The sequence below is a fragment of the Microbacterium sp. CGR1 genome (assembly GCF_051062835.1).
Taxonomy (GTDB): domain Bacteria; phylum Actinomycetota; class Actinomycetes; order Actinomycetales; family Microbacteriaceae; genus Microbacterium.
The window spans coordinates 1,700,275-1,756,183 of the sequence record NZ_JAOTPG010000001.1 but is presented as its reverse complement, the minus strand read 5'-3'; the positions used below and the strand labels follow the sequence as shown (position 1 = coordinate 1,756,183).

The 55,909-nt window shown below is 69.3% G+C and carries 56 protein-coding genes and 1 pseudogene (2 of these 57 running past the window's edge); 31 read left to right on the top strand and 26 right to left on the bottom strand.

What is annotated here, in order from left to right:
* Both OD997_RS08745 and OD997_RS08740 read left to right on the top strand, forming a co-directional pair.
* On the top strand, positions 1-162 hold the final stretch of the coding sequence (locus tag OD997_RS08745) for a cation:proton antiporter (protein ID WP_434331225.1). 1,053 nt of this gene lie to the left of the window's left edge; 162 of the gene's 1,215 nt are visible here — the last part of the coding sequence; the start codon falls outside the window, past its left edge; the stop codon is at positions 160-162.
* Positions 159-617 (top strand): glutaminase, encoded by a 459-nt coding sequence (locus tag OD997_RS08740; protein WP_434331224.1) that lies wholly within the window; start codon positions 159-161, stop codon positions 615-617. The genes OD997_RS08745 and OD997_RS08740 overlap by 4 nt, the downstream gene beginning before the upstream one ends.
* Positions 618-657: 40 nt before the next feature.
* Here OD997_RS08740 and OD997_RS08735 read toward each other — a convergent pair whose 3' ends face one another.
* The 6 genes from OD997_RS08735 to OD997_RS08710 form a co-directional block, all read right to left on the bottom strand.
* The gene (locus OD997_RS08735) at positions 658-1,380 is read right to left on the bottom strand and encodes a glutamine amidotransferase-related protein (RefSeq protein WP_434331223.1); all 723 of its coding nucleotides are present in this window, start codon (positions 1,378-1,380) and stop codon (positions 658-660) included.
* Between the two features lie 98 nt (positions 1,381-1,478).
* Positions 1,479-2,168, bottom strand: a complete 690-nt coding sequence (locus OD997_RS08730; RefSeq protein ID WP_434331222.1) for a LysR substrate-binding domain-containing protein — start codon at positions 2,166-2,168, stop codon at positions 1,479-1,481.
* Between the two features lie 132 nt (positions 2,169-2,300).
* A complete protein-coding gene (locus OD997_RS08725) occupies positions 2,301-2,708 on the bottom strand; it encodes a DapH/DapD/GlmU-related protein (RefSeq protein WP_434331221.1) in 408 nt (135 codons plus the stop codon).
* Positions 2,709-2,812: 104 nt separating this feature from the next.
* Entirely contained in the window at positions 2,813-3,586 is a 774-nt protein-coding gene (locus tag OD997_RS08720) for a DNA-formamidopyrimidine glycosylase family protein (protein WP_434331220.1), read from the bottom strand.
* Positions 3,586-4,410: an EI24 domain-containing protein gene (locus tag OD997_RS08715; RefSeq protein WP_434331219.1), complete on the bottom strand. Its 825-nt coding sequence runs from the start codon at positions 4,408-4,410 to the stop codon at positions 3,586-3,588. Before OD997_RS08715 ends, OD997_RS08720 begins: the two co-directional genes overlap by 1 nt.
* A gap of 34 nt (positions 4,411-4,444) precedes the next feature.
* Entirely contained in the window at positions 4,445-9,067 is a 4,623-nt protein-coding gene (locus OD997_RS08710; protein WP_434331218.1) for an ATP-dependent helicase, read from the bottom strand.
* 69 nt (positions 9,068-9,136) lie between these two features.
* On the opposite strand from OD997_RS08710, the gene OD997_RS08705 reads away from it, so the two are divergent.
* Positions 9,137-9,547, top strand: a complete 411-nt coding sequence (locus OD997_RS08705) for a DUF6157 family protein (protein ID WP_434331217.1) — start codon at positions 9,137-9,139, stop codon at positions 9,545-9,547.
* A 2-nt stretch (positions 9,548-9,549) separates the two neighbouring features.
* Here the strand turns inward: OD997_RS08705 and OD997_RS08700 are convergent, their stop codons facing one another.
* Entirely contained in the window at positions 9,550-11,163 is a 1,614-nt protein-coding gene (locus OD997_RS08700; RefSeq protein WP_434331216.1) for an ABC-F family ATP-binding cassette domain-containing protein, read from the bottom strand.
* A 266-nt stretch (positions 11,164-11,429) separates the two neighbouring features.
* On the bottom strand, positions 11,430-12,095 hold the full coding sequence (locus OD997_RS08695) for an alpha/beta hydrolase (RefSeq protein ID WP_434332359.1): 666 nt from the start codon (positions 12,093-12,095) through the stop codon (positions 11,430-11,432).
* Positions 12,096-12,201: 106 nt separating this feature from the next.
* Here OD997_RS08695 and OD997_RS08690 point away from each other — a divergent pair, with 106 nt between their 5' ends.
* On the top strand, positions 12,202-12,804 hold the full coding sequence (locus tag OD997_RS08690) for a DUF4916 domain-containing protein (RefSeq protein ID WP_056312995.1): 603 nt from the start codon (positions 12,202-12,204) through the stop codon (positions 12,802-12,804).
* An 89-nt stretch (positions 12,805-12,893) separates the two neighbouring features.
* Here the strand turns inward: OD997_RS08690 and OD997_RS08685 are convergent, their stop codons facing one another.
* Positions 12,894-13,961, bottom strand: a complete 1,068-nt coding sequence (locus tag OD997_RS08685) for a threonine aldolase family protein (RefSeq protein ID WP_434331215.1) — start codon at positions 13,959-13,961, stop codon at positions 12,894-12,896.
* Positions 13,962-14,050: 89 nt separating this feature from the next.
* Between OD997_RS08685 and OD997_RS08680 the strand changes: the two genes are divergently transcribed.
* Positions 14,051-15,541, top strand: a complete 1,491-nt coding sequence (locus OD997_RS08680) for an MFS transporter (protein ID WP_434331214.1) — start codon at positions 14,051-14,053, stop codon at positions 15,539-15,541.
* A 79-nt stretch (positions 15,542-15,620) separates the two neighbouring features.
* On the opposite strand, the gene OD997_RS08675 is transcribed toward OD997_RS08680, so the two are convergent.
* Positions 15,621-16,262 carry an SDR family NAD(P)-dependent oxidoreductase gene (locus tag OD997_RS08675; RefSeq protein WP_434331213.1) on the bottom strand — a complete coding sequence of 214 codons (642 nt, stop codon included), beginning with the start codon at positions 16,260-16,262 and terminating at the stop codon, positions 15,621-15,623.
* 111 nt (positions 16,263-16,373) lie between these two features.
* Complete coding sequence (locus tag OD997_RS08670) at positions 16,374-17,813, bottom strand: DUF6421 family protein (protein WP_434331212.1); 1,440 nt, start codon at positions 17,811-17,813, stop codon at positions 16,374-16,376.
* 72 nt (positions 17,814-17,885) lie between these two features.
* Between OD997_RS08670 and OD997_RS08665 the strand changes: the two genes are divergently transcribed.
* The 4 genes from OD997_RS08665 (at position 17,886) to OD997_RS08650 (ending at position 20,450) form a co-directional block, all read left to right on the top strand.
* Positions 17,886-18,356 (top strand): Lrp/AsnC family transcriptional regulator, encoded by a 471-nt coding sequence (locus OD997_RS08665; RefSeq protein WP_434331211.1) that lies wholly within the window; start codon positions 17,886-17,888, stop codon positions 18,354-18,356.
* A 95-nt stretch (positions 18,357-18,451) separates the two neighbouring features.
* Positions 18,452-18,742 carry a DUF4287 domain-containing protein gene (locus OD997_RS08660; protein ID WP_434331210.1) on the top strand — a complete coding sequence of 97 codons (291 nt, stop codon included), beginning with the start codon at positions 18,452-18,454 and terminating at the stop codon, positions 18,740-18,742.
* 32 nt (positions 18,743-18,774) lie between these two features.
* The gene (locus OD997_RS08655; RefSeq protein ID WP_434332358.1) at positions 18,775-19,422 is read left to right on the top strand and encodes a dihydrofolate reductase family protein; all 648 of its coding nucleotides are present in this window, start codon (positions 18,775-18,777) and stop codon (positions 19,420-19,422) included.
* A 50-nt stretch (positions 19,423-19,472) separates the two neighbouring features.
* Positions 19,473-20,450, top strand: a complete 978-nt coding sequence (locus OD997_RS08650) for a 1,4-dihydroxy-2-naphthoate polyprenyltransferase (RefSeq protein WP_434331209.1) — start codon at positions 19,473-19,475, stop codon at positions 20,448-20,450.
* Position 20,451: 1 nt separating this feature from the next.
* Here the strand turns inward: OD997_RS08650 and OD997_RS08645 are convergent, their stop codons facing one another.
* The gene (locus OD997_RS08645) at positions 20,452-20,760 is read right to left on the bottom strand and encodes a DUF4229 domain-containing protein (RefSeq protein WP_120494207.1); all 309 of its coding nucleotides are present in this window, start codon (positions 20,758-20,760) and stop codon (positions 20,452-20,454) included.
* Between the two features lie 37 nt (positions 20,761-20,797).
* Entirely contained in the window at positions 20,798-21,709 is a 912-nt protein-coding gene (locus tag OD997_RS08640; protein ID WP_434331208.1) for a hypothetical protein, read from the bottom strand.
* 125 nt (positions 21,710-21,834) lie between these two features.
* Here OD997_RS08640 and OD997_RS08635 point away from each other — a divergent pair, with 125 nt between their 5' ends.
* The 5 genes from OD997_RS08635 to OD997_RS08615 all read left to right on the top strand — a co-directional run bounded on the left by OD997_RS08635 (position 21,835) and on the right by OD997_RS08615 (position 27,819).
* Complete coding sequence (locus OD997_RS08635) at positions 21,835-22,845, top strand: glycosyltransferase family 2 protein (protein ID WP_434331207.1); 1,011 nt, start codon at positions 21,835-21,837, stop codon at positions 22,843-22,845.
* On the top strand, positions 22,842-24,200 hold the full coding sequence (locus OD997_RS08630; RefSeq protein ID WP_434331206.1) for a polysialyltransferase family glycosyltransferase: 1,359 nt from the start codon (positions 22,842-22,844) through the stop codon (positions 24,198-24,200). The genes OD997_RS08635 and OD997_RS08630 overlap by 4 nt, the downstream gene beginning before the upstream one ends.
* A 13-nt stretch (positions 24,201-24,213) precedes the next feature.
* Positions 24,214-25,413 (top strand): cytidylyltransferase domain-containing protein, encoded by a 1,200-nt coding sequence (locus tag OD997_RS08625; protein ID WP_434331205.1) that lies wholly within the window; start codon positions 24,214-24,216, stop codon positions 25,411-25,413.
* Between the two features lie 85 nt (positions 25,414-25,498).
* Positions 25,499-26,371, top strand: coding sequence for an N-acetylneuraminate synthase family protein (locus OD997_RS08620; protein WP_434331204.1), 873 nt, complete (start codon positions 25,499-25,501; stop codon positions 26,369-26,371).
* 26 nt (positions 26,372-26,397) lie between these two features.
* On the top strand, positions 26,398-27,819 hold the full coding sequence (locus OD997_RS08615) for a DUF6716 putative glycosyltransferase (protein WP_434331203.1): 1,422 nt from the start codon (positions 26,398-26,400) through the stop codon (positions 27,817-27,819).
* A gap of 9 nt (positions 27,820-27,828) precedes the next feature.
* On the opposite strand, the gene OD997_RS08610 is transcribed toward OD997_RS08615, so the two are convergent.
* Complete coding sequence (locus tag OD997_RS08610; protein ID WP_434331202.1) at positions 27,829-28,431, bottom strand: TetR/AcrR family transcriptional regulator; 603 nt, start codon at positions 28,429-28,431, stop codon at positions 27,829-27,831.
* 108 nt (positions 28,432-28,539) lie between these two features.
* On the opposite strand from OD997_RS08610, the gene OD997_RS08605 reads away from it, so the two are divergent.
* Together OD997_RS08605 and OD997_RS08600 are read left to right on the top strand one after the other, a co-directional pair.
* Positions 28,540-29,253: an SDR family oxidoreductase gene (locus OD997_RS08605; RefSeq protein WP_434331201.1), complete on the top strand. Its 714-nt coding sequence runs from the start codon at positions 28,540-28,542 to the stop codon at positions 29,251-29,253.
* A 31-nt stretch (positions 29,254-29,284) separates the two neighbouring features.
* The gene (locus OD997_RS08600) at positions 29,285-30,283 is read left to right on the top strand and encodes an NADP-dependent oxidoreductase (RefSeq protein ID WP_434331200.1); all 999 of its coding nucleotides are present in this window, start codon (positions 29,285-29,287) and stop codon (positions 30,281-30,283) included.
* A gap of 68 nt (positions 30,284-30,351) precedes the next feature.
* On the opposite strand, the gene OD997_RS08595 is transcribed toward OD997_RS08600, so the two are convergent.
* Together OD997_RS08595 and OD997_RS08590 are read right to left on the bottom strand one after the other, a co-directional pair.
* Positions 30,352-31,146, bottom strand: a complete 795-nt coding sequence (locus OD997_RS08595; protein ID WP_434331199.1) for an ABC transporter permease — start codon at positions 31,144-31,146, stop codon at positions 30,352-30,354.
* On the bottom strand, positions 31,143-32,189 hold the full coding sequence (locus OD997_RS08590; RefSeq protein ID WP_434331198.1) for an ATP-binding cassette domain-containing protein: 1,047 nt from the start codon (positions 32,187-32,189) through the stop codon (positions 31,143-31,145). Before OD997_RS08590 ends, OD997_RS08595 begins: the two co-directional genes overlap by 4 nt.
* A 61-nt stretch (positions 32,190-32,250) precedes the next feature.
* Between OD997_RS08590 and OD997_RS08585 the strand changes: the two genes are divergently transcribed.
* Positions 32,251-33,237, top strand: a complete 987-nt coding sequence (locus tag OD997_RS08585) for a helix-turn-helix transcriptional regulator (RefSeq protein WP_434331197.1) — start codon at positions 32,251-32,253, stop codon at positions 33,235-33,237.
* On the opposite strand, the gene OD997_RS08580 is transcribed toward OD997_RS08585, so the two are convergent.
* The gene (locus OD997_RS08580; RefSeq protein WP_434331196.1) at positions 33,226-34,161 is read right to left on the bottom strand and encodes a hypothetical protein; all 936 of its coding nucleotides are present in this window, start codon (positions 34,159-34,161) and stop codon (positions 33,226-33,228) included. The two genes, OD997_RS08585 and OD997_RS08580, sit on opposite strands and share 12 nt — an antisense overlap.
* Before the next feature lie 135 nt (positions 34,162-34,296).
* On the opposite strand from OD997_RS08580, the pseudogene OD997_RS08575 reads away from it, so the two are divergent.
* Positions 34,297-34,372, top strand: a pseudogene (locus OD997_RS08575).
* 25 nt (positions 34,373-34,397) lie between these two features.
* Here OD997_RS08575 and OD997_RS08570 read toward each other — a convergent pair.
* Both OD997_RS08570 and OD997_RS08565 read right to left on the bottom strand, forming a co-directional pair.
* Positions 34,398-35,591, bottom strand: coding sequence for a low temperature requirement protein A (locus OD997_RS08570; protein WP_434331195.1), 1,194 nt, complete (start codon positions 35,589-35,591; stop codon positions 34,398-34,400).
* A 43-nt stretch (positions 35,592-35,634) separates the two neighbouring features.
* Positions 35,635-36,579 (bottom strand): LacI family DNA-binding transcriptional regulator, encoded by a 945-nt coding sequence (locus OD997_RS08565; protein ID WP_434331194.1) that lies wholly within the window; start codon positions 36,577-36,579, stop codon positions 35,635-35,637.
* A 78-nt stretch (positions 36,580-36,657) separates the two neighbouring features.
* Here OD997_RS08565 and OD997_RS08560 point away from each other — a divergent pair, with 78 nt between their 5' ends.
* Positions 36,658-37,677 carry a zinc-dependent alcohol dehydrogenase gene (locus tag OD997_RS08560; protein WP_434331193.1) on the top strand — a complete coding sequence of 340 codons (1,020 nt, stop codon included), beginning with the start codon at positions 36,658-36,660 and terminating at the stop codon, positions 37,675-37,677.
* 20 nt (positions 37,678-37,697) lie between these two features.
* The gene (locus OD997_RS08555) at positions 37,698-38,246 is read left to right on the top strand and encodes an isochorismatase family protein (RefSeq protein ID WP_434331192.1); all 549 of its coding nucleotides are present in this window, start codon (positions 37,698-37,700) and stop codon (positions 38,244-38,246) included.
* Between the two features lie 12 nt (positions 38,247-38,258).
* On the opposite strand, the gene OD997_RS08550 is transcribed toward OD997_RS08555, so the two are convergent.
* Entirely contained in the window at positions 38,259-38,873 is a 615-nt protein-coding gene (locus OD997_RS08550) for a TetR/AcrR family transcriptional regulator (RefSeq protein WP_434331191.1), read from the bottom strand.
* A 70-nt stretch (positions 38,874-38,943) separates the two neighbouring features.
* On the opposite strand from OD997_RS08550, the gene OD997_RS08545 reads away from it, so the two are divergent.
* Together OD997_RS08545 and arfB are read left to right on the top strand one after the other, a co-directional pair.
* A complete protein-coding gene (locus OD997_RS08545) occupies positions 38,944-40,230 on the top strand; it encodes an MFS transporter (protein WP_434331190.1) in 1,287 nt (428 codons plus the stop codon).
* Between the two features lie 24 nt (positions 40,231-40,254).
* A complete protein-coding gene (arfB, locus tag OD997_RS08540; protein ID WP_434331189.1) occupies positions 40,255-40,695 on the top strand; it encodes an alternative ribosome rescue aminoacyl-tRNA hydrolase ArfB in 441 nt (146 codons plus the stop codon).
* Between the two features lie 24 nt (positions 40,696-40,719).
* Here arfB and OD997_RS08535 read toward each other — a convergent pair whose 3' ends face one another.
* A complete protein-coding gene (locus OD997_RS08535; RefSeq protein WP_434331188.1) occupies positions 40,720-41,685 on the bottom strand; it encodes a DUF1214 domain-containing protein in 966 nt (321 codons plus the stop codon).
* A gap of 105 nt (positions 41,686-41,790) precedes the next feature.
* Entirely contained in the window at positions 41,791-43,863 is a 2,073-nt protein-coding gene (locus OD997_RS08530; RefSeq protein WP_434331187.1) for a bifunctional lysylphosphatidylglycerol flippase/synthetase MprF, read from the bottom strand.
* A 217-nt stretch (positions 43,864-44,080) separates the two neighbouring features.
* Between OD997_RS08530 and OD997_RS08525 the strand changes: the two genes are divergently transcribed.
* Positions 44,081-45,148, top strand: coding sequence for a PQQ-dependent sugar dehydrogenase (locus OD997_RS08525; RefSeq protein ID WP_434331186.1), 1,068 nt, complete (start codon positions 44,081-44,083; stop codon positions 45,146-45,148).
* 13 nt (positions 45,149-45,161) lie between these two features.
* Here OD997_RS08525 and OD997_RS08520 read toward each other — a convergent pair whose 3' ends face one another.
* Positions 45,162-46,142, bottom strand: coding sequence for an oxidoreductase (locus tag OD997_RS08520; protein ID WP_434331185.1), 981 nt, complete (start codon positions 46,140-46,142; stop codon positions 45,162-45,164).
* 49 nt (positions 46,143-46,191) lie between these two features.
* On the opposite strand from OD997_RS08520, the gene OD997_RS08515 reads away from it, so the two are divergent.
* On the top strand, positions 46,192-46,593 hold the full coding sequence (locus OD997_RS08515) for a MerR family transcriptional regulator (RefSeq protein ID WP_434331184.1): 402 nt from the start codon (positions 46,192-46,194) through the stop codon (positions 46,591-46,593).
* Between the two features lies 1 nt (position 46,594).
* On the opposite strand, the gene OD997_RS08510 is transcribed toward OD997_RS08515, so the two are convergent.
* Positions 46,595-47,263 carry a DsbA family protein gene (locus OD997_RS08510; RefSeq protein ID WP_434331183.1) on the bottom strand — a complete coding sequence of 223 codons (669 nt, stop codon included), beginning with the start codon at positions 47,261-47,263 and terminating at the stop codon, positions 46,595-46,597.
* Between the two features lie 81 nt (positions 47,264-47,344).
* Positions 47,345-47,767, bottom strand: coding sequence for a hypothetical protein (locus tag OD997_RS08505; protein ID WP_434331182.1), 423 nt, complete (start codon positions 47,765-47,767; stop codon positions 47,345-47,347).
* A 100-nt stretch (positions 47,768-47,867) separates the two neighbouring features.
* Between OD997_RS08505 and OD997_RS08500 the strand changes: the two genes are divergently transcribed.
* The 3 genes from OD997_RS08500 to OD997_RS08490 are packed head-to-tail and all read left to right on the top strand — an operon-like array spanning position 47,868 to position 50,769.
* Complete coding sequence (locus OD997_RS08500; RefSeq protein ID WP_434331181.1) at positions 47,868-48,221, top strand: PLDc N-terminal domain-containing protein; 354 nt, start codon at positions 47,868-47,870, stop codon at positions 48,219-48,221.
* Between the two features lie 14 nt (positions 48,222-48,235).
* Positions 48,236-49,882 carry a 2-succinyl-5-enolpyruvyl-6-hydroxy-3-cyclohexene-1-carboxylic-acid synthase gene (gene menD / locus OD997_RS08495; protein ID WP_434332357.1) on the top strand — a complete coding sequence of 549 codons (1,647 nt, stop codon included), beginning with the start codon at positions 48,236-48,238 and terminating at the stop codon, positions 49,880-49,882.
* Between the two features lie 44 nt (positions 49,883-49,926).
* Positions 49,927-50,769 (top strand): polyphosphate kinase 2 family protein, encoded by an 843-nt coding sequence (locus OD997_RS08490; protein WP_434331180.1) that lies wholly within the window; start codon positions 49,927-49,929, stop codon positions 50,767-50,769.
* Between the two features lie 16 nt (positions 50,770-50,785).
* On the opposite strand, the gene OD997_RS08485 is transcribed toward OD997_RS08490, so the two are convergent.
* Positions 50,786-52,042, bottom strand: a complete 1,257-nt coding sequence (locus OD997_RS08485; RefSeq protein WP_434331179.1) for an isochorismate synthase — start codon at positions 52,040-52,042, stop codon at positions 50,786-50,788.
* Positions 52,043-52,101: 59 nt separating this feature from the next.
* Between OD997_RS08485 and OD997_RS08480 the strand changes: the two genes are divergently transcribed.
* The 4 genes in view from OD997_RS08480 to OD997_RS08465 are tightly spaced (at most 58 nt apart) and all read left to right on the top strand, a layout consistent with a single transcriptional unit that may run on beyond the window.
* On the top strand, positions 52,102-52,665 hold the full coding sequence (locus OD997_RS08480; protein WP_434331178.1) for a hypothetical protein: 564 nt from the start codon (positions 52,102-52,104) through the stop codon (positions 52,663-52,665).
* 56 nt (positions 52,666-52,721) lie between these two features.
* Positions 52,722-53,381 (top strand): ubiquinone/menaquinone biosynthesis methyltransferase, encoded by a 660-nt coding sequence (locus tag OD997_RS08475; protein WP_434332356.1) that lies wholly within the window; start codon positions 52,722-52,724, stop codon positions 53,379-53,381.
* A 45-nt stretch (positions 53,382-53,426) separates the two neighbouring features.
* Positions 53,427-54,488, top strand: a complete 1,062-nt coding sequence (locus tag OD997_RS08470; RefSeq protein ID WP_056312913.1) for a polyprenyl synthetase family protein — start codon at positions 53,427-53,429, stop codon at positions 54,486-54,488.
* 58 nt (positions 54,489-54,546) lie between these two features.
* On the top strand, positions 54,547-55,909 hold the 5' portion of the coding sequence (locus tag OD997_RS08465; protein WP_434331177.1) for an FAD-dependent oxidoreductase. It continues 32 nt past the right edge of the window; only the first 1,363 of its 1,395 coding nucleotides appear in the window; the start codon lies at positions 54,547-54,549; the stop codon falls past the right edge of the window.

Genomic DNA, 55,909 nt, shown 5'->3' with positions numbered 1-55,909 from the left:
GTGGACCACGACATGATCGACACCGGCACCGCGGCCGCTCTCGTCGGGGCGGGGATGCTGTCGGTGCTCCTGTTCCCGCTGATCGGCATGCTGATCCGCGGCGACGCGGCTGTGCTCGTGGCACCGAAGCTGGTCCGAGAGACACCCCAGGGGGAATTGTGACGACGGCATCCGCACTGCTCACGCAGGCAGTGACCGACCTGGCAGGACTTCCGAAGGAAGGACTCGGCGAGGAGCGGGACTCGCGGTGGCGCGGTCAGCGGATCGTCCGCGTCGGCGAGGCCTGGCACCTCGGTGTGCTGCTGCTCACCGAGACCCACGCGCTCGCGACGGCCGAGGTGCTGCGTGCCGCCGACCCCGGTCGGCGCGGGTACACGGCGGAGTCCGCACGCGAGCGCGCCGCGCGGCGGGCGCTCGCGCTGCGCGGAGGCTTCGGCGAGGGCGAGGTCGCGCACATCGGGTGGTCGGTGATCGATGTGGATGCCGTCGATGCGGGCGGCGAGTCCGGGCCCCTGAAGCTGATCGAGGGCGTGCCGTCGGTGCACTGGAGCACCGCAGGCGGATGGATGCCGTTGGAGGCGTACCTGCGCGAGCGGGTGGAGCTGCTGCGCGGCTAGGCCGTGCCCAGGTCGTGGGGGCGCCGTGGCTGGGCCGTGTCTAGGACGCGGCGAAGGTCTGCGCGAACCGGCGCAGGAGCGCTGCTCCCTCGGTGACGGATGCCGAGAGCACTTGCCCCTGCACGAGGTCGAACTCGTCGGGGTCGAAGTATCCGGTGGTGCGGTAGAAGGTCATGCGGTCGGCGAAGTCGCGCGGCGTGGGCTCGGGGTGGAACTGCGCCGTGTAGAGGTGCGTTCCCACGCGGTACGCCTGCACCGGGCAGGTGTCGTTCGTGGCGAGAAGGACAGCGCCCTCGGGCACGGCGGCAGCGCTCTCCTTGTGTGCCGTGAAGACGGTGAGTGCGGGGGCGCTCGGGCCGAACACCGGATCGGCAGCGCCCGCGGCGGTCGTCGAGATCACGGTGGCGCTCGCGGACTCGGGGGTCTCTGAGGTGACCTCGCCGCCGAGCATCCGCGTCACGACGCCGATGCTGAAGCAGGTGAAGAAGGCGGCGATCTCGCCCGCGATCGATCGTCGGGCGATCTGCTCGAGGTCGGCCTCGACCCGGAGCTGTACCGCGGACTTGTGCTCGTCGCTCACGTTGAAGGGCGAGCCGCCGACGACGACGCCGTCGTAGCGCGCGAGCCGGGCGAGGTCGAGGCGTTCGGTGAGCAGATCGAGGCGGTCGACGACGTCGACGCCGAGCGCCCGTCGGAACGAGGCGTGCTCGGCATCCGCCGCCCCGAGCTCGGGGCGCACACAGACGTAGAGAAGCGAGACCACCACGAGAGTCTAACGAGGACGCGGAGGGGTCGATGCCGCCGGCGTCACGGTGCGGTCACGGACTCGTGCCAGTGCTGTGCCGGGCCGGGCCGGTGCCGTCACCGTGACGAGTTCGTGGTGCGCCCGCGGACGATCCCGACGAAGGTCTCGACGTCGGGGGTCGTGTGCTCGCGACGCCACGCGAGCGCGACGGTCGACACCGGTCCGTCGACGAGCGGGCGTTGACCCACATCCTTGCGATGATGCAGCCGGGCAAGCGACATCGGGACGATCACAATGCCCGTGCCGGCGGCCGCGGTCACGATGGCGTCAGCCACCGGAAGCGGCGCGAAGCGTGGTGCGATGGCTCCGGGGATGTCGAGAGGACCGAGCGGATCGTCGGTGGGGGTCATCACGATCTCGCCGGCGAGATCGGCGATGGTCAGCTCGTCGGCGGCGAGCAGGTGCGACTCGATGGACGCCACGACGACCGGCACCTCGTCGTACAGCGTGATCAGGTGCAGCGAGTCGTCATCGAGAGGCAGCCGCACGATCGCGGCGTCGAGATCGCGAATGGCCTCGGACTGGGCCGCGACCTCGATCGGCACGAGCTCGAGGGGCACGTGCGGCATCCGTCGCTTCCACGCGTCGATCCACTTGCCCGGGGTCGCCCCCGGGACGACGCCGAGGCGGAAGGTGCGAGGCTCCTCTGGCGCGGCCTCAGGGGCGTCGAAGACCACCTTGGCGGTCTTCTTCGGCGGCTTGGGAGGCGGGAACCGCTGCGCCGGTGCTGCTCTGTTGCGGCGCATGGGCGAACCCTTGCCGGCGCGTCCAGCCGGTCGTCGTCCCTGAGTCGCCATGTTCACCAGGGTACCCGCCGGATGCGGCGCGCCAGATGTCGGCGTCACGGTGGGCATGGGCTGTCGGCGACGCCGGTGAGGTCAGGCTGCGAGCCAGAGCCCCTTCGGGTTGGTGGCGACGGTCAGGCCGGCCGCCACCGTCTCGTCGTCGCCGATGCGCGCGCCGCGGACGATGCGTGCTCCGGCTCCGACCTCGGTGCGGACGCCGATGTGCGCGCCGTCACCGACGGCGGCACCCTGCCCGATGTGTGCGTGCGCGTCGACGTGCGCACCCTCGCCGATCACGGCATCCGGTTCGATCCACGCGCCGCGGGCGATGGTCGCCCCTGCGCCGATGCGCGCGCCGGGTTCGATGTACGCGCCCGCCTCGATGTGCGCCTTCGGATGGACCTTCGCGCCATGCGCGACGAGACCGCGGCCGTTCGCGTGCTTGCGGTACCGCAGCGTCGCGCCCTGGTCGTTCTCGATGTCGACGTAGTTCTTGCCCACGATTCCTCCCCGTGTTCCGGAGTTCTCCGGATATATCAATAACCACAGGGGCGCCGGATTCATTCCCGAGCATGGATGCGGGTCTTCCCGAGCCTGGATGCGGGTCAGCGCTGGCAGACGGGGCACCAGAATGTGATGCGTTCACGAGTCGGATCCGCGCCCTGCTCGCCGCGGCGGATGAGGGTTCCGCACCGCCTGCAGGGGCGCCCGGCGCGGCCGTACACCCACGTCCCCTGGCCGGGGCGGTCGACCCCTGTGAAGGTGCGGTGCCGGCGGTCCCGATTGGTGCGGATCGTGCGCACGCCGAGATCGAGGAGGGCCGCGACATCGACTTCAGTGGCGGGCGACGTCGGCAGGATTCCGCGGAGGAACAGCAGCTCCGCCGCGTATTCGTTGCCGAAGCCGGCGACGTTCCGCTGATCGAGCAGGGCGACGTGGATGCTGCGCTGGTCTCCGCTCAGTCGTCGCGCTGCTTCGGCGGCATCCCAGTCCGGACCGAGCGGGTCGGGACCCAGATATCCGACGAGCTCGTCTTCGTCGCGGGTCGGCACGACCTCGATCTCGGCGAGGTCGATGCCCACGGCCTCGCGCTCGGCTGTTCCGACGATCGCCCGGACCTTGAACGCCGGGTGCCGCCACTTCTCGCCTGTGCGGTAAACGAGCCACGCGCCGTCCATGCGCAGATGGGAATGCAGGGTGCTGTCGCCGATGCGCAGCAGCAGGTGCTTGCCCCGCGCGATCGACGAGAGGATCGGCTGGCCGGTGAGATCGAGAGTCGCGAAGCGGGGAACGCGCAGGTCGAAGCGGGTGACCTCGCCGCCGACCAGGGCCTCGTCGAGACGTCTGGCCGCGCGGAAGACGGTGTCGCCCTCGGGCATCAGATGGGTCCTGGTCCGGGAGGCGGGGGGAGCGGCGCGGGGCTCGAGCCTGGCGCAGGGGGTGGGGGAGTCGCGTGCCCGACCGCCTGCAGGGGCGTGCGCTGCAGCATGGTGCGGGCGAGGGTCGTCGCTCCGGCCACGGCGGCCGGCATGACCGCCACCGCGCCGCCGGGGATCAGGAAGCACAGTTGCGTCGCGACCCCGAAACCGAGCACCCGCGCCCTGCTTCCGCGGAACAGCGCCGCGCGGTCGGCGGGGGTGAGGTCGCGCGCGTCGAAGGCTCGGCTCGTGAGCTCGCGTGCCAGCATCCGCCCGGAGAGCACGACGCCCGTCACCGCCGCGAGGAACCCGCCGACGAGCGGGACGAGCCCCAGGAGCAGCACGAAGAGCGCGATCAGGATGCCGAGGACCACCAGCCGCAGGCCTTCGCCCACCGCCATCCAGAAGCCGCCGCCGTCCGTGGCGGGGGCGTCGCCGAGATCCGTCTCGACGGCTCGCCAGATGCGCTGATAGAACGGGTCGCCGATCGCCAGGGCGAGAGCGCTGAACACGGCGCTCGTGAGCGCGAGCGCCGCGACGAAGACGACGATGCCGACGGCAGTCCGGAGTGCGGAGCGCCAGGCGGGGATCCATCCGTCGGCGAACGGTGTCAGCGCATCGGCGATCGTGGGCAGTGAGAATGCGAGAGGCACGAGCGCCGTGAGCAGCAGGGCGCCGGCGATGACGCCGGGCACGAGGCCGAGCGCCATGAGCCCAGGACGGCGTCGCCAGGTGCCGAAGCCGCGCAGAAGCGTGCGGATGCCGTCGAAGAACTCCCGGATCATGCGTCCAGCCTAGAAGCAGCGATCTCGGGCACCGTCAGATCACCTTCCGAAGCGTGTAGCCGCGCGGTGTCGCGACGAACCCGGCCTCCTGCAGCGCCAGCGCGAGATCGGTGCCGTAGACGCCTTCGCCGTCGACCTTCTCGACCGTGAGGGTGTCGAGGCGTCGTGCGCGGGCGGTCGTGGCCAGGTCCGTCGCCGCGGCGCGAAGCACCTCGGTGTCGTCGGTGAAGCACAGCACCGTGCGTCCGCCGCGTTCGAGATAGAGCACCAGCGACCCGTCGACGAGCACGACCAGGCCGCCGGCCTTTCGCCCTGGGCGATGCGACACATCGTCGCGCTTGGGCCATCCGAGCGCTGCGCCGTAGGGATTGGCGGGATCGGTCGCGGCGAGCGTGACGGCCTTGCGGGGCGGCGGGTCGGCGAGGCCGGCGAAGGTGCGAAGACGGTCGACGGTGGCGGATGCGGCGAACTGCGCCGCCCCGAGTCGTTCGATCACATAGCCGCGGCGGCAGTGCCCTGCCTCTTCGAAACCGGCGAGCACCCGGTAGGTCTGGGCGAAGCCGCCGGGCACGCCCTCGGCCTGCACGGCGCCGCGAGTGACGACGCCGTAGCGGTCGAGGAGCAGACCTGCGGTGACGGTGGCTCGACGCGCGGCATCCGTCTCGACGGAGGGGAGCAGCGACCATCGTCCGCCGATGGAAGTCGGACGCGGTGCGGTGCGGGCGAGCGACATGCCCCGGTAGGCACGCGTGCGCGGCGCCCGCCGCGTGACCCGGTGCGCCTGCGATCCTCCCGCGAGCAGCGAGCGGATCGGGGCGAACGTGTCGTTCGTCACTCGTCCTGCCCAGGTGAGCGCCCACAGCGCTTCGAGGACGGACTGCTCGTTCTCGGCAGCGACCATGTCTTTGAGCTGTGCCGCGAAGTAGGCGCCACCCGCCTCGAGCGCTGCGAGCACGCGCGCCTCGAGAGAGTCTGCGGCGAGCTCGTCGTCGGGCTCGGGCAGGGTGAAGGGCGCAAGGTCCGCGGGGTGCAGCGACACCCAGCCGTCACGGCCCGGCAGCGTGCCGTGGCCTGACCAGATGACCTCGCCCGCCGCGGTCAGTTCATCAAGCAGTGCGGGGGAGTAGTCGCGCACGCGTGACGGCAGGACCAGGGACTCCCAAGCGCTGGCGGGGATCGGGACGCCGGCGAACTGCTCGATCACGGTGAGCACGCCGTCGAGCCCTTCCAAGGGGCGCCCCAGGTGCTGCCAGTCGGGGAGGAAGCGCGCGTACGCTTCCGGCGAGACGGGCTCGACGCTGCCCCGGATCGCGGCGAGCGACCGCATCCGCAGACGGCGCAGCACTTCGGTGTCGCACCACTCGGTCTCATTGCCTGAGCCCGACGCCTCGGGGAGGAAGTAGCCGCTGGTGAGGCGCCCCGAGTGCTCGAGCCGCTGCAGGGTGTGACGGGCGACGGCGGCGCCGAGGCCGAAGCGCGCGGCGACGGCATCCGTCGTGAACGGGCCGTGCGTGCGGGCGTAGCGCGCGATGAGGTCGCCGAGCGGGTCGGCGAGGGGTTCGAGGAATGCGACCGGGATGCCGGTGGGAAGCGCCGCACCGAGCGCATCGCGCAGACGGCCGGCGTCTTCGATCGCGGCGACCCTGGTGGTGCCGGCGACCGTGACCGGGATCGCGCGTCGTGCCGCGATCAGCGCGTCGAGGTGGTCGGCGCCTGAACCGGTCTCGGGGTCGAGCCGCGCGTCGATCTCGGCCGCGTCCATCGGGCCGAGCATCCGCAGCAGATCGGCGACGCCCTCGAGACCGCGTGCGCGCCGCTCGGGGTCGAGGCGCTGGGCCTCGCGTTCGAACTGGGCGATGACGTCGGGGTCGAGGAGCTCGCGCAGCTCGACCGTGCCGAGCAGTTCGCCGAGAAGCGCAGGGTCGACCGACAGTGCGGCCGCACGGCGCTCGGCGAGCGGCGAATCGCCCTCGTACATGAACGCGCCCACGTAGCCGAACAGCAGGTCGCGGGCGAAGGGGGACGGCTGCGACGGCTGGGTCTCGATGAGCCGGATGCGGCGGTCGGCGATGGACACCGCGAGCTTGCGGAGCGACGGGAGGTCGTAGACGTCCTGCAGCACCTCTCGGAGCGTCTCGAGGATCACCGGGAAGGTCGGATGCCGGCGGGCGACCTCGAGCAGCTGCGCCGACCGTTGGCGCTGCTGCCAGAGCGGCGTGCGGCGGTTGGGGTTCGTGCGCGGCATCAGTAGCGCACGGGCGGCGCACTCGCGGAATCGGGAGGCGAACAGCGCGGATCCGCCGACCTCCTGCGTGACGAGCTGTTCGAGCTCGTCGGGGTCGAACACGAACAGCTCGGCACCGGGCGGCTCGGCCTCGGCATCCGGGATGCGCACGATGATGCCGTCGTCGCTCGCCACCGCCGAACCCTCGACTCCGAGGCGTTCGCGGATGCGCGCGTTGATCGCCAGAGCCCACGGCGCGTGCACCTTCATGCCGTATGGGGAATGCAGGATGACCCGCCAGTCGCCGACCTCGTCGTGGCCGCGCTCGACCGTGAGAGTGCGGTCGGTCGGCAGCGTGCCTGTCGCCTCGCGCTGCTCGGTGAGGTGCGCCATGAGGTTCATCCGCGCCTGCTCGTCGAGACCTGCCTCGATCAGTCGCTGTGCGGCCTTCTCGGGCGTCGCAGCCGAGACCTCGCGCGAGAACCTGCCGAGCGCCTCACCCAGCTCGAACGGGCGGCCGATGCCGTCGCCGTGCCAGAACGGCACCTTGCCCGGTTGCCCGTACGCGGGGATGACGTTGACCCTGTCGTGCGTGATCTCGGCGATGCGCCAGCTCGTCGTCCCCAGGGTGAACACGTCGCCGACCCGCGATTCGTAGACCATCTCCTCGTCGAGCTCGCCGACACGCGCACCGGTCGACTCGCCGGCCACGAACACCCCGAACAGGCCGCGATCGGGGATGGTGCCACCGCTCGTGACGGCGATGCGCTGTGCGCCTGGTCGCCCGGTGAGGGTGCCGGCATCTCTGTCCCAGACGAGACGCGGGCGCAGCTCGGCGAATTCGTCGGAGGGGAAGCGCCCCGCGAGCAGGTCGAGAGTCGCTTCGTACGCCGACCGGGGGAGGGACTGGAAGGGTGCGGAACGCCGCACGGTCTCGAACCACTCCTCGACGCCGATCTCGCCGAGGGCGCTGGCCGCGACGGTCTGCTGGGCGAGGATGTCGAGCGGATTGCGAGGCACCTGGATCGCCTCGATCTTGCCCGCCAGCATCCGCTCGGTGACGATCGCGGTGTGCAGCACGTCGCCGCGGTGCTTCGGGAAGAGCGCCGCACGGCTGATCTCGCCGACCTGGTGGCCCGCTCGTCCGACGCGCTGCAGTCCGGACGCCGCAGACGGCGGGGCCTCGACCTGGATCACCAGATCGACCGCACCCATGTCGATGCCGAGCTCGAGACTGCTCGTCGCGACGACGCATCGCAGCACGCCGGATTTGAGTTCCTCTTCGACCTGAGCGCGCTGCTCCTTCGACACCGAGCCGTGGTGGGCCTTGGCGAGAACGGGGTCGGCTCCGGCGGTGGCGCCGGCCTGGGCCATCATGGCAGCCGGCACCGATGCCTCGGGCAAAGCGACGCCGATGCGCTCGGAGTAGATCTCGTTCAATCGTCCGGTGAGACGCTCGGCGAGGCGGCGCGAGTTCGAGAACACGATGGTCGACTTGTTCTGCAGGATGCGATCGACGATCGCCTCTTCCACATGCGGCCACACGGAGCCGGTGACCTCGGTGTACTCGGCGTCGGCGGAATCACCGGCATCCTTCGGCGCGCCGGGAGGCGGCGGCGGGTTCGTCATGTCGTCCATCGGGACCACGACGCCGAGCTCGAAGGTCTTCGATGCTGGCGGGGCGACGATCTCGACAGGGGCCGCACCGCCGAGGAATCGCGCGACCTCGTCGATCGGGCGCACCGTCGCCGACAGGCCGATGCGCTGTGCGGCGGCTTCGTGGCCATGAATGCGGCGCAGTGCGTCGAGTCGTTCGAGGCTCACCGCGAGGTGGGCCCCTCGTTTGGTCGCGGCGACCGCGTGCACCTCGTCGATGATGACCGTGTGCACGTCGCGCAGCGTCTCGCCCGCGCGGCTCGTGAGCATCAGGTAGAGCGACTCAGGGGTCGTGATGAGGATGTCGGGAGGGTCGGCCACGAGCTTGCGGCGATCACTCGAGGTCGTGTCGCCGGAGCGCACGCCGACCGTCACCGCAGGAGCCTCGACGCCGAGCCGCCGCGCGGACTGCCCGATGCCGATGAGGGGCGATCGCAGGTTGCGCTCGACATCGACTCCGAGGGCCTTCAGCGGAGAGATGTAGAGGATGCGGGTGCGGGAGCCGTCCTTCTCCCGGTCGGTCTTCCGTTCCTTCTTCCCTGCGGGCTCTTTCTTCCCTGCGCGTTCGATGCTCGCCGTGCGCTCGCGGAACACGCTGTCGATCGCCCAGAGGAATGCGGAGAGGGTCTTGCCGGAGCCGGTGGGAGCGACGACGAGTGCGTGCTTGCCCGCCGAGATCGCGTTCCAGGCACCTGCCTGGGCTGGCGTGGGTGCGGGAAACGCACCCCGGAACCAGTCTTGCGTGGCAGGGGTGAAGCGTTCGAGCACGTCGCTCATCCCTCCATCATCACCCGAGCCACCGACATCGGCGTCGCCATTGTCGGAGGGCGAGTGCATGCTGTAGGCATGGCAGCGCACACCACCAACTACGTGAGCACCTTCATCGAGGTCGCAGAGGACTGCCCCGTCGATCACGCCGAAGAGCCGCCGACGGGCGAGAAGCCGACGATCGCGGCCCTCCACTATCGATTGATCGCCGAGCAGCCGTATGCGCACACCTCCGACGACGTGATCTTCACGACCCACGCGCTGCGCAACGGACTCGATCCCGATGACGCGGCGGCCCGAGAGACGTTCTTCTCGAAGGGTCAGCCGTGCCTGCGCTCGTCACCGCTCGGCAAGCGCTACGGCTGGGGCATCGCCCACGACGGCGAGGGGCGGGTCGCACTCGTGCCTCGCGACTCCGAGGACTACGCGCTCCTCGCCGCCGACCCCGCGACCGCCCACACTCGGGCGATGCGGAGCCGGCGGGCCTGACGTCAGATCGCGGCGAGCGAGCCGTCCGGCTGGATCTCGAGAGTGAGATCGAGGCCGAGCCTCGCGAGGAACGCATCGTCGTGACTCACCACGAGCACCGCCCCGCGGTACGCGCGCAGCGCCTCGACGAGCTGGTCGACCGTGTCGATGTCGAGGTTGTTCGTCGGCTCGTCCAGCACCACGAGGTGTGGCGCCGGGTCGGAGAGCAGCAGCGTCGCGAGCGCCACGCGGAACCGCTCGCCGCCTGACAGTGCTGCGACCGCCCGCTCGGCGGTGGCTCCTCGGATGAGGAACCTCGCGAGTCGGTTGCGCAGCTCCTTCTCGGGCACCTGCGGGGCGGCATCCGCGATGTTCTCGAACACCGAACGGTGCTCATCGAGCCCGTCGACGCGCTGCGGCAGGTAGCCGACGCGGTCGGTGAGAGCCGTCGCCGTCAGAGCCTGTGCGGAGTCGCGACCTCCGCCGGCGGCATCCGCCACCAGCCGTTCGAGCACCGTCGTCTTGCCTGCGCCGTTGCGCCCGATCAGCGCGACGCGATCGGGGCCCTGGATGATCCACGACCGCTCGCCGTCGCCGAGCGTCGCGATGCGGCGACTGCGCGACACCTGCGGATCGGGCAGCTCGATCTTCATCGATGCGTCGGAGCGCAGGCGCCGTCCGGCCTCGTCGAGGGCCGTGCGGGCGGCATCCTCCTTCGCGCCGACCTCTGTGCGGAGCTTTCCCGCCGACACCTCGGCCGCCATCTTGCGGCCGTGGGCGATGATCTTCGGCACACGCTTCTCGATTTCGGCCTTCTTCGCCGTGCGGGCGCGGTGCGCGAGCTTCACCTCCGCCTCGATGCGCTGACGCTTCTCCTTGCGGAACTCCTGCTTCGCGGTGACTTCGGCCTGCCTCGCCGCCTCCTGCTCGGAGTCCAACCAGGCGCGCCATTCGGAGTACGGCCCGCCGAACACGCTCAGCGTCTGGGCGTAGAGCTCGGCGGTGTCGTCCATGAGCTCGAGCAGCGACAGATCGTGGCTGACCACGATGAGCGTGCCCTTCCACGACCTCACCATCGTCGCCAGCTTCGCGCGGGCGTCGCGGTCGAGGTTGTTGGTCGGCTCGTCGAGCAGGGTGATCGGCGCGCGCCGCAGGCGGATGCCGGCGATCGCCACGAGCACCGCCTCGCCGCCGGACAGCTCACCGATCCGGCGATCGAGGAACTCCGGGGCGAGGCCCGCGTCGGCCAGCGACATCTCGGCCCGCGCCTCGATGTCCCAGTCGTCGCCGACCGCGTCGAAGTGCGCCTGGTCGACATCGCCGGCGCCGATCGCCCTGACGGCGTCCAGCGGCACGGCGACTCCGAGGAGGTCGGCGACCCGGCGATCGACGTCGAGTGTGAGCGGTTGCGGCAGATACGCGACATCGCCGGTCGCCGTGAGGAACCCCGAGGTCGGGGTCAGCTCGCCCGCCATCAGCCGCAGCAGCGTGGACTTGCCTGCGCCGTTGCGGCCGACGAGTCCGGTGCGTCCGGTGCCGAACGATCCGGACACCGCGTCGAGTGCTGTCGTGCCGTCGGGCCAGGTGAACGTGAGACGGTCGAGAGTGACCGAGGAATGAAGAGTGGGGACTGACATGGTGTCTCCTGTCGAGTGCGAGGGTGCACTGACACCGGTCACCGATGGCCCCGCCTGAGCGGGACGCGCAGTCGAAGAGACAGCGGTGATGGTCTGCCGTGGAGTCGGCGATCGTCGGGTCAGCGCGCGGAAGGATGAGCGCGGAGGCGACGGATCAGATCAAAGGACTTCCAGACACGGCGGACAGGACTCCACGACGATACCCGGGCGTGTCGGAGCTTCGCAACCCCGGGCGTGTCGCGGCATGATCGGCTCTTCGCGTCGGCTCAGTTCTTCGCGCTGCGGCTCAGCCACTTCGTGAGGAATGCGTGCACATCGCCGAGCTCGTCTTCCGAGATGCTGTGCGTGAGTCCGGTGTAGACGCGCCCCGACAGCTCGGAGTGCGTGGGCAGCCACTGTGCGGTGTGCACGACGCGCGCTTCCGGGATGACCTGGTCGTTCGTGCCCCGGCCCCAGAACACATGAGGCTTCCGCTCCGTCAGCGCCTCGTCGTTCGGCAGCTCTCCCGAGGCGACGTATCCGCTGAGCGCCACGACGGTGTCGACCGTCTCGGGCGCGAGGCGCATGGCCTGGAGAGCGACGGCCGCACCCTGCGAGAAGCCGAGGAGCGCCACAGCCGGGGTGTCGGCTGCGGCCTCGTCGAGCCAGCGCAGGAACGCCTCGGCGGCGGCGGTGACCGAAGCGGAACTGCGTCCCTCGAGTCCCTCGATCGCGTACCAGGAGCGTCCAGGCATCGGCCACGGGGGAGTGAGGGGTGCGGCGACGGATGCCACGGCGACGCCGTCCGGCAGATAAGGCGTCAACCCGAAGAGGTCGTGCTCGTCGGCGCCGTAGCCGTGCAGCAGCACCAGCAGCGGCATCCCCGCGCGATCCGCAGTGGACCAGCGCGTGAGAGCGCCGTCGATCGTCAGTTCTTCGCTCACCTGCACCATCCTGCCAGCGGGGGCGGACACCCGTGCAGCGGGCCGGACGAATCGTATGCCGGTGAGGGATGTCAAGTCAGTGTCGGGTCGAAGGTGCGGCTGGTAGAAAGGACACATGGCCGTCCGCACACCTGATCCCGACCCCGAGCCCGACGACGGGATCGAGGGCTTCGGCGCCGCTCAGCCCCCTGCCCGAGACACGAACCCGGGCTGGCTGAGCGAGTTCGAGCTCGAAGAGGCACGTCGTCACCTGCCGATGCTCTACGTCGAGGCGATCCCGGTGCGCACTGACGGATCGGGGCAGGTGACCGAGATCGGCATCCTGCTGCGTTCCACGCCGATGGGCGAGATGACGCGCACCATCGTGTCTGGGCGCGTGCGCTTCGGCGAGACGATCCGCGATGCGCTGTTCCGTCACGTCGAGAACGACCTGGGGCCCATGGCGTTCCCGCTGCTTCCGCCGCAGCCGCTGCCGTTCACGGTCGCCGAGTACTTCCCGATCCCCGGCGTCAGCGCCTACCACGACGACCGTCAGCACGCCGTCTCGCTCGCCTTCGTGGTGCCGGTGACCGGCACGTGCGAGCCGCGTCAGGACGCGCTCGAGGTCACCTGGTTCTCGGCGGAGGCCGCAGGGTCCGACGCGGTGGCCGCTGAGATGGAGGGCGGTCGGGGCACGCTCATCCGTCTGGCACTCGCGAACCTCGGGCTGCTCCGCTAGCGGCGCAGCCACCTCATACGAGAGAGACCCACCGTCACGACTTCTGACGGTGGGTCTCTTCGTGTGTCGCGGGCGCCGCGACCGGATTCTCAGCGCGAGGTGAGTCGGGCGAGCTCGGCGACGAACTCGTCGACGTCGGACTGCTCGGTGTCGAAGCCGCACATCCAGCGGACTTCGTTGCGCGCGGCATCCCAGTCGTAGAAGCGGAACGACTCCCGCAGCTGGTCGGCGACGCCCGCGGGCAGCTGGGCGAAGACGCCGTTCGCCTGCGTCGGCTGCGTGAACGAGACGCCGTTGATCGCGCCGTCGGCGATGCCGGTCTCGATGGTGCCGCGCAGACGCTGGGCCATCGCATTCGCGTGGCGGGCGTTGCGCAGCCACAGGTCGCCCTCGAGCAGTGCGATCAGCTGTGCCGACACGAAGCGCATCTTCGACGACAGCTGCATGTTGAACTTGCGCGAGTACTGCAGGCCGTTCGACGCCTCGGGGTTCAGCACCACGATGGCCTCGCCGAGCATGGCGCCGTTCTTGGTGCCGCCGAAGCTGAGCACGTCGACGCCGGCGTCGCGGGTGAAGGAGCGCAGCGGCACGTCGAGGGCAGCGGCGGCGTTCGAGATGCGCGCGCCGTCGAGGTGCAGGGTCATTCCGCGCTCGTGCGCGTGGTCGGCCAGCGCGCGGATCTCATCGACCGAGTACAGGGTGCCGAGCTCGGTCGACTGCGTGATCGAGACCACGAGGGGCTGCGCGCGATGCTCGTCGCCCCAGCCCCAGGCCTCGCGATCGACGAGCTCGGGGGTGAGCTTGCCGTCATCGGTGGGGACGGAGAGGATCTTGAAGCCGCCGATCTTCTCGGGCGCTCCGCCCTCGTCGACGTTGATGTGCGCGGAGGATGCCGCGACCACCGCGCCCCATCGGGGGAGCATCGACTGCAGGCCGGTGACGTTCGCACCGGTGCCGTTGAACACCGGGAAGGCCTGGACGCCCTCGCCGAAGTGCGCGCGGAAGACCTCCTGCAGGCGCTCGGTGTAGGCATCCTCGCCGTACGCGACCTGATGGCCGCCGTTCGCCGCCGCGATGGCCGCGAGGACCTCGGGGTGGACGCCGGAATAGTTGTCGCTGGCGAAGCCGCGGACCGCGGGGTCATGCTGAATAGTCACCGGACAAGCCTATTGCCGGATGCCGTCCGCAGACGCCGCGCTGCGGAACCTCTCTACCGAATGTCCGAGGCCCCGCCTACCCTCTAATCATGGAGCGCACCGCAGCGAAGACCGCCTTCGCGAACGTCCTCGTCAACACGCTCATCGCGAACGTGACGACGAGCTTCCTGTGGTTCGCCCTCACGTTCTGGGTGTACATCGAGACGCAGTCGGTGCTCGCGACCGGTGTCATCGGCGGCGCATACATGCTGTTCATCGCCTTCTTCGCGATGATCTTCGGCACGATCGTCGACCGCAACCGCAAGCACACGGTGATGCTGCTCTCGAGCGTCATCTCGGCCGTCGCCTTCCTCGTCGCCGGAGTGCTCTACGTCTGGCAGCCCGAGGCGGCGCTGCTCGACCTCGGCGGGCCGTGGTTCTGGGTGTTCTCGGCCGTCATCCTGTTCGGCGGCGTCATCGAGCAGCTGCGCAACATCGCGCTCTCGACCACCGTCACGCTCCTCGTGCCCGAAGACCGCCGTGCCAACGCCAACGGCCTCGTCGGCACCGTGCAGGGCCTCGCGTTCCTCGTGACGAGCGTGTTCTCCGGCCTGTCGATCGGGTTCCTCGGCATGGGGTGGACGCTCGCGATCGCCATCGGCGCCATGGTGCTCACGTTCGTGCACCTGCTCTTCATCCGCATCCCCGAGGGCGCCCCGAAGCCCGACCCCGACGCCACGAGCGCGCTCGACTTCCGCGGCAGCGTGAAGGCAATCCGTCTCGCACCGGGGCTCTTCGCGCTCATCATCTTCTCGACCTTCAACAACCTCATCGGCGGCGTCTACATGGCGCTGATGGATCCGTACGGCCTCACCCTGTTCGATGCCCAGATGTGGGGCTTTGCGCTCGCGTTCGCCTCGACGGGCTTCCTGATCGGCGGCGGCCTGGTGGCGAAGTTCGGTCTCGGCGCCAAACCCATGCGCACGCTGCTGCTCGTCGTGATCGCGATGGGGCTGCTCGGGTCGGTGTTCATGCTGCGCGAGTGGTGGCCGCTGTACGTGATCGGCATGTGGATCTACATGGCGCTCGTGCCCCCTGTCGAGGCGGCCGAGCAGACGATCATCCAGAAGGTCGTCCGCTACGACCGGCAGGGCCGGGTGTTCGGAGTGGCCGCCGCGATGGAGGCCGCGGCCGCACCGATCACGGCGTTCCTGGTCGCGCCGATCGCCGAGTTCCTGATCATCCCGTACATGAGGACCGACGCCGGCCAGCGGCAGTGGGGGTGGCTGCTCGGCGAGGGTGAGGCCAGGGGCATCGCCCTGATCTGCCTGTTCGCCGGCATCATCATGGTGATCGCGGGAACACTGGCGTTCTTCACCAAGTCCTACCGCAAGCTCACGCAGCTCTACGCGAATGCGCCGGAGCAGGATCCGAACGGTGAGGATGCAGGCGAGACGGATCCCACGGATCCGGACGAGGATGCGGAGGCAAGCGCCGACTCGGACTCCGATGCCGATGCGCATGACGACGACGGGCGGCTCGTGGAGTCGCCGCCGCCACTGCGCGGTCTGCCACCCGAGATCCCGGAGGCGCGACGCTGACCGAGCGTTGACGCTGACCGAGCGTTGACGCTGACCGGGCGCTGACGGCGTCCGGTGCTGTCGGTCGTGCCCGAGGGGTTCAGTCGAGCGTGATGATCTGGTCGTTGAGGCCGGCGGCATCGTCGTCCCACAGTGCCAGGACCCGCGGCACGAGGGAGGCCGGATCGAGAGCCTTCGCACGGAAGACGACGGATGCCGCGCGCAGCGGCTCCCCGGCGTCCCGTGCGGCCTTCGCGAAGCCCTGCGCGACTGCGCGGGTCCACGCCTCGCTCGCCGCCTTCACCGCCGCATAGTTCGCGCCACCCGCGAGAGGGCGATCGACCGCGGTCGAAGACACGATCGCGAAGCGACCGGCATCCGAGGCTCGCAGCGCGCTGTCGAACGCCCGGCTGGTCGCCCTGACCGCCTCGAGGGCGGGAAGGAGGGCGGCGAAGTCGGCATCGGTCTGCCCGGCGAGCCCTCCGCCGCCGCGCCATCCGCCGACCAGGGGAATCACGGCGTCGACGGCGCCCAGCCGCGCGGCCAGATCCGTCATCGACTCGAGGGAGGTAGCATCCGCCCCTTCGACCTCGGCGCCGATCGCTCGCAGCGGTTCGAGCCGTTCGGCGGTGCGGCCGGTCGCCACCACCCGAGCACCCGCCTCGAGGAGGGCGCGTGCGAGGGCGAAGCCGGAGTCGCTGGTGGCTCCGGCGAGGACGATCGTGCGATCCGTGACGGTCATGTGCTCAACTCTCGTGAAGAAACAGTTCTGCGGCCACCCCGGGCAGGAATGGCCGCAGACGCTGCGTCCGGTCGCACCACACGACCGAACCCCAGAAATGCGCGATTCGAGTCAGTCGTCGGTGCCTCGGATGCCGACGGTCGACTCGATGACCGTCTTCATCTTCTTGTCGAGGGTCTCGAAGAACATCGACAGCGGGAACTCGTCGTCCATCACCGCATCCGTGTACCCCTTCGGCGCGCCGGCGAGGATCTCGTCGGGCAGGCCGCGGGCCCACTGCGATGCCGGGTGCGGCGTGAGCGTTCCGCGCACGAGCTCGTACGCGGCGAGCCAGTGAGCGACCTTGGGGCGGTCGATCGAGTGCCAGTACAGGTCGTCGATCGCATCGCCCAGAGCCACGACGGCATCCGGCACGTTGTCCCAGTCGAATGCGAGAGCGGTGTCTGTCCAGTGCAGCACTCCACGCTGGTGCAGCCAGGCGAACAGCAGCTGTCCGCCGACGGCGTCGTAGTTGCGCGTGCGGGTGCCGGTGATCGAGAAACGGAAGATCCGGTCGAAGATCACCGCGTACTGCACGAGGTGCGCATAGTCGTGCATCTCCTGCTCGGTCTCGGTGAGCTCCTCACCCGCGGCGATACGGGCGGCGAGGGTGCGCTCGATGTTCACCGACTCGCGGAACGCCGTCATGTCGCAGCGCATCTCCTCGAGCGAGTAGAGGAAGAACGGCATCCGCTGCTTGATCATGAACGGGTCGAACGGCAGGTCGCCGCGCATGTGGGTGCGGTCGTGGATGATGTCCCACATCACGAAGGTCTTCTCGGTCACCTGCTGGTCGTCGAGCATCGCGGCAACGCGCTCCGGCAGATCGAGGTTGGTGATCGCGGCGGCGGCACGGGTGACCCGCCGGTACCGGGCGGCCTCGCGGTCCTGGAAGATCGCGCCCCACGTGAACGACGGGATCTCGCGCATCGCGACGGTCTCGGGGAACAGCACGGCCGAGTTCGTGTCGTAACCGGGCGTGAAGTCGACCAGGCGCAGCGAGACGAACAGCTTGTTGCCGTAGTCGCCGGCCTCGAGAGCGGCGATGAACTCGGGCCAGATCGTCTCGACGATGAGCGCCTCGACGAGACGGTCGCTCGAACCGTTCTGCGTGTACATCGGGAAGACGACCAGGTGTCGGATGCCGTCGACACGGTGCTGCTGCGGCTGGAAGGCCATGAGCGAATCGAGGAAGTCCGGCACGCCGAAGCCTTCTGCGACCCAGCGGTCGAAGTCGACCACGGAGGCGGCGAGGTACTCGGCGTCGTGCGGGAAGGCGGGGGCGAGAGCGCGGATGCCGGAGGTGATCGCGGCGACGAGCTCGCGGGCGGCGGCGTGGTGCGCGGCATCCGGGATGGAGCCGTCCTTGATCTGCATCTCGCGGATCGCGACGGCGGCGTCCTTGAGCTGCGCCCAGGCCGTGCTCTGCTCGGCGATCGATGCGTCCTCGACGACCTCGGGTTCGCCGACGATGGCCTGAACAGCGGTGCTGTGGGCGGAAATGATGGACATCGGGACCTCCGATCGGAGAGTTTGGCGGAAAGATTCCGGCATATACGGAATCCTGACGATAATCTTACATCCATGGATGATTCTGTCGACCGCGCGATCCTGGCCGCGATCTCTCGAGACGGGCGGGCGACGCTGTCCCAGTTGTCGGATGCCGTGGGCCTCTCGGTGTCGGCCGTGCAGTCGCGACTGCGTCGCCTCGAGACCCGCGGAGTCATCACCGGATACCGGGCGATCCTCGATCCTGAACTCGTCGGCACGCCGCTCTCGGCGTTCATCGAGATCACCCCTCTCGACCCGGCCCAGCCCGACAACGCCCCCGAGCTTCTCGAGCACCTCGACGCGATCGAGGCGTGCCACTCGATCGCCGGCGACGCGAGCTACATGCTGTTCGTGCGGGTCGCCTCCCCCCGCGCACTCGAGGAGCTCGTCCGCGACATCCGACTGGCCGCGAACGTGAGCACCCGCACGACTGTCGTGCTGCAGACCTACTACGAGCACCGGCCGATCATCGCCGTCGCACCGGAGTCATCGGTCGAGGCCTGATCGCACTCTGGAAGAACGGCGTCGCTCGGGTCATACTGTGACAGATCTCTCGTCGCAGAGGATTCCACCGCCAGCGCCGACTCCCAGGAGCATCCATGTCCTTCCAGGCTTATCTCGACAAGGTCGAGACCCAGACCGGCCTCACCCCGCGGCAGTTCGTCGAGCTCGCCAAGGAGCAGGGCTTCGACGAGACCACGAAGTCGACGGTGGTGCTCAACTGGCTCAAGGAGGAGTACAGCCTCGGCCACGGCCACGCGCAGGCGATGGTGCACGTGATCCTCAAGGGGCCGAAGATCAGCGACAAGCACGTCGGCAAGGGCGGTGCGCACGGTGATGCGTCTGACACCCTCTGGCTCGACGGCAAGGACAGCAACCCGAACGCCTGATCCGCATCACCCGGCACTGCAGAAGAGAGAGCATCATGGCCGTCCGCGTCGATCTCAACGTCTCCCTCGACGGATTCGCGACCACCACCGATCAGACACCCGAGAAGCCGTTCGGGGATGACTGGCCGCGTCTGGTCGCGGCCTACGCGGCCACGCGCACGTTCCGCACCCGCGTGCTGGGCGATGACTCAGGTGCCGGCACGACGGGGGTCGACGAGAAGTACGCCCACGCGTACTTCGAAGGCATCGGCGCCGAGATCATGGGTGCGGGCATGTTCGGTCTGCACCAGAATCCGGATGACCCTGACTGGCGCGGATGGTGGGGCGACGAGCCTCCCTTCCATGTGCCGGTCTTCGTGCTCACCCACACCCGGCGTGACTCGATCGAGTTCGCGAACGGCACGGTCTTCCATTTCGTCGATGCGGCGCCGGAAGAGATCCTGCCGCGCGCGATCGAGGCAGCAGGCAGCGACGACGTGCGCATCGGCGGGGGCATCGACGTCGTGAGGCAGTTCTTGCGCGCAGGACTCGTCGATCGGGTGCACCTCGCCGTCGCGCCGCTCGTGCTGGGCAGCGGCGAGCGCATCTGGGACGGCCTGCGCGGCATCGAGAACGGCTACGACGTCGCGTCCGAGGTCGCCGAGTCGGGCGTCACGCACCTCACCTTCACCCGCGACTGACAGCCGCGGCCGCACAGGCGTCCATCGGGTGCCCCAGTAGGATTCCCTGCGTGGCAGCATCCTCGAAGCGCAAGAAGAACCCGACCCGTGTGAGCGGCAATCCCGCGAAGCGGGCGAGCGGCAACCCGGCCCAGCGACCCGTCATCGAGGCGGGTCCCGTCACGGTCGGCGACTGGATCGGCGCCGCGCGAGTGCGCACGCTCCCGCTCGCGATCGCACCGGTCGTCATCGGCACCGGTGCCGCCCGCAGCACGGGCCCGGAGTTCCACTGGGTCATCGCCCTCGCGTGCCTCGCGGTCGCGGTGCTGCTGCAGATCGGCGTCAACTTCGCGAACGACTACAGTGACGGCATCCGCGGCACGGATGCCGTGCGCGTCGGCCCCGCCCGCCTCACGGCATCGGGTCGCGTGAAGCCCCGCACCGTGCTCGTCATAGCGCTCGTCTTCTTCGCCCTCGCCGCCGCGGTCGGCGTCGCGATCGTGATCCGCACGGAGCAGTGGTGGATGCTCGCGATCGGCGCGGCCTGCATCATCGCCGCCTGGTTCTACACCGGGGGCAAGCGCCCCTACGGGTACAACGCTCTCGGCGAGGTCTTCGTCTTCATCTTCTTCGGGCTCGTCGCGACGCTCGGCACCACCTGGGTGCAGGCCTTCACGCTGCCGCAGCAGGCCTGGCTCGGAGCCATCGCCGCCGGTCTGTTCGCGTGTGCCGTGCTGCTCGCCAACAACCTGCGCGACATCGACCAGGACCGACTGGTCGGCAAGCGCACCCTGACCGTCCTGATCGGCAAGCGCGCGACGCAAGTGCTCTTCACGCTGTTCGTGCTGGCGCCCTTCGGCATCCTGGCGTTCATCGCGCTGCTGTACCCGATCGCCTGGATCGGGCTGCTGGCACTCCTCTCGGGGCTCCCGGCGATCCTGATCGTCTGGACGTACCGTCAGGCGAAGGAGCTGGTCATCGCGCTGGCGCTGACCTCGCTGACCGCGCTGCTCTACGCCGGCGCGTTCTTCTGGGCGCTCGCCGGCTGAGTCAGTCCTCGCGGCGGGTGGCGGTGTCGCCGGCTGCGGCGCCGTCGATCGCCTCGTCTTCGGCATCCGCGTCGGCCTGCTCGGCCTCGCTGCGTCCGCCCCTGCGCTCGACCAACCGCGCCGACGCATCGGTCAGGGGTGCACGCAGGAAGAGCATCGAGATGCTGACGCCGATGAGGGCGGCGAAGATCGCGGCCAGCCACCAGAATTCGCGGAAGATCGGGAAGAAGAACCACAGGATCGCGAGCGGCACGAGGAATGCCAGCAGTCGGAGCACGGTGTAGACGAGGAAAGGTGCGCGGTTCTTCACGCGGACAGTCTACGTTCGCGACCTGAGGCGTCTGCTGTCAGCCGTCCGAGCGCTGTCCATCGTCCAGCCCGAGAGAGGCGAACGGGATGCCGCGGACCACCCGACGCCACGGATGCTCCCCGAGCGACCACAGCAGCTTCTCGTCGAGGTCGAGGGCGAGGTCCTCGCACCCGACCGGAAGAGGCACCCGATCGCGCACCAGAGCGTCGCGGCTGCCGGTCCACAGAACCCCCGGGCGCATGCGGTCGGACTGCGAGATGAAGTGCCGGTCTCCCCAGCGCACCGCGCCCTGCATGTGGCGGATGCCGGGGGTGAAGCGACTCTCCTCGTGGAAGCCGTCTTCGTCGGACTCCGGGAGGGAGAACTCCGCGACGCGCCCCCGGTCGTCCTTCGTGTACTCGCCGATCAGGACGCGGCGGAGCGGTGTGCCGTCGTCGTCGAACACACGACCGAGATACGAGCAGCGGATGTCGATCGGATGCACGCGGGTGCGCACCGCGACGAGTGCGGTGGCGCGCAGGCCTCGGCCACCGGCACCCGCAAGACGTCGTGCCTCCGCGCCCCGGACGCGCCGGATGCCGGCGAGGTCGAACTCCCAGATGCCTTTGCCGGTCGCGGCGACGAAGAGGCGGTCGTCGAACCAGGCCAGGCCGCCGGCGTGGATCCGCGCGGGCTGCAGCTCGCCGCCGTCCTCGACGGCGAGCAGCACGTCGAGGTGGCGGGAGCGGTCGAGATCGACGAAGGCGACCCGCGAGGCCAGATGGTGCCCGTCGAGCTGCTGACGGAACCAGCTCACGGCCAGCGTGCGCCGACCGTGCCACAGCCCGAGGTCGATGCCCTGCGGATACCAGCGACGCGTCCAGGTGCGGGCGCTCAGCCAGCGCAGATCCACGGTGCCGCGGCGCTTCTGCCGCACCGGGCGCCATGTCGTTCCGAACGGCCAGAGCATGGACCCATCGTCGCCGATCACCGACCGAGGCGCGAATCCGCCGTGCCCGCGCTCAGCGGACGCATCGACGCGCGTCACCCTGCGTTCACCCTCGCGTCCCCGACCGGCAACGATCGCCTGCGACCATGCCGAGACCGTCGACCCGGGGGAGTTCTGTGCGCACACCGCTCGTCACCGTCATCCTGCCCGCCAAGGACGCGGGCGCGTACATCGGCACGACGCTGGAGACGCTGACCCGCCAGTTCGACGATCCGGCGGCGCTCAAGCTCGTCGCGATCGACGATGGATCCCGCGACGACACCGGCACACTGATGCGGCGCTACGCCGAGCGTTTCCCGCACTCGACCGTCATCGAGAACCCGCAGCCGAAGGGGCTCGCGAGCGCCCGCAATCAGGGGCTCGCGCACGTCGAGGGCGACGCATTCTGCTTCCTCGACGGAGACGACTGGATGCAGCCGCAGCGGCTCGACGTGCTGACGCGGCGCTTGCGCGACCTGGACTGCGACTTCCTGCGCACCGATCATGTGACGGTGAAGGCCGGCGTGCGCACGCTCATTCCGGCGCCGTATCCGTGGCGCGAGCGTGTGGGGTCGCCGCGCGAGGCGATCCTGCCCGAGAACGAGCCGACCATGGTCGACTACCCCTTCGCCTGGGCGGGCGTGCTGCACACCCGACTGATCGACGACGGTCTCGCCGCCTTCACCCCAGGACTCTTCACCGCCGAGGACCGCCCGTGGATCTGGCGCCTGCACCTGCAGGCCCGCTCGTTCGCGGTGGTCGATGCTCCGGCCCTGCTCTATCGCCGAGGGGTGTCGACCTCGCTCACCCAGGTGCGTGATCGGCGACAACTCGACTTCGTACGCGCCATGGACGAGGTGCTCGACATCGCGGCAGCGGATGCCGAGGCCGACCGCTTCCTTCCGAAGGCGGTGTGGAGCGTGCTGGCGCTGAGCTCGCGACACCTCGTGCGGGCACGACGGATGACACCGTCGCTGCGCGCGGAGATGCGCGCCGGCATCCGCGGGCTGCTCGCGCGTCTGCCCGAGACCGAGTCGGCAGCGGTGCTGGCGCGACTCGACGGCCCGCGGCGCCGCGTGCTCGCCCCGCTGCTGCGCACGGTGGGTCGTGCGGCATGACCCAGCTCTTCGCGCTGCACAGCGCCTACGGACTCGCGACGGCCGCGGCCGCGCTCGACGGAGGACTCCTCGGAGAGCACGGCGAGCGCATCCTCGTGCCGTTCGTGTCGTCACGGGTGCCGGAGACGACGGTGGGCATCCTCGCCGATCCTGCGCTCGCGAGCCTTCGGGATCGGTTCGACCGGGTCGAGGATCTCGACGCGCTGCTCGGTCCGCTGCATCCGAGTGCCTGGAAGCCCGAAGCCGCCGATCTGCCGCTGCTGAGAAGACTGTTCGCTCGTGCGTGGGGACTCGACGGAGACGATCTCGAACTGCTGGTGCAGAGTCCGCAGGTCGCGCCGGCACGCACCCTGATGACGCTCTTCCCGCACGCGCGACTCACGATCATCGGCGACGGGCTGATGACCTACTCGCCCATGCGGGTGCGTCTGCCGCACACGGTGACCGCCCGGATCGGCCGCGTCGTCCATGCTGACGTCGTGCCGGGGGTGACGCCGTTGGTCGGATCGCCCACCGCGATGCCCGTGCCCGTCTCTCCTGAGCTGTTCCGTGCCGTGCTCGCCGAGACGGCAGCGGGAGTGGATGACACGACCGATCTCGAGCACGCGCTCGAGGGGGAGCCGACCGTGCTCGTCCTCGGCCAGTACCTGTCGGCTCTCGGGCTCCTCAGCGAGAGCGAGGAGGTCGCGCTGCAGACCCGGATGATCGACCGCGCGGCGGGTCTGAAGCCCGCGCACATCGTCTTCAAGCCGCATCCTGCGGCGCCGCCCCGGTTGAGCGACTCGCTGCGCGATCGGGCTGCGGTGCACGGCGTCGAGTTGCACGAGTACCGCGGCGCGCTCGCCGCGGAGATGCTGGCCGAGCGGATCCACGCCCGTGCCGTCATCGCCGGATTCTCGACCGCACTCCCCACGGTGCAGGCGGTGTTCGGCACCGAGATCGAGGCGGTCGGAGCGGATGCCGTGCTCTCTCGACTGACCCCGTTCGAGAACAGCAATCGCGTGCCGGCCACGATCGTCGATGCACTCACCCGACGCGATTCCCCCTACCGGGAACCCGAGCGGATGCAGCTGTTGATCGACGCGGTCGGCTACGCCATGCAGCCGGTCGTCGCCGGACACCTGCGTGGGCGTGCGGAGGAGCTGCTGATGAGCATCCGTCCCTCCGACCGCGACAGGTACTTCGCTCCTGAACGGCTGTCGGAGCTGCGTCTGCCGGGTGCGCCGCCGGAGACGGCGGTGCGCCGTGCCCTGCGCCCGGCCGGCGGAATCGGCCGGGTCGAGCAGCTGCGGTTGACGGCGCTGGGCGCGCGGCGACGGATCGGGCGCGCGTGGCGTGCGCTGCGAGGACGGTGAAGGGATGACGACCATGAGCACGACGACGGACGAGAACCACGAGCACGCCGCACCACGGGTGGTCGCGATCATCCCGGCACGGGGCGGCTCGAAGGGCGTGCCTCGCAAGAACGTGCGACGGGTCGGCGGCGTACCGCTGATCGAGCGGGCCGTGCGCAGTGCGCTGGCGGCCGACGGCGTCGACCTCGTGGTGGTCTCGACGGACGACGACGAGATCGCCGCGGTGAGCGCGGCTGCCGGGGCGCGAGTCGTCAGGCGGCCCGCAGAGATATCTGGTGACACGGCGTCATCCGAGAGCGCGATCCTGCACGCGCTCGACGAACTCGACAGGTCGGGTGACGGGGCCGATGTGGTGGCCTTCCTGCAGGCGACGTCGCCGTTCATCCCCAGCGGCGTGCTCGCCGATGCGGTGCGAGAGGTGCGCGAGGGCAGAGCAGACAGCGTGTTCTCGGCCCACGAGACCTACGGGTTCCTGTGGGCGCGCACCGATGCGCAGCAGGCGGATGCCGGAGCTGCCGTCGCGGTGAACCACGACGCCGCTCACCGTCCTCGACGCCAGGACCGCGAGCCGCACTTCCTCGAGACCGGAGCGTTCTACGTGCTCCGAGTCGACGGCTTCCGCGAGGCGAAGCACCGCTTCTTCGGCCGCATCCGCATCGCCGAGGTGCCCGAGTGGACCGCGATCGAGATCGACGATGAACAGCAGCTGCGGATCGCGCGTGCGCTCGCCGCCCTGCACGAGACGGCCGAGCGGATTCCGGTGCGGGCGATCGTGACCGATTTCGACGGCGTGCACACCGACGACACCGCGAGCGTCGACGCCGACGGTGTCGAACGCGTGCGGGTCAGCCGAGAGGACGGCATGGGGGTGTCGCTGCTGCGCCGTGCCGGCATCCCGATGCTGATCCTCTCGACCGAGGTCAATCCGGTCGTTCGCGCGCGGGCCGACAAGCTGCGTGTGCCGGTGCTGCACGGCATCGACGACAAGGAGTCGGCTCTGCGCGGGTGGGCGGAGGAGAACGGCATCCCGCTCGCCGAGATCGCGTACCTCGGCAACGACGTCAACGACCTTCCGGCGCTGCGTATCGTCGGCTGGCCCATCGCCGTCGCGAACGCGCATCCGCTCGTCCTCGAGGCGGCTCGCGTGGTGCTGGGTCGAACGGGCGGCCACGGGGCCGTGCGCGAGCTGATCGAACGGGTGTTGCCGGCCTGACCGACTCTGGTAACCCTCCTGTCGCACACAGTTCACCCCCGGCGCGTACTCAGGGGAGAAGGCCATTTCGACGACCGGAGGAACCATGACTGTCAGCATCGGATCGCGCGTGATCGGCGGCGGTCACCCCGCCTATCTCATCGCGGAGATCGGCCTCAACCACAACGGCGACGTCGACATCGCCAAGCGCCTGATCGACGTCGCGGCGAAGGCGGGTGCCGACGCCGTGAAGTTCCAGAAGCGCACGCCCGAGATCTCGACCCCCGAGCACATGCGTGACGTGCCGCGTGAGACCCCGTGGGGCACCATGAGCTACCTCGACTACCGCCGCCGTGTCGAGTTCGGTCGCGACGAGTACATCGCGATCGGCGACCACGCGACGATGCTCGGTCTCGACTGGTTCGCCTCGCCGTGGGATGTGCCCAGCGTCGAGTTCCTCGAGGACCTCAACGTCGTGGCGCACAAGGTCGCCTCGGCCAGCCTCACCGACACCGAGCTGCTCGTCGCGCTGCGCGAGACCGGCAAGCCGATCATCCTCTCGACAGGGATGTCGACGATCGAGCAGATCGACCGAGCGCTCACAACTCTCGGCACCGACCGGGTCGTGCTCATGCACGCCACGTCGACGTACCCGCTCGAGCCCGAAGAGGCGAACCTCCGGGCGATCGCCACGCTGCGTGACCGCTACCCCGGCGTGCCGGTCGGATACTCAGGGCACGAGCGCGGGCTGCAGATCTCGCTCGCGGCCGTCGCGATCGGCGCCGTCGCGGTCGAGCGTCACATCACCCTCGACCGCACCATGTGGGGCTCCGACCACGCGGCCTCGCTCGAGCCGACGGGTCTCGAGCACCTCGTGCGCGACATCCGCGTGATCGAGACGGCCCTCGGCGACGGGGTCAAGCGCGTCTTCGACAGCGAGCGCGCGCCGATGGCGAAGCTGCGTCGCGTCTCTGCATGAGCGGATCGGGCATGAGCGGATCTGGCATGAGCGGACCGAATATGAGCGGATCGGGTGCGCTGAGGGTCGTCGCGATCGCGGATGCCGACTCGTTCGTGAAGTGGTCGGCGTCGCTGCTCGGCAGCGTGCCCGGCATCCGTCCGCACCTGCTGCTGGTGCAGACGCCCCTGACGGCCAGCGTCGAGCAGCAGCGCACGGCGCTGACCGGCACCGGGATGCTGCCCGAGAACGTCACCCGGGTGGCATTCCCGCAGGCCGAGGGCTGGCTCGAGGGCCAACGCCCCGATGTGGTGCTGCTCGCCGGCCGCGGTCCGTTCGTGCGGCTCATGGGCAGAGTGATCGACAGCCTCACCCGTCGCCCGGTCGTCGTGGCAGGGCTTCCCGGCATGGCGATCCCTGCCCAGCGGGGCGCCCTGGAATACCGCCGCCACGCCGATCTGCTCGTCGTGCACTCGCATCGGGAGGAGCGGGCGTTCGCCGAGCTCGGACGTCGGATCGGCGTGCACGTGCCGACGGCGCTCGCGACCCTGCCGTTCGCGCGGTCGCGATCCCGGATGCTCGCGCATGATCGGGCGTGCGTGCTCGCCGCAGACCAGGCCGGCGCATCGGGAACGCTCGTCGTCGAACGGCCCGCCCCGTCGGAGCCGCAGCATGAGCGCCCGGTGCGGATGCCGGCCACCGACATCGTGTTCGCGGTGCAGGCGCTGGTGCCGGTCGGTCGCGACGAGCGCGCCGAGATCGCGGCGACCCTCGTGCGGGCGGCCGAGGCCGATCCCCGTCGCCGAGTCGTCGTGAAGCTGCGTTCGCGGCCGGGGGAGTCCGAGACCCACCTCGAGCGCGAACCGTATCTCGATCTGCTGCCGGCACGGCTGCCCGACAACCTCGTGGTGTCGTACGGCTCCATGGCCCGGGCGCTGTCGACGGCGGCCGGGCTCGTCACGGTGAGCTCCACCGCGGCCGTCGAGGCGGTCGCACTCGGCGTGCCGGTGATCGCGCTCGACTCGTTCGGGGTGAGCAAGAGCCTGCTCAACACGGTGTTCGTCGGCAGCGGTCTGCTCGGCGGGCGCAGCGAGGTTGTGGCGGGGCGCTTCCGGCATCCGCATCCCGACTGGCTGCGCGACAACTACTTCCATCCCTCGGCCGAATCGACCTGGTGGGAGCACGTCGAGCAGCTCGTCGCGCTGCGCCGGGCCGGCGCGTTGCCTGCCAGGCAGGTGCCCGTCGCACGAGGAGGGGCGATGCACGAGGCGTGGCACCGCGCGAGCGTGCTGGGCTCGGAGGATCGTACGCTCAGCGGTGCGGCCGCTCTGGCGATCGGGGTTCCCGCGACGAAGGCGATCGCCGCCCTGCGTCGTGGCCGGGCACCGATCGACGGCGGCACCTGGGCGGATGCGTCGACCGACGTCACGCTCGAGCCGAACCCCTTCCACGATTCGATCCGGCGCTGAGCGCAGGTCTCACCGATCGAGCAGTGCGCCGACCTGGGCCCTGACATCCGCGGCGATCTCGTCGACGCTCGCATCGGCGTTGATGCTCGCCGCCATGGTGACGAACATCGCGGCCGAGACGATGCGGGCGAGTGTCGGGGCGCGGTGCTCGTCGATAAGCGGATCGCGGCTCAGGATGCCGGTCAGCGCTGCCTCGGTCTCGCCGACGATCCGCAGAGCCTCGGCATGATGCGAGTCGGCCGGGTTGCCGAACACCATCTCGCGGAGGTAGGTGCGGCCGTTCTCGACCTGCACCCGATTGCAATCGATGATCGGGCGGAGGAGGGCCATGGTCGCGTCGAGGGTGTCGTCGGTCGTCGCGGCCGCCGCGCGTCCGGTCTCCAGCGCCGCGGCGTAGTGCGCGTTCTGCACGAGCAGAAGCAGCTCACCCTTCGTCTTGGCGTAGAGGAAGAGCGTTCCGGTGCCGACATCCGCCTTCTCGGCGATCTGCTGGGTCGTGACGTCGTCGATACCGTGAGTGGTGAAGAGCTCGGCTGCGGCCGCGGTGATCCGCTCGAGCTTCTGCTGCTTGTTCCGCTCGCGTCGCCCGAGCGGTGTGGCCTGGCTCGACATCCTGATCCCCTCGGAATATAAACTGAGTGCAGTCGGTTATGACTGGAGTCGCTTGTGCGTATGCTCAGCGATCATCTCCTCATTGTCGCAAAGAAGAAAGAGCGGTCCATGCCTTCACTCAACGGAGCTGTCGTCCTCGTCACCGGTGCGAACGGAGGTATCGGCACGCAGTTCGTGCACCAGTCGCTCGCACGGGGAGCTGCCAAGGTCTACGCCAGCGCACGCACGCCGCGTGAGTGGGATGACGTACGGGTGGTGCCGTTGACGCTCGACGTCACCGATGCGCAGTCCATCAGCGATGCGGTGGAGGCAGCATCCGACGTGACCGTGCTGATCAACAACGCCGGCGCCTCCGTGCCGACGGCGGGGATCCTCACGCACACGGACGACGAGATCCGCCGCAACGTCGAGACCAACTTCCTCGGCCCGCTGTTCCTGACGCGCGCGTACGCCCCGCTGCTGTCGGGCCGCGACGGAGCCACGGTCATCGACATCCACTCGGCCCTTGCGTGGTTCGCGGTCGGTGGCATCTACAGCGCCACGAAGGCGGCACTGTGGTCGGCGACCAACTCGCTGCGTCTCGAGCTGGCACCCGCGGGAGTGCACGTCGTCGGCGTACACGTCGGCTACGTCGACACGGCGATGGCCGAACACGTCTCCGACCCCAAGACCGACCCGGTCGACCTCGTGCGGGCGATCCTCGACGCGACCGAACGGGGCGAGTACGAGGTGCTCGCGGATGAGATCTCGGTGCAGCTCAAGGCCGGTCTCAGCGCGCCGCTCGACGCGGTCTACCCGCAGCTGCGCGGCTCGGCCGTCTGACCTGGCCCCGCAGACAAGGAGAGGAACGACCATGCGCGCATTCGTGCTCACGAAGTACAAGCGGCCGCTCGAGCTGAGGGAGACCGCTGAACCCGAGATCGGTGACCGAGACGTCCTGATCCGGGTGGAGGCCGTGGGCCTCAACCAGCTCGACGAGAAGATCCGCAGGGGGGAGTTCGCGCAGATCTTGCCGTACTCGCTCCCTGTGGTGCTCGGCAACGACGTCGCAGGCACCGTGATCCGCGTCGGCGGGCTCGTCGAGTCGTTCCGCCCAGGAGATCGGGTGTTCGCGCGTCCCGATGAGCGCCGCATGGGAGCGTTCGCCGAACGCATCGCGATCGCCGAGTCGGACGTCGCCCTCGCTCCCACGCGCATCACGGCGGCGGAGGCCGCGTCGCTCCCGCTCGTGGCGCTCACCGCCTGGCAGGCGCTGGTCGAGCGGGGGCGGGTCGAGCCCGGGCAGAAGGTCCTGATCCACGCGGGAGCGGGCGGCGTCGGCTCGATCGCCATCCAGCTCGCGAAGCATCTCGGAGCCACCGTCGCCACGACCGCGAGCGCAGCCAACGCCGATTTCGTCCGCCGCCTGGGCGCCGATGTCGTGGTCGACTACCGCAGCGAGGACTTCGAAGAGGTGCTCCCGGACTACGACCTCGTGCTCGACAGTCTCGGCGGCGCGAATCTCGAGAAGTCGCTGCGGGTGCTGAAGCCAGGAGGCCTCGCGATCGGGATATCGGGGCCTCCCGACCCCGCGTTCGCGAAGCGAAAGAAGCTGAACCCCGTGGTGCGGCTCGCGATCGCAGCGCTGAGTCGAAAGATCCGGCGCCAGGCGAAGCGACTCGGAGTCACCTACGAGTTCCTGTTCATGCGGGCCGACGGTCAGCAGCTGAACAGCATCGCGACGCTGGTGGACGACGGGGTGATCACGCCCGTCGTCTCGAAGAGCTATCCGTTCGAGCAGATCCCCGATGCTCTCCTCGACCTCGTGGCCGGCGGTGGTCGGGGCAAGATCGTGGCCACGCTAGAGGTCTGACCGAGGCGCCGACTCCTCGCCTCCCGCCCGAATCGGGCGAGGTTGCGCGGAGTCGGCGCCCTGACGGCTCAGCTGCTGCGGCGGATCGCTCGAACCCCCACGACGAGGCCGATCGCGGCGACGGCCAGCGCCGATACCCAGCCCCAGAGCACGGTGGCATCGCCGAGGTCACCCGCGAAGAGCGCGCGCTCGGCCTGCACGACCCAATTGACCGGGTTGACCGAGGCGACGGCGCGCATCCACGCGGGGCCGTCGTCGAGCGGCAGCAGCATTCCCGAGAGGATCAGCAGCGGGAAGATCAGCGACTGCTGCACGCCCCAGAACAGCCACTCGCGGTCTTTCGTGGCCAGCGCGAGCGAATACGACAGCGAGCCGAGCCCGACGCCGAAGACCGCCAGCAAAGCGAGTCCGATGAGCAGCCCCGGCACGTTGATCGCGAATCCGAACGGCCAGGCGATCAGCACGATCACGAGCGCCTGCACGACGATCGGTGCGATCTCCTTGAGGGCCCGTCCGACCAGCAGCGACGAGCGGGCCAGCGGAGCGACCAGAGTGCGCTCGTGCGAGCCGGTCATCATCTCGTACTGCAGATTCGACCCCGTCGCGCCGGTGCCGAACAGCACGATCATCACGAGCACACCCGGCACGAACCAGGCCAGGGTCTCGCCGGCGGGCTGACCGGAACCGCCGATCAGCAGCGGCGCGAACAGCCCCAGGAAGACGAGCGGCTGCAGCAGGCTGAAGATCAGCGTGAACGGATCGCGCAGCACCGGCTTGAGCTCCCGGGTGAGCACGTTCTTCGTATCGCGCGCGAGGTTCGCGCGTACGAGGGTGTCGGTGTGGGGAAGGCCGGTGGTGGTCATGAGAGGACTCCTGTCTTGTCGTTCTCGCTGGCGTCGGGTGCGGTGTCCGCGTCGGTGTCGCGTGCGGCGCCTCCGCCCTCTCCTGCTTCGCGCAGCGTGCGCCCAGTGAGGGCGAGGAACACGTCGTCGAGAGTGGGAGGCACCCCGGTCGCCCGGCGGACGAGGATGCCGGCGGCATCCAGCTCGCGGACGATCATCGGCAGCAGCTGATCGCCGTCGGGGACGGCCAGCGACACCGAGTCGCCGTCGATGGTCGCGTCGGCCGTGCTGAGCCGTGCGATGACGGGACGCGCGGTCGCCGCATCCGCCTCGCTCGCGAAGCCGAAGGTGAGCACGTCGCCGGCGAGGTTCGCCTTCAGCGACGCCGCGTCGTCGTCAGCGATGATGCGCCCCTTGTCCATGACCATGACGCGCTCGGCATAGCGGTCGGCCTCTTCGAGGTAGTGCGTCGTGAGGAACACCGTCGTGCCGTGCTGCGTGCGGAGGTCGAGGATGTGCTCCCAGAGGTTCGCCCGGCTCTGCGGGTCGAGGCCGGTCGACGGCTCGTCGAGGAAGATCAGCGGCGGGGCGTGCATGAGCCCGAGCGCGATGTCGAGCCGGCGCTTCTGCCCTCCGCTGAGCTGCTGCACAGTGCGCGTCGCGAATGATGCGAGATCGAGCGACTCGATCAGCTCGTCGGCCCGGCGGATGCTGTCGCGTCGGGTCATGCCGTAGAACGCGCCCTGACTCAGCAGCTCGTCGCGGACCCGCTGCGAGAAGCTCCCGCTCGTGAGCTGGCCGACATAGCCGATGCGGGCGCGCACCCCGGCGGCATCCGTGTGGATGTCGTGGCCGACCACCCGGGCGGTGCCCGATGTCGGAGGGATCAGTGTCGTCAGCATCCGCAGGCTCGTGGACTTGCCCGCGCCGTTCGGGCCGAGGAACGCGACGAGCTCGCCGCGGACCGCGGTGAAGGAGAGGTCGGTGACTGCGTGCACCGGCGTCTTCTTGACGGTGAAGACCTTGGTCAGGCCTTCTGTTTCGATGATGGATTCGTTCGACATGCTCAGAGAGTACGAACCAACCAGGACATATCCTGTCCGCAATGTCTGACAATCTTGACGCATGTCCGACACCACCACCCGCGCTCTCGCACTGCTCAATCTGCTGCAGACGCACCGGCACTGGCCTGGCACCGAGCTCGCCCGTCGCCTCGGCGTCACCGAGCGCACCGTGCGCCGCGACGTCGACCGGCTGCGCGAGCTGGGATACCGGGTCGAGTCGACGCCGGGTGCGGCCGGCGGCTACCGCCTCGAAGCCGGCAGCGCGGTGCCGCCGCTGCTGCTCACCGACGACGAGGCCGTCACGATGGCCATCGGCCTGCGGGTCGCGGCGACCCAGCAGCTCGTCGGCGGGGCGGAGGTCACTCTGACGGCACTGGCGAAGCTCGAGCAGGTGCTGCCGTCGGCGCTGCGGCAGCGGGTGAACGCGCTCGCCGCCTCCGTACAGCCGCCGCGGATCGGAGAAGGGCCGGTCGTATCGCCCGCTGTGCTGGGCGAGATCGCGATGGCGACCCGCGATCACGAGCGACTGCGCATGCGGTACATCGACGGGGCAGGGGCCGAGAGCATCCGCCGCGTCGAGCCGCATGCGCTTGCTCCCTCCGGGCGCAAGTGGTTCCTGCTGTGCTGGGACCTCGACCGCGACGACTGGCGGACCTTCCGTGTCGACCGCATCGTCTCGGTCGAGCACACACGGGTGCTGTTCACCCGCCGCGAGATCAGCGAGGAGGAGATCGAGGAGCGGGTGCTCATCGCCGCATCCTGGACTCCGCAGAAGATCGAGGCGGACGCCGTGATGGAGCTGTCGCTGCCGGTGATGGAGGGCATGTTCGGCCCGTGGTCCGAGGGGGCGACGGCCGAGGGGGAGGACCGCACGCGGTGGCCGTTCGGCGGGTCGGACTGGCGGGAGGCGATGTATGCGCTGCTCTGGATTCCCGAGGGCGTCGAGTACACGACGTCGTTCCCCGAGCCGCATCGCGCGGAGCTCAGGGAATCGCTGGAGCGCCTGCTGCGGGCTCTCGACGCACCGGCTCCCGGCTCACGCGGGTAGGGGCCGGCGCGCGACGATCGAGGGTGGGTTCGGATCGTCCCACCGCTGGAACGTCTGCACCGACCAGAACGCGGCGAAGAGGATCAGGGCGACGGCCTCGCCGAAGAGCACGACCGGGGTCTCCCCGAACGCCTGGCGGAAGAGCAGCGCCATGACGAGCAGCAGGAGGTCGACGATCAGCAGTCCTGCGATCCAGCGGTAGATCGATCGTTGGCGAGGAGTGGGCGGGGTCTCGCCCGGTTCGAGGGGGCCGCCCGCGTAGAGGATCGGCACTGCGGCGAACACGCCGAAGAACAGCAGAGTCACCACGAAGTGGATGCTGTGCACAGGCCAGAAGTTGAACGGGAAGTACTCGTTGACGGCGGGCCAGAAGGCGAGGGCGACGACGACCGCGGCCGTGACGAGCGCGATGATCGACACCAGCCGGGCTGAGCGATTCGGCGTGTGAGTGCGGTGGCGGATCACCGTCATCGTGATGACCACGGCCACGACCACCACGGCGTAGACGGCGATGCCGAATCGCATATCGCCCTGGAACTCGACCGGCACGCACTCGAAGTTGTCCGGGCACTCATGTCCGCCGATCCGCTCGCGGTTCGCAAGACCGGTCGGCACGATCGCGATCAGCGGGGCGAAGAGCGCCGAGATGTCGAGCAGAGTGGTCGCGCGGTCTCGTCCCGAGAGTGCGAGGAGTGCCAGAGATGCCGCGATCAGAGCCCCGACGAAGACAGTGCGGGCCGGTGTGTAGAAGGAGTGGCTGATCGAGGGCAGCGGATCCCAGCCGAGTGCGAACGGCTCCCAGGACGTCACGACCGTCTGGATCAGCACTGACGCCAGCAGGGCGAACACGATGAAGACGAGCGACAGCCGCAGATAGCGGTGGGTCCTCAGGCTGGTGGGGGCGGTGTCCTCATCAACGGCCATGAGGTGACCGTACACCTCGCTCCGGACGGAGTCGGATGACGCGGCGTGACGCCTCTCGACACGCGAGGACTCACTGTGTCAATCCCCGCAACGATGCTGGTCATCCAGATCACGGCGAGGTAACGTCGTTCCCATCGCGGCGATCCGGGCGGTCCCGGGCCTCAGCTCATATCTGACGGCGTTGCGGGTTCGACTCCCGCCGTCGCGTCCACTCTCTCCGGGATCTTAACGCCCGGTCAGCCCCCTGAGCGGCGATCGCGACGCAGACGCTCGACCGTCTCGCCCGCGGCGACACCGACGAGCACGAGCGCGGCCGTGATCGACAGCGTGAGAGCGTTGACGAGGAAGCCCGCGAACCCGACACCCGCGAGCAGAGCGAGAGCTACCAGCCCTACGAGCTGAGCTCGCGCCCAGCGCCCCTCGAGTATGCGGCGGAACAGCACGGTACCGGAGAGGAAGAGGATCGGTGCGCCGACGATCACCATCGTGGCGGCGAGGCCGCGCTGGTCGGGAAGAGTGAGCATCTCTTTGTCGCCCACGCTCATCAGCACGATGCCGGCGATGATCGGAAGATGCACCCAGGTGTAGACGGTGCGAGCGAGCCGGGCAGGTTCCTCTGACGCCTCGATCGCCTCGGCGCCCACGCGTTCACCGTGGTCGAAGTAGATCCACCAGGCCGCCGCGGCAGCGACGAACGCCGTCACCATCGCGGCGATGGATGCGACCGACGATTCCTTGTCGACGAACGCGAAGCCGGTGACCAGCAGGCCTTCGCCGAGCGCGATGAGCACGAAGAGGGATGTGCGCTCGGCGATGTGCGGACCGGAAAGATCCCAGGACCGCAGCAGAACCTTCCCCCATCCGGGCACCGGGAAACCGAGCACGGTGCCCAGCAGTTCGAGTGCGAGCGCTGCGGCCCACAACGGCAGCTGCCATTCGAGGGGAAGCAGTGCGCCGATGATCCACAATGCGCCACCAGCGAGCGTCCAGCACAGGATGAGCGAGAAATCGCGGGCCACCCGCCGATCGTGGCGGGCTGTCGCCCACACGATGAAGACCGTGCGCCCGACCTGGAGGACGACGTAGGCGATCGCGAACGCCCAGGCTCGATCGCCGAACGCCTCGGCGATCGAGACGCTCATCACGAGCGCCACGAAGGCCAGGGCGATCACCGCACCGCGCACAGGAAGCTTCACAGGGTCGAGCCAATTGGTCACCCAGGTGGTCGACACCCATGCCCACCACAGCGCGCACACCATGATGACCCCCTCGAGGGCACCCAGAGGGGTCTGGTTCTCGTAGAGGTAGGCAGACAGCTGAGTCAACGCGAGGACGAACACGAGGTCGAAGAACAGCTCGACATACGTCACTCGATCCGCGCGCGGAGAGTCCGTGCGGCGCAGCACATCACGAGCCATCCCGAATGCCATGCGACCATCCTGGCATCGCCGGTCGCGACCTCGACGCACTCGTTCAGGAACGGGCCGTGCTGCTCGACCCGCGTTCGACGACCCACGAGTGCGGTACCGGAGCATTCGGATCCGTGATGCCGAGGATGCCGCGTGCGGCTCGACGTCCGTAGTCGACCGCCTCGATGCGCACCGTGGTGAGTCCGGGGGTGGTGTGCTGCCCCCACCCGGCGTCGTCGAAGCCGATGACCGACAGGTCGTGCGGAACGCGGATGCCGAGGCTGTGCGCTGCGCGCAGGACGCGTGCAGCCGAGTCGTCGTCGAAGCCTGCGATACCGGTGACGCCCCGGGAGATCGCCGCTTTCAGGGCGTCCGTGCCGGCATCCGGATCCTCGGGCATCGCGATCGTCGCTGGCGGGGCGATGTCGAGCGCCCGAGCGGACTCTCGGAGATGGCGTTCCCGGAGGCCGATCATCGCAGATATGCCGACGGTCTCGGCGGGGCGGGCGAAGGCGATGCGCGAGTGGCCGAAGCCCACCAGGTGGCCCGCCTGCGTGAGCGTGTGCGAGGCGAGGCCGTCGATCCATCCGCCGTCGAGGCCGTCGCTCTCGGCGCCGGCGTAGATCGCGCCGAGGTCGATGACGGCTCGAGGGGAGATCGCGTCGATCGTGCGGGCGAGGGCGTCGCCGGTCGCTCGGAGCACGGCGACGGAATGGTCGCGGCTCGAGAGCTCGATGTCGAGGCCGTCGAGAAAGGACTCGAGAGCGGTGCCGCGGGGGAGTCCGCCGGTGGCGACGACGACCGTGCGAGTCGTGCCCTCTCGCAGGGCGCGGGCGAGCGTGGTCGGATACCCGAGCTCCTGCGCCGCGCTGCGGACGCGATCGCGAGTGCCGAGGGGGATCGTCTGGCCCGCGGTGTCGTTGAGCACGAAGCTCACCGTGGTCGCCGACACCCCGCTCACTCGGGCGATGTCCCGAATGGTCGGTGTCTTGCGAGAACTCCCAGCCACGGAGACAGCTTAGAGTCACTAATGTTGTTTAGTGACAGCGCAAGACTGCGTCGGCCGATGCAACCGAGGGAGAACGGCATGAAGTCAGTGGTGATCACAGGTCCCGGAACCACCGAGGTGCTCGAGGTCGAGCAGCCCACGGCGGGTCCCCGCGACGTGCTGGTGAGGATGAAGGCCTGCGGCATCTGCGGGTCGGACCACATGTACACGATGTACGGCGGCATCCCGCCCCGTCAGGGGGCCACTCCGCTGGGGCACGAGCCCGCGGGTGAGGTCATCGAGGTCGGCGCCGAGGTGGGCGATGCGCACGTCGGCGACCACGTGGTGATCAACGTCATGGCGACGGTCGACGGTCTGCTCGGCAGCGGCGGCGCACAGGGCGGATTCAGCGACGTCATCGTCCTGAAGGATGCTCGGGCCGGGGTGCAGTTCCGCGTCATCCCCGAGGAGATCCCGTGGGAGGTGGCGGCGCTGAACGAACCCATGGCCGTCGCGAGGCACGCGACCAACCGCACGGCATCGAAGCCCGGCGACAAGGTCGTCGTGTTCGGGGCCGGCCCGATCGGCCTCGGCGCGGTGCTCGGCTTCAAGGCGCGCGGCGCCGGCCACGTCGTGGTCGTCGACATCGTGCCCAACCGTCTCGAGAAGGCGCTGCTGATCGGCGCCGATGCGGTGATCAATTCGGCGGAAGAAGATGTCTTCGCCCGCCTGGTCGAGCTGCACGGTGCCGCCGCGCCGGTCGTCGGCGTGCGAGGTGAGCGGCCGGATTCGGATGTCTACCTGGATGCCGCCGGTGCGCCCGCGGTGATCGCAACGGCGACGTCGGCGGCCAAACAGGGGGCGACCCTCGGAATCGTCGCCGTGCACAAGAAGCCGGTCGAGATCGACTTCGGAGCTCTGCTCACGACCGAGCTCACCGTCGTGCTCTCGATGGGGTACCCGACCGAGATCTTCGAGGTCACCGACGACATCATCGCGAACTGGCGCAAGTACGAACTGATCATCAGCGACCGCATCCCCTTCGATCGCGTGCAGGAGGCTCTCGCGCTGGCGGCGACTCCGGGTGCGGCCGAGAAGGTCGTCGTCACGTTCCCGTGACGACAGGGGGAGAAGAACGGATGCCGAAAATCGAACTCCCGTCGACGACGGCGCTCGTCGTCGTCGACGTGCAGGCGGGAACCCTTCCGAACGCGAGAGCAGTGAGCGCCGAGGACCTCGTGTCGCACGTGGGCAGCCTGGTCGAGGCCTTTCGCGACTCCGATCGCCTGGTCGCCTTCGTGGTCTCGACCGGGACCGCGGTCGGTGCTACCGAGTACGGACCCGGCGGACGCGTCTGGCCAGAGGGCTTCGCTGAGCTCGCTCCCGGCATCGCGAATCGTGAGGGCGAATCCGTGCATCCGCGCGCCGGGTGGAGCGCGTTCGCGGGCACCTCGCTGCTCGAAGAGCTGACCGCGAGGCAGATCACCGACGTCGTGGTCGCGGGTCTCGCGACGACCTTCGGAGTCGAGTCGACCGCACGTGCCGCCGCCGATCTGGGGCTCTCCGTGGTGGTCGTGTCCGATGCCGTCTCCGACCCCGACCCGTCCGGTCACGAGCGCTCGCTGACCCGGGTGTTCCCGGCGCTCGGGAGGGTGCGGACGACGTCGGAGGTTCTCGCCGCTCTCTGAGACCCTTCGGACTCAGTCCTGCGACTCCGCGAGGGCCGCCTCGACCGGAGCCCAGCCGTTCTCGAGCACGGCGAAGCCGGCGTCGAGGATCCCGAGCTGGTCCTCGTGCTCGTTGACGAGCAGCTGCATCTGCAGGACGAAACGGGAGTAGACGCGGATCTCGGCCGTCGGCTCGGGGAGTCCGAGCTCGTCGGCGATCGCGTCCGCCAGAGCATCCTCGTGCCGCAGCCACATCTTCGCGGCGTACTCGCTCAATGCCGGCGTCTCGTTGAGGAACGCGAGGAAGATCCGGGTCACGTCGTCGCCGTGCTCGTCGATGTTCGTCCGCACCTCGGCCGCGTAGAAGGCGTGGATCGCGCGGTTGATCGTGACGCCCTCAGCACGGTCGCGGACGGCGGAGACGAGTCGATCGCGCTGCTCGTCATCCTCGTCGAACACGAGCGCCTCCTTCTGGGGGAAGTGCGCGAACACGGTGGTGGGAGAGACGTCGGCGGCGTCCGCCACCTCGCGGATGCTGACGTTGTCGAAACCCCGCTCGAGGAACATCATCGTCGCCACGTCGGAGATGTTCTTGCGGGTCGCCGCTTTCTTGCGTTCGCGGCGTCCGAGAGGCTCAGAGTTCGTCATACCTCCACGATATCGCGAACTCGATACAAAACTGGCTTGACAACAAAACTGGTATTGATACAGTTTCGGAGTGACTTCACTTACGAACCCGCCTGCGCGCGGCGAAAAGCGCGCCTGGATCATGCTCATCGTGCTGACGATGCTCACCGTCATCGGCATGACCGTCGTCCTCCCCGTCCTGCCCTTCGTCGTGCTGCAATACGTCTCGCATGAGGGTGATCTCGCGATCTGGGTCGGCGTGCTCGAAGCGATCAACGGCCTGTGCGCCTTCCTGGTCGCCCCCTTCCTCGGCCGGCTCTCCGACCGCTTCGGCCGCCGACCCGTCATCATCGGTGCCGCGTTCGGCGCCGCGTTCGCCATGACGCTGTTCGGCATCGGCGGAGCGATCTGGGTGCTCGTGCTCGCCCGCGTCATCCAGGGCCTCACCGCGGGAGACATGCCCGCCCTCTTCGCCTATCTCGCCGACATCACCCCGCCGGAGAAGCGCGCTCAGCGGTTCGGACTGCTCGGGGCCCTGTCGGGAATCGGCATGATGATCGGCCCGGCGATCGGAGGCCTCCTCGCCGCCGTGAGCCTGCAGCTCCCGGTCTTCCTCACCGCAGCGGTCGGACTCGTCATCGCGATCCTCAGCATCTTCCTGCTCCCCGAGAGCCTGAAGCCCGAGAACCGCATCCCGCGCATCGCCGTGCGCGACCTGCAGCCGTTCGCCGTCTTCAAGGACGCGTTCAGCCGCAAGGAGCTCCGGGGCCTCATGATCGGCTTCGGTCTGCTGGCACTGCCGTTCGGCTTCTTCGTCAACAACTTCAGCGTGCTGGCGCTCGATTCGATCAGCTGGGGGCCGACCCAGATAGGTCTTCTCACGGCCTGCGTCGGCATCATCGACATCCTCATCCAGGGTGTGCTGCTCGGCATCCTGCTGCCTCGCATCGGCGAGCGCGGCGTGATCGTGAGCGGCATCGTCGCGCAGATGATCGGCCTGATCGGCCTCGCGGTCGTCGCCTCGATCTTCGCGCAGCCGTGGGTGTTCATCGTCGGTGCGCTTCTGCTCGCGGCGGGTCAGGGCGCCTCGCAGGCGGCGATGGACGGAGCCATGTCGAACGCTGTCGGTGACGACGAGCAGGGCTGGCTGGGAGGAGCGACCCAGTCTCTCGCCGCGGCGATGAACACCGTCGCACCGCTGATCGCGGGTGCTCTCTACGTCACCGTCAGCCACGCGGCTCCGTACTGGCTCGGCGCGGCGCTCATGGTCATCGCTGCGATCGTCGTCGGCCGCGCGCACATCGCGAACACCGCGAAGCGCGGGCCTGCCGATGAGGATGCTGTCGTGCCGGTGGATCTCGCACGTGCCGACAACTGACCGGACGGGAGGGATGATGGAAGCATGCCGTCAACCCACCGTCCAGGGCTCCGGGTCTCGTCCGGTCTGACGATCCCCGAGGCCGAGCTGTCGTGGCGCTTCTCGCGCTCGTCGGGGCCGGGTGGGCAGGGCGTGAACACGGCGGACTCGCGCGTCGAGCTCGGGTGGGATGCTGCGAACAGCTCCGCGCTGACCCCGTACCAACGTGACCGCATCGTCGAGCGACTGGGCGGCCGTCTCGTGAACGGAGTGCTCACGATCGCCGCCTCCGAGCACCGCGCCCAGTTGCGCAACCGCGACGCCGCACGGGAGCGACTCGTGGCACTGGTCGCCGAGGCCCTGCGTCCGCCGGCACCTCAGCGGCGGGCGACGAAGCCCAGCCGCGGCTCGAAGGAGCGTCGGCTGACCGCCAAGAAGCGGCGCACCGATGTCAAGAGGATGCGCAAGCCGCCACGCGACGGCTGAAGAGGTCGAGCGGGCGCTGCCGCGTCAGGATTCCCGGAGGCTCGGGAACGACCACGTGCCGTCGAGGACCTCGGGTCGCGGGCGATAGAGACGGACGAGGTAGTTCCACCCGTCAGGGAGGGGGAGTGCATTCGGCCGGTCGAGATCACCGCCGAATCGGATCGTGATCGAGCCGTCGGCATCCCGTACGCCCGTCACGCTGTTGACGCTGTACGCCCCCTGATCATTCGGGGCGAAGTATCCGTCTCCGTCGTACAGCGACACCGACCAGAAGCCGTCGACGGGCACGTCGGCGAGTACACGCAGCGTGTACTCGCCGAGAGGCAGGCGAGGATCGACATTGATGTAGAACGCCTCGTGTTCCGGGAGCCCGCCCCAGCCGGCCGCGGTGGCGAGCAGGTGGCGGATGGGGTCGACGTCATCGGCCCGGCCGAAGCAGCGTTCGAACCCGCCGAGCCCTTTCGCCAGGGTCAGGATCGCCCCGCGCGTCTCGGCGAAGCTCTCCTCGTCGTAGACAGGGGCGGGGAACTCGCCGGCTCCGACCGATGCCACCACGAAGCCATCTTGCAGTGCGTTCACCGTGGCGACGTCGTCGGGATCCTCCGAATCCACCAGCACGCGCACCGCTGCGAGGACGAAGTCGGAGCCGAGGTCCTGCGCCGACAGCTCGTGAGTGCCGGGGTCATGGAGCACGCGGTTGATGTAGTGGCCCTCGTTGACGAGCATCACCGAGATGTACCGGTCGCCCGCATCGGGGATCGTGATGGTCGCGCCGCGCGAGACGTCGATGATCGCGGCGCTGTACAGGGTGTCGCGGTTCATCCTGATCACCGTCTGCTGGTCGACCGGTGTCGGAACGCGGTAGTGGTTCCAGCGGTTCGACCCACCGGCGGCGGAGGCGATCGCGTCGAACATGCGCGCGCTCTCGACACGGGCGAAGTTCGCGAAGGTGACGGGCGCAGAAACGATGGGCGCAGCAGTGTCGGTCATCGGTGGGTCCTTCCTCGACGGTGCCTTCATCCTGGCTTCGAGAGTCGCTCGGCGCACGTGGGCTCACCCCTCGCGGGTGAGCCCACGCGCAACGCGACGGACTGATCAGTCCTTGCTGCCTCGGACCAGTTCGAGCCCCGCGCCCGCGAACTGCCGCAGTGTCGCATCCGGCAGGAACGCCCGGGTGAGGGCCGTGCCGATGGCCGCGAGGTCGGCCTCGTCGCGGAACAGCAGGTACATGGTCTCGTAGCGCGGGTGGAACTTCTGCTTGAAGCGGTGCAGCGATCCGAACCCGTAGACGGGCTCGAGGGCTTCGGCGAGACGATCGCTCAGCGCGGCGATCATGCCGGCATCCGGCGGGTAGTCGTGGGCGAGCGGTGCTCCCGAGAGCGACATGATCTCCGCCCCTTCCTCCGAGAACTGCCGGGCGGACGAACCGATCAGGTACTCCATCACCGGGGCGAAGCCGCCCTCCCGCCGACGCATGAGGTCGAGCGTCCAGCCGCGCACGGTGCCTCCCTCGCCGTAGACGGGAAGCCACGACAGGAATCCGTCGACGTCGCCGTTCGGAGCCAGCGCCAGGGCGAGACGCACCTCCGGATCCTCCGCTTCCTCGAGCGTTCCGAGCGTGAAGCGCATCTCGGGCAGGTCCTTGTCGCCGACCCACGCCTCGGAGATCGCCCGCAGCTGCTGCTGCACCCCCCACGACTCGGCTTTCAGGTGCGTCATCTTGAACGTCATCTCGTCACGACCCGCGCGGTTCAGCGAGGTCCGCACCGAGTTCCAGCGCTTGCCCGTGAACTCGAGGCCCGGCAGGTCGACGATCGTGTCGTCCGCGACGACGATGCTCCTCCACGTCGACGGCACCGCCCGGCGGGTGGCGTCGTCCGCGCTGAAGAAGCACGGCACGAGGCCCGCGTTCTCCGAGGTGCGGATGAAGTCCGTCACGGCGTCTGCGCGGGCATCCGCCGGGCCGATCGGATCCGCGAGCGCGAGCGCGACGCCGGCCCGCCGCTGATACGCCACGATCCCCGCGGCGGTGCGTGCGTAGCTGTTGCCCTCCCAGGTCGTCATCCACGACAGGGTGCCGCCGCCGTGCGCGCGCAGCTCGGCCTTCACCTCGTCGACCGAGGGGGCCGGCTGGATGCCGAGGAGGGACTTCCGCTTCGCCCGGAACGCCCGTCGCACGGCGATCAGGTAGACGAGCAGGACCAGCCAGAGGAAGCCGTTCGCGAGAGCGAGTTCGGTCTCGCCGTCCCAGCGCAGATCGACATCGGCCTGCGAGAAGACGGTGATCAGGGTGAGGACGAGCGCCCCGAGCAGGACGTTGAAGAGGCCCAGCAGGATGACGAGCACCCACGACCAGCGTCGGCCTCGCAGAAGCCCGTTCACGAGCACGACGATGATCACGAGATCGATCGCCAGATCGATGAACCCGCCGGACGCGGGATCCGTCGGACCGAACGGGCCGTCGGTAGCCACCAGCGTCGTGATGATCTCGACCGCGCCCAGCACCAGCAGAGCGACGACCGCGATGAGGCGCTGCTCGCGCACCGTTGTCCGCTGCACGCGCAGAGTGCGGTCGGCGAACAGGATCAGCAGCACCGCGAGCAGGTGCTCGAGGTCGGCGAGTGCGCCCCAGAACAGCATCGCGATGAAGACGAACCCGAGAAGGATGAGCCAGCCGCGCACGCGCCACGGCGGGCGGAACAGCCCGACGGCGGCGGCGATGCACGCCATGGTGCCCCCGGAGGCACCGACGTCGAGCGCCTGAGCCTGGGCTTCGGCCCACGCCCACGGCAGCTGCGAGGCGAAGGCGAGCACCAGAGCAGTCGCGAACATCGCGAAGAGCTGGCCGACCCAGTAGTAAGCGAGGGCTACTCGGGAACCCCGCCGGAACTCGAGGTACGCCATGCCCCAGAACCCCGAGATCGTGAAGAGGTAGACCCAGGGCGCGTTGACGAAGAAGGTGCCGGTGAGGGGCGTCCACCACTTGCCGTCGAGGAAGTTCGGCAGTCCGTAGGCGACGTCCGCGAACAGGTCGGTCTTCTCGAACGGACTCCACAGCCCCTGCCACGCCACTCCGACGATGAGGATCAGAGCGACCATCGTGAGAGTCGCCGGTATCCGCCGCACGACGGCGAGCACGGGATGCGTGGGGGTTCGCGCCTCGGTCATGCGCTCAGCGTAGCGAGGACGACGCGCTTTCCGGAGGGGGACGTTCCTGTCGCAGTTCGTGCCGCTTCCCGATCTTCCGGTCGCACTTCGAGTCGTCAGCGCGCCATTCCGACGGCACAAACTGCGACCGGAAGTGGCAGCGGTGAGGCGGCAGGTGTGGTGCGGCAACGGCGGTGCGGTACTGGCGGTGCGACAGGACATCACTTTGAATGGACTCATGCCCGCGCATCGGCCCACCCGCTCGTCAACCGCACGACGGCGAGCCTCGATCGCGCTCGCGACCTCATCCGTCGCCCTGCTCACGGCCTGCGCGTCGCAGCCTGCACCGATGCCCGAGGTCGGCACCGACTCCATCGTCGAAGGGCTCGACGCGCCCTGGTCGATCGCCTTCCACGACGGCGTCGCGCTCGTGAGCGAGCGCGACAGCGCGCGTGTGCTCGAGATCACCGATGACGGCGAGACCCGTGAGGTCGCCGTGATCGACGGCGTCGCACCCGCCGGCGAGGGCGGGCTGCTCGGACTCGCGGTGCACGACGGCGAGCTGTTCACCTACTTCACCGCACAGGACGAGAACCGCGTCGAGCGGCGGGCGATCACCGGGGAGGCGGGGGATCTCTCGCTCGGCGAGCCGACGACGGTGGTCGACGGCATCCCGGCGGCGGGAAATCACAACGGCGGACGCATCGCGTTCGGCCCGGACGGGATGCTGTACATCACGACCGGCGACGCCGGTGACCGCGACAGCGCGCAGGACGTCGATGCCCTGTCGGGCAAGATCCTGCGACTCACCCCCGAGGGAGACATCCCCGACGACAACCCCTTCGAGGGCTCACCCGTATTCAGCTTTGGGCACCGCAATCCGCAGGGCATCGGCTGGGATGCCGAGGGTGCGATGTACGCGAGCGAGTTCGGTCAGGACACCTGGGACGAGCTCAACGTGATCGAGGCCGGTGGCAACTACGGCTGGCCCGAGGTCGAGGGGATCGCCGACGACGACGAGTTCATCGACCCCGTGCAGCAGTGGTCGCCGGATGAGGCCAGCCCGAGCGGCATCGCGGTCACCGGATCCGACATCCTCATCGCCAACCTGCGCGGCGAGCGCCTGCGCGTCGTGCCGCTCGACGACCTGACGGCCGGCACTGAGCGATTCACGGGCGAACTCGGACGCCTGCGCGATGTCGTGGTCGGGCCCTCAGGAGAGGTCTGGGTTCTCACGAACAACACCGACGGCCGCGGCACCCCCTCCGACGGCGACGACCGCATCCTGCGTCTGGATCGCGGTTGACCTCAGCCATCGCTCAGGCGAAGGCGTCGACGCCCGTCCTGCTGACCGAGAGCGCCCACAGCCGCTCGGCGGCTTCGGGGTCGATCGCCCATTCCTTCACCCCGCCGCTGGTCATGTCGCTGTGATCGGGTGTGACGATCCTCTTGATCGAGCAGTCCTCGCAATACGCGCCGCTACGCTCGATCAGCGCCGCGGCGGTCGCGGCCCAGAGTCCTGTGGAGGCGCCTTCAGCCGGCGTCTTGAAACGCGGATTCGGGGTGCCGTCGTCGTCGATCCAGCCGCGGGAGAGCAGCTCCTCGCGGGGAACATGCCGCTGCAGCTCGGTCATGATCCCTCCGGGGTGAACCGAGAAGGCGAGGATGCCGCGATCGGCGCCGCGTCGTGCGAGGCCCACCGCGAACAGCGCGTTCGCTGTCTTCGACTGCCCGTACGCGACCCACGGGTCGTAGGGCGTCGTCGCGAAGTCGATGTCGTCGAACCGCACGGGGGAGCGGAAGTGCCCGCCGGATGAGTAGGAGATCACGCGGGCGTGGTCTGACAGCTGGTCGGCCACGCCGCCGACCAGCGCGAAGTGACCCAGGTGATTGGTGCCGAACTGCGACTCGAAGCCTTGCGCCGTGTGACCGAACGGGGTGGCCATGATGCCGGCGACGTTCAGCACGAGGTCGATCGTCTGACCGTCGCGGCGCACGGACTCCGAGAAGGCCGCCACAGAGTCGAGGTCGCCGAGATCGGTGCCGCGCACCTCTGCCGCAGCGATCCCGTCGAGCGCCTTCTGCGCCGCGTCCACACGCCGTGCAGGAACGATCACACGCACACCGGCATCGGCGAGCGCGCGCACCGTCTCGAGACCGAGGCCGGAGTACCCGCCGGTGACGATCGCGGTCTTGCCGGCGAGGTCCGTGCCCGCGATCACCTCGGCGGCGGTGGAGCGGTAGCCGAACTCTGACGAGAGCGGCTGCTGGCGGGCGATCATGTCGAGAGGAGCTGTCATGATTCGACCGTACGATCTAGAGTGCACTCGAAGTCAAGGAGGAGTCCTCGTGGTTGATGTCGTCGACACGACGCGCACGTTCAGCATCGGCGAGCTCGCGCGCCTGGCGGGCGTGAGCGTGCACACCCTGCGCTGGTACGAGGCCGAGGGCCTGTTTCCGCGTGATGTCCCCCGCACGTCCGGCGGACGGCGGGTGTACGCGCACGATTCGCTCGCCTGGCTCGCTCTGCTGGGGCGGCTCCGCGAGTCCGGGGCCCCGATCGCGCTCCTGCGCGAATACGCCGCCCTCGTGCGCGCAGGCAGCGGCAATGAGGCCGAGCGACTCGCCCTGCTGCGTGCGCACGAACGTGCACTCGATGCGCAGATCGAGTCGCTGATCGCCTGTCGACAGGTGATCCACGACAAGGCCAGCGGCTATCAGGAGGTGCTCGTCGCGCGCGGGCTCCTCTGACTCAGCCGTTCACGGCTTTCTCGTTCACGGCCTTCTCGATCGCCGCTTCGAGGTCGCCCCAGGCTTGCAGCACCACGAGCTCGCCGTCGATGAAGAAGCTGGGGGTGCTGCGCACGCCGAGCTTCTCACCGTCGCTCTTGTCGGCCTGCACTCGCGCGAGCGTGGCGGGGTCGGCGACGGCAGCGTCGTAGGCCGCCATGTCGAGTCCGAGGTCTGCGGCGAATCCGCGGAACACCTCCGGAGTCTCCTGAGGCTGCTCGCCCCACTGCGACTGCGTCTCGAACAGGCGGTGGTACATGTCCTCGAACCGGTCCTGCTGCGCGGCGGCCTCGGCGGCGAGCGCGGCCTGGGTGGAGTTGATGTGACCCGGCAGGGGGAAGTACCGCACGACGTACGTGATGTCGCCCGCGTACTGCGCGCGCAGGTCTTCGACGATCGGATAGAACGCGCCGCACGCCTCGCACTCGAAGTCGAGGAACTCGACGACGGTGACGGCATCCGCTCCACCCTCGTCGAGCACGTGCGAGTCGGTGCGGACGGTCTGCAGCTTCTCGCCCTCGGGCGGAGCAGGATCCGCGGCGCGCTGCGACATCGCGAAGACGATGCCGACGATGGCGAGGAAGATGGCTGCGGCGATGGCGATCAGGGTCGCCTTGACAGGGGTCTTCATGGGGTTCTCCAACGGGTGATATCAGGCAGGGATGAGGATGCCGCGGTGCGGCCGGGGTTGCCGAACGACGGCGTGCCTGATTCAGGTGCGGGAGAGCGAGAGCTGAGTGAGCGTGAGTGCGGGCACGTGCAGGCGAGGGCCGGCGCGTGTCGGAGCGGATGCCACGAACCCGCGGCTCCCCACGAGGAGGGGTGCGGTGCGGCCGAAGCGCAGGAACAGCAGCACGAGCAGGATGCAGCACAGGGCGGCGACGGCAGCCGTTCCGGCGTCGGACGACACCGCGTCCACGACCGTGACTCCGCCCTCGTGATGGCCGGAGGTCGATGCCGCGGCAGCGGACACACCGGGTGCGAGGCACAGGGTGGCATGCGCATCGGCCTTGCCATGAGACGTCGACCACGCACCGATGACCAGCAGCAGGACGAGGCCGAGGGCGAGAGCGATCCGGAGGACCAGCATCCGCTCGGCACCGTGCTGTCGCAGGCGCATCGACGGGGTGGGCATGATCCGCGCAGTCTAACAATCGGGTGTCGGAATGGGCTCTGAGCCCTCGTCACGCCGCCGTGGCCGATCCACCTCCCGTTCACCCGCCTACACTGGAGGGGTGGCGAGACTGTTGATCGTAGGCGGGTTCCTGGCAGCCATCTTCTGGGTGTACAGCATCGTCGACTGCGCCGTCCAGCCGCCGTCGCGGCACCGCGGAGTGCGCAAGGCGATCTGGATCGTCATCGTCATCCTCATCCCGGTCATCGGTGGGATCCTCTGGTTCACGATCGGCCGCCGCCGCGCGGACGACAACGCGGGCGAGATCCGCATCGTCGCTCCCGACGACGACCCCCAGTTCCTGCGCAGCATCAGCAAGAGCGAGCAGGATGCCCGCATCCGCCGCCTCGAAGAGGAGCTCGCGCGGCTCGAGGACGAGACCGACGACGGCCCCGCGCCGGACCCGCGTCCGTGACGGCATCGCCGGCGATGGATGCTGCGGCATCGCTGATCGCCGACTTGATCGCCCACGGAGTACGCGATCTCGTCCTCTCACCCGGCTCCCGCTCGCAGGCACTCGCGCTCGCCGCGGTGCACGCCGCGAATCAGGGGCATCTGCGTGTGCACGTGCGCATCGACGAGCGCGTCGCGGGATTCACCGCTCTCGGCCTCTCGCGTGAGACCGGGGTTCCCACTCCGGTGCTCTGCACCTCGGGCACGGCCGCCGCGAACCTGCTGCCCGCCGCGATGGAGGCGTTCCACTCCGGCGTGCCTCTGCTGCTGCTGACCGCCGACCGGCCGCCCGAGCTCCGTGGCGTCGGCGCGAACCAGGCGACCATCCAGCCTGGCCTGTTCGGAGCCTGGGTGCGCGAGCAGATCGACGCCCCCGTGCCGGGCGACGGCGACTGGTCGGGTCTCGCCGAACCCGCCGTCGCGGTGGCGCTGGGGGCGGATGCCGCGCACGGCCTGCCCGGAGTCGCCGGCCCCGTGCACCTGAACCTGCCCTCTCGCGAACCGCTCTCGGGCGAGATCCCCGCGCTCGAGATCGCTCCGGGCGACGCACCGACGGCTCCTGTCGCCGAGTCGCTCGTGCTCGATCGCGGCCCGCGAACCGTCGTGATCGCCGGCGCGGACGCCGGAGCGGATGCCGAGGAGATCGCTCACGCAGGATCCTGGCCGCTGATCGCCGAGATCGTCAGCGGCGCCCGCTTCGGTCGTCAGATCGTGCACGGCTACCGGGCGCTGCTGAGCGACGACGACCTCGGCGGGCGCATCGAGCGGGCGGTGGTGCTCGGGCATCCGACGCTCAGCCGAGAGGTGACACGACTGCTGTCACGCGCTGACGTCGACGTGATCGCCGTGCGTCGAGGCGGCGAGGCGCTGAATCTCAACGGACGCACGACCTCCGCGGCATCCGTCTCTGTGGTGCCCGGAACCGCAGATCGCGAATGGCTCGGGGCCTGGCTCACGGCATCCGCAGCGCACACCGTCGATCTCAGCGAGCGCGCGCCCGATCAGGACGGACTCGCCTCCAGCGACTTCACCGCTCGTCGCGATGCCGTGAAGGCCGAGCTCGCAGCCGTGCGTCGCCCCCTCGACCGCGCACTGCTCGCCGACGCCGTATGGCGGGCGACCTGGCCGCACGACCGCCTCGTGTTCGGCTCGTCGCGCCTGGTGAGGGTCGCCGATGAGGTGCTCGGCGGCAAGAAGGTTCCGGTGCACGCCAATCGCGGACTCGCGGGGATCGATGGCACGATCGCCACCGCGACGGGCATCGCCCTGGCGAGTCAGGCGGGCGGGGCTCCCGGAGTCACCCGGGTGCTGCTGGGCGACCTCGCGTTCCTCCACGATGTGGGCGCGCTGCTGCTGCCGCCAGACGAGGACGAGCCGCGGCTGCAGGTCATCGTCGGCAACGACGGCGGCGGAACGATCTTCGACGGACTCGAGGTGGCAGCGACGGCTGATCGCGCCGACCTCGACCGCGCCTTCTACACACCGCACAGCGTGCGTCTCGAGAAGCTCGCCCTCGCCTACGGCTGGGAGTACCAGCGCGTCACGACCCGCACTGCCCTCGACCAGGTGCTCACAACCCCCGCCGGCGGGCGCCAGCTGATCGAGGTTCCGCTCACCCGCTGACCCGTTTTTCACGCGGTGCGAGTGCGCAGTGGCAGGATGAACGCATGACAGCGCATGAGTGGGCCAAGACCCTGCAGGTCGGCGACGGATTCCGTCTCGCGGACGTCGATCCCGAGAGCACTCCCGGCTATCACGGGGCCAAGGCAGACGGTGCGCGCGACCTCGCCGCGGGCCTGCACGAACTCAACCAGCTGCAGGAGCGACTGTTCGCCGAGAGCCGGGTGGGCGTGGCGAAGGACTCGGTGCTGCTGATCCTGCAGGCCATGGACTCGGCGGGCAAGGGCGGCATCGTGCGTCACGTCGTCGGCGGAGTCGACCCCCAGGGTGTGGCGCTGTCGGCGTTCAAGGCGCCGACCGATGAGGAGCTCGCTCACGACTTCCTCTGGCGCGTCACGCCTCGTCTGCCCGAACCGGGGTTCATCGGCGTCTTCGACCGCTCCCACTATGAAGACGTGCTCATCGGTCGGGTGCGCTCACTGGCTCCCGCCGACGAGATCGAGCGTCGCTACGACGCGATCAACGCTTTCGAGGCCGACGCCGCGGCATCCGGCATCCGCATCATCAAGGTGATGCTGCACATCTCGCCCGACGAGCAGAAGGCCCGCCTGATGGAGCGCCTCGAGCGTCCGGACAAGTACTGGAAGTACAACCCGGGCGATGTCGACGAGCGGCTGCTGTGGGACGACTACATGGACGCGTATCAGACCGTGTTCGAGCGCACCTCGACGACCGTGGCGCCGTGGCATGTGATCCCGGCCAACCGCAAGTGGTTCGCCCGTCTCGCGGTGCAGGAGCTGCTGCTCGATGCGCTGCAGGGCATCGATCCGCAGTGGCCAGAGGCGACCTTCGACGTCGAGGCAGAGAAGAAGCGCCTCGCCGCGAGCTGATTGCGGGAGAGTGCCCTCAGGCGAGGGCGTCGACCAGGGGGCGGAACTTGACTCGGGTCTCGAGCATCTCGGACTCGGGGTCCGAGCCCGTGACGATGCCGGCGCCCGCGTACGCGGTGACGGTGATGTCGGTGGTGGCGGGGGAGAACTGCGCGCAGCGCAGAGCGATCGCCCACTCGCCGTTGCCCGCGGCATCCACCCATCCGACCGGACCCGCGTAGCGGCCTCGGTCGAACGGCTCGAGTTCGCGGATCGCCGCGATCGCCGCAGAGGTCGGGGTGCCTGCGACGGCGGCGGTGGGATGCAGAGCGCCGACGAGGTCGAGCGATGAGCCGCCGTCGGCGAGCTCTCCCTCGACGTCGGTCGCCAGATGGAAGAGGTTCGGCAGCTTCAGCAGGAACGGCTGCTCGCTCGCCGCGAGCACCCGGGTGTGCGGACGAAGAGAGGCGAGCACGCTCTGCACGGCGTACTCGTGCTCGTCGAGATCCTTCGTGCTGGACGCCAGATGAGCGGATGCCACGGTGTCGGCGTCCGCATCGGCTCCGCGTCCGATGGTTCCGGCCAGCACGCGCGCGGTCACGGTGCGCTGCTGCACGGTGACGAGGGTCTCGGGGCTCGCGCCGATCAGTCCGTCGACGGCGAACGCCCATGTGTCGGGGTACCCGGTCGACAGCGCTCGCACGAGACGGCGCAGGTCGGACCCTGACGGGATGCTGCCGGTGAGGTCGCGTGCGAGCACGACCTTGCTGAGCTCGCCGTCCGCGATGCGACCGAGGGCCTGCCGTACGGAATCCTGATAGCCCTGCGGGCTCTGAGCCCCGGGACCCACGGTGCCTGCCCAGTGCGGGCCGTATTGGCGAGTCGCCGCCTCGTCCGCCGTCGCGAGGGAGGAAGCGGAGGAGCGGATGCGGGTGAGCCAGGTGCGCCCGCTGTGACGCCCGATCACGAGTGATGGCACGATCAGCACGCTGTCGGCCGTGGAATCCTCGTCGAACGTCAGCGCCCCGAAGGCGACCAGGCCCGAGCCGGGGAGTCCGAGTTCGTCGTCGACCTCGGCATCCTGCGCGAGCTCTCGCCAGGCGTCGGCGATCGCGGCGGAGCGCAGCGGCGCTGTGCCTGCCGACACGCTGATGGTCTCGACGACCCCGTCGCCCACGGCGACGATCCCGTCACCACGGCGCAGCCAGGCGAGGGGCCGCGCCGGGTCGGCGAATGCCAGGAGATCCTCGACCGGATCGATCTCACGGGTCTCCACGACCAGCCTGCTGCTCACCCCTCCAGCCTAGTTCTTCGGTCAGGAGGAAGGTCCGGTGCGCGGCCTACGCTGAAAGTATGAGCGATGCGCGACCCGCCCCCGGCACCGAGATGATCTTCCAGTGGCGCAAGTGGGACGGATCCCCGCACTGGCGGCACGAGTGCGTGTACCTCGGTGCCGACGAGTGGGGTGACTGGCTCGGGCAGCCCGCCGGCTGGCACAGCGCACGCCCCGGGGCATCCTTCGTCACGGCCGGTCCGAACGTGACCCTGGTGCCGCGGCAGGCCGACTACGCGCTGACGGTCAACCGCGACCACCCCAAGGCCATGCGCATCTACATCGACATCGGCTGGGACGTGCGCTGGTCGGACGACCCCCTGCTGGCTGTGGGCATCGACATGGATCTCGACGTGGTCCGCGTCGACGGCGACCGCGGGATCTGGGTCGACGACCGCGACGAATGGGAGGAGCACAGCGCGCAGTACGGGTATCCGCCAGAGATCATGACGAGGCTCGAAGCGCTGGCGCTCGACCTCGAGCAGCGTGTGCGCGACCGGACCGCGCCGTTCGACGATGCGACGGGGGATCTCTGGCTCGACCGCCTCGAAGCGCTGCACCTCGCGCCTAGACTGGACTCGTGACCTCGAACGAAGCAAACCGCGCCGATCTCGGCAAGGACCCCGCCCGCGTCAGCGGCATGTTCGACCAGGTCGCGGCCGGCTACGACCGCACCAACACGGCGATGACGGTCGGCAACGACGCACTGTGGCGCGCGGCCACGACCCGCGCCGTCGCCCCGAAGCCCGGCGAGAAGATCCTCGACCTCGGAGCGGGAACGGCGTCGTCGTCGGCATCTCTCGCGCGCAGCGGAGCAGAGGTCGTCGCCGCCGACTTCTCGCCCGGCATGCTCGCCGAGGGGCAGCGTCGTCACGGCAGCATCCGCAATCTCTCGTTCGTCCAGGCGGATGCAACGGATCTGCCGTTCGCCGACGGGGAGTTCGACGCGGTCACGATGTCCTATGCGCTCCGCAACGTGAACGACCCGAAGAAGGCGCTGCGCGAGCTGCTGCGCGTGACCAAGCCCGGCGGGCGCCTCGTGATCAACGAGTTCTCCACTCCTCCCGGTTCCGTGTTCCGCGCCGCGTACCGGTTCTACAACTCGCAGGTGCTGCCCCGCGTGGCGCGCGTCGCCGGCACCAACGGCGACGCCTACGACTACCTGAACGAGTCGATCCGCGACTGGCCCGATCAGAAGAAGCTCGCGGTATGGATCCGCGAAGCCGGCTGGACCGAGGTCGAGTACCGCAACCTCTCCTTCGGCATCGTCGCGCTCCACCGGGCGTTCAAGCCTGCGTGAACACCGCGCGCGAACCCGTACGTCTGACGAAGGTAGGCTGAGCACGTGACTTCGAGCCGCGTAGCCCCGGGTTCGCGACTGGCGAGCCGTCTCGGTTTCAGCGACCGTGTCTTCATCGGCACCGCTGGGCGACGCATCGCTCAGGCGATCGAAGACGGCCTAGAGCTCGTCGAGACCGGGCTCGCCGACGACGTGCGCGTTGCCGATCCTCTGGCAGACGCTGCGAGCCGGTATCTCTACGAGGCCGGGGGCAAGCGCATCCGCCCCGTGCTCACGCTGCTCGCCGCCCAGCTCGGCGACGGCAACACCGAGAAGGTGATCGACGTCGCCAAGGCGCTCGAGATCACCCATCTCGGCTCGCTGTACCACGATGACGTCATGGACGGCGCCGACCGCCGCCGCGGTGTGCCTGCGGCGCAGACCGTCTGGGGCAACAACATCGCCATCCTCACCGGCGACATCCTGTTCTCGCGTGCAAGCCAGCTGATGTCGCGCCTGGGGGAGCGGGCCATCCGCCTGCAGGCCGACACGTTCGAGCGGCTCGTCCTCGGTCAGATGCACGAGACGATCGGCGCCCAGCCCGACGACGACCCCATCGAGTTCTACATCCAGGTGCTCGCTGATAAGACCGGCTCCCTGATCGCCGCGGCGACCCAGGGCGGTGTGATCTTCTCGAATGCCCCGTCGGAGTACGAGGAGCCGCTGCGCGTGTACGGCGAGAAGATCGGCGTCGCCTTCCAGCTGCTCGACGACGTGATCGACCTGTCGGCGAAGCCCGAGGACACCGGCAAGGTGCCGGGCACCGATCTGCGGGCCGGCGTCCCGACCATGCCCTACCTGCTGCTGAAGGCCGAGTCCGATGAGGCCTCGATCGACCTCGCGGCTCGCATCGACGACGGGGTCGCCCGCATCGCCGAGGGTGAGGACCCTGCGATCCTCGACGGACCGCTCACCGAGCTCCGCGACCACGTCGGCACTCAGAAGACTCTCGCGCTCGCGCATTCCTGGACCCAGGATGCGATCGACGCGCTCGCCCCGCTTCCGCGAGGCACCGTGCGCGAAGCGCTCACCCGCTTCGCAGAGACCCTCGTCGAACGCTCCAGCTGAGCGTGTCGCGGCCCTCGGCCGCGTACGCCGGGCGTGACGGCATACGAAAGGACCCCTTATGACCAAGCTCAGACTGGCCATCGTCGGAGCGGGCCCCGCCGGCATCTATGCCGCCGACATCCTGCTGAAGGCCGAGCGCAAGTTCGACGTCTCGATCGACCTCTTCGAGCAGCTCCCCGCGCCCTACGGGCTCGTGCGCTACGGCGTCGCCCCCGATCACCCGCGCATCAAGGGCATCATCAACGCCCTGCGCGATGTGCTCGATCGCGGTGACATCCGCCTGTTCGGCAACGTGCGTTTCGGCGAGGACATCACCCTCGACGACCTGAAGAAGCACTACAACGCGGTGATCTTCGCCACCGGCGCGATCCGCGACACCACGCTCGACATCCCCGGCATCGACGCGGTCGGCGCCTACGGTGCAGCGGACTACGTGAGCTGGTTCGACGGTCACCCCGACGTGCCGCGCGAGTGGCCGCTGGATGCCGCATCCGTCGGCGTGCTGGGCAACGGCAACGTGGCGCTCGATGTCGCGCGGATGCTGGCGAAGCACGCCGAGGATCTGCTGGTCACCGAGGTTCCCGACAATGTCTACGAGGGACTCAAGGCGAGCGCGGTCACCGACGTCCACGTGTTCGGACGCCGCGGGCCCGCCCAGGTGAAGTTCACCCCTCTCGAGCTGCGTGAGCTCGGCGAGCTGCGCGACGTCGACATGGTCGTCTACGACGAGGACTTCGACTACGACGACGCGTCGAAGGATGCCGTCGCCAGCAACAAGCAGGTCATGGTCATCGACCGCATCCTGCAGTCGTGGCGCAAGCGCCCGTCGGTCAACGACGCCAGAGGCGATGCCGACAACCCCGGTGGCACCGCCTCGCGTCGTCTGCACCTGCACTTCTGGGCACGCCCGGTCGAGGTCCGCAAGGACGAGACCGGCCGGGTCGCCGCTCTCGTCTACGAGCGCACCAAGCCCGACGGGCAGGGCGGCGCTGTGGGCACCGGCGAGATGCGCGAGGTGCCGCTGCAGTCGCTGTACCGCGCGATCGGCTACTTCGGCTCGCCGCTTCCCGGTGTGCCGTTCGACAAGAAGCATGGCGTGATCCCGAACCGCGAGGGCCAGGTGCTGGCGAAGGATTCGAACCAGCAGATGACCGGAATCTACGCGACCGGCTGGATCAAGCGCGGACCGGTGGGACTGATCGGTCACACGAAGTCCGACGCCATGGAGACCGTGCGCCACATCATCAACGACCAGGGCTCGTGGTGGCACCCGGAGGATCCCTCGGAAGAGGCGATCCCCGCTCTGCTGCAGGAGCGCGGCGTCCGTTGGACCGATCTCGACGGCTGGCACCGTCTCGATGAGCACGAGGTCGCCCTCGGTGCTCCGCACGAGCGAGCCCGCGTCAAGGTCGTCCCGCGCG

Coding starts and splice junctions, on each gene's coding strand:
- OD997_RS08660 (WP_434331210.1), top strand. CDS start 18,452: ATGTCCTTCCAGGCTTATCTCGACAAGGTCGAGACCCAGACCGGCCTC.
- OD997_RS08560 (WP_434331193.1), top strand. CDS start 36,658: ATGAAGTCAGTGGTGATCACAGGTCCCGGAACCACCGAGGTGCTCGAG.
- OD997_RS08490 (WP_434331180.1), top strand. CDS start 49,927: ATGACAGCGCATGAGTGGGCCAAGACCCTGCAGGTCGGCGACGGATTC.
- OD997_RS08530 (WP_434331187.1), bottom strand. CDS start 43,863: ATGACCGAGGCGCGAACCCCCACGCATCCCGTGCTCGCCGTCGTGCGG.
- OD997_RS08585 (WP_434331197.1), top strand. CDS start 32,251: ATGTCCGACACCACCACCCGCGCTCTCGCACTGCTCAATCTGCTGCAG.
- OD997_RS08715 (WP_434331219.1), bottom strand. CDS start 4,410: ATGATCCGGGAGTTCTTCGACGGCATCCGCACGCTTCTGCGCGGCTTC.
- OD997_RS08695 (WP_434332359.1), bottom strand. CDS start 12,095: ATGGTGCAGGTGAGCGAAGAACTGACGATCGACGGCGCTCTCACGCGC.
- OD997_RS08705 (WP_434331217.1), top strand. CDS start 9,137: ATGGCAGCGCACACCACCAACTACGTGAGCACCTTCATCGAGGTCGCA.
- OD997_RS08550 (WP_434331191.1), bottom strand. CDS start 38,873: ATGACGAACTCTGAGCCTCTCGGACGCCGCGAACGCAAGAAAGCGGCG.
- OD997_RS08535 (WP_434331188.1), bottom strand. CDS start 41,685: ATGACCGACACTGCTGCGCCCATCGTTTCTGCGCCCGTCACCTTCGCG.
- OD997_RS08635 (WP_434331207.1), top strand. CDS start 21,835: ATGCCGAGACCGTCGACCCGGGGGAGTTCTGTGCGCACACCGCTCGTC.
- menD (WP_434332357.1), top strand. CDS start 48,236: ATGGATGCTGCGGCATCGCTGATCGCCGACTTGATCGCCCACGGAGTA.
- OD997_RS08610 (WP_434331202.1), bottom strand. CDS start 28,431: ATGTCGAGCCAGGCCACACCGCTCGGGCGACGCGAGCGGAACAAGCAG.
- OD997_RS08580 (WP_434331196.1), bottom strand. CDS start 34,161: ATGGCCGTTGATGAGGACACCGCCCCCACCAGCCTGAGGACCCACCGC.
- OD997_RS08720 (WP_434331220.1), bottom strand. CDS start 3,586: ATGCCCGAGGGCGACACCGTCTTCCGCGCGGCCAGACGTCTCGACGAG.
- OD997_RS08665 (WP_434331211.1), top strand. CDS start 17,886: ATGGATGATTCTGTCGACCGCGCGATCCTGGCCGCGATCTCTCGAGAC.
- arfB (WP_434331189.1), top strand. CDS start 40,255: ATGCCGTCAACCCACCGTCCAGGGCTCCGGGTCTCGTCCGGTCTGACG.
- OD997_RS08555 (WP_434331192.1), top strand. CDS start 37,698: ATGCCGAAAATCGAACTCCCGTCGACGACGGCGCTCGTCGTCGTCGAC.
- OD997_RS08570 (WP_434331195.1), bottom strand. CDS start 35,591: ATGGCATTCGGGATGGCTCGTGATGTGCTGCGCCGCACGGACTCTCCG.
- OD997_RS08670 (WP_434331212.1), bottom strand. CDS start 17,813: ATGTCCATCATTTCCGCCCACAGCACCGCTGTTCAGGCCATCGTCGGC.
- OD997_RS08690 (WP_056312995.1), top strand. CDS start 12,202: ATGGCCGTCCGCACACCTGATCCCGACCCCGAGCCCGACGACGGGATC.
- OD997_RS08675 (WP_434331213.1), bottom strand. CDS start 16,262: ATGACCGTCACGGATCGCACGATCGTCCTCGCCGGAGCCACCAGCGAC.
- OD997_RS08625 (WP_434331205.1), top strand. CDS start 24,214: ATGAGCACGACGACGGACGAGAACCACGAGCACGCCGCACCACGGGTG.
- OD997_RS08700 (WP_434331216.1), bottom strand. CDS start 11,163: ATGTCAGTCCCCACTCTTCATTCCTCGGTCACTCTCGACCGTCTCACG.
- OD997_RS08640 (WP_434331208.1), bottom strand. CDS start 21,709: ATGCTCTGGCCGTTCGGAACGACATGGCGCCCGGTGCGGCAGAAGCGC.
- OD997_RS08630 (WP_434331206.1), top strand. CDS start 22,842: ATGACCCAGCTCTTCGCGCTGCACAGCGCCTACGGACTCGCGACGGCC.
- OD997_RS08505 (WP_434331182.1), bottom strand. CDS start 47,767: ATGCCCACCCCGTCGATGCGCCTGCGACAGCACGGTGCCGAGCGGATG.
- OD997_RS08520 (WP_434331185.1), bottom strand. CDS start 46,142: ATGACAGCTCCTCTCGACATGATCGCCCGCCAGCAGCCGCTCTCGTCA.
- OD997_RS08510 (WP_434331183.1), bottom strand. CDS start 47,263: ATGAAGACCCCTGTCAAGGCGACCCTGATCGCCATCGCCGCAGCCATC.
- OD997_RS08600 (WP_434331200.1), top strand. CDS start 29,285: ATGCGCGCATTCGTGCTCACGAAGTACAAGCGGCCGCTCGAGCTGAGG.
- OD997_RS08590 (WP_434331198.1), bottom strand. CDS start 32,189: ATGTCGAACGAATCCATCATCGAAACAGAAGGCCTGACCAAGGTCTTC.
- OD997_RS08480 (WP_434331178.1), top strand. CDS start 52,102: ATGAGCGATGCGCGACCCGCCCCCGGCACCGAGATGATCTTCCAGTGG.
- OD997_RS08475 (WP_434332356.1), top strand. CDS start 52,722: ATGTTCGACCAGGTCGCGGCCGGCTACGACCGCACCAACACGGCGATG.
- OD997_RS08730 (WP_434331222.1), bottom strand. CDS start 2,168: ATGCGCCGCAACAGAGCAGCACCGGCGCAGCGGTTCCCGCCTCCCAAG.
- OD997_RS08620 (WP_434331204.1), top strand. CDS start 25,499: ATGACTGTCAGCATCGGATCGCGCGTGATCGGCGGCGGTCACCCCGCC.
- OD997_RS08680 (WP_434331214.1), top strand. CDS start 14,051: ATGGAGCGCACCGCAGCGAAGACCGCCTTCGCGAACGTCCTCGTCAAC.
- OD997_RS08595 (WP_434331199.1), bottom strand. CDS start 31,146: ATGACCACCACCGGCCTTCCCCACACCGACACCCTCGTACGCGCGAAC.
- OD997_RS08525 (WP_434331186.1), top strand. CDS start 44,081: ATGCCCGCGCATCGGCCCACCCGCTCGTCAACCGCACGACGGCGAGCC.
- OD997_RS08605 (WP_434331201.1), top strand. CDS start 28,540: ATGCCTTCACTCAACGGAGCTGTCGTCCTCGTCACCGGTGCGAACGGA.
- OD997_RS08615 (WP_434331203.1), top strand. CDS start 26,398: ATGAGCGGACCGAATATGAGCGGATCGGGTGCGCTGAGGGTCGTCGCG.
- OD997_RS08710 (WP_434331218.1), bottom strand. CDS start 9,067: ATGAGCGACGTGCTCGAACGCTTCACCCCTGCCACGCAAGACTGGTTC.